The sequence below is a fragment of the Pseudomonas lalucatii genome (assembly GCF_018398425.1).
GTDB lineage: Bacteria > Pseudomonadota > Gammaproteobacteria > Pseudomonadales > Pseudomonadaceae > Aquipseudomonas > Aquipseudomonas lalucatii.
This window is the reverse complement of sequence record NZ_JADPMV010000002.1, coordinates 888937-944873: the sequence shown is the minus strand read 5'-3', so window position 1 is coordinate 944873 and position 55937 is coordinate 888937. Positions and strand designations below refer to the sequence as shown.

The following is a 55937-nucleotide window of genomic DNA, read 5'->3' as shown; positions in this document are numbered from 1 at the left end:
CAGTCGCCCTGGCGCTGCCACCAGCTGTCGAGGATGCCATCCATGGCGATCGTCGCTGAATCGGAATCTGCTTTCATAAGCTGCCTTGTCTTGAAGAATGTCAGGCGAGTCAGCCGCCGGGGGCTGCCTCCGTACTGCCTCTCGAGTGACGGCGCGCGACCGCGGGTTCGGTAACGGCCGGGGTTACCATCCTGCCCAGCGCCTGCGCCTGTGTACCCTTCTCCCTGGCCGGACGTGGGGCTCCGGCGAACGCGGCGAGCGACCGGCTAGAGGCGCTCGCGCTGCAGCAGGGCTGGTGGTGCGGGGCGCGGCTGGCCATCAGGCCGGCGCTGCGCGTCGGACTTGCTTGCAAGGTCCGTTCCCGCCCGCGCTGGCCGGCCCGGCGCTCACGCCTGCTCCGGCGGTGCGACCGGGGCCGAGCCATTGGCCTGGGGACCCTCGCGGCGCCACTGGAGGACGATCAGGATCAGCGTGGGGATGCCGAGCAGGGCGGTGGCGAGGAAGAACTGGGCGTAGCCGAGCTTCTCCACCATCACCCCGGAGTAGCCGCCGATCAGCCGCGGCAGCAGGAGCATGATCGAGCTGAGCAGGGCGTACTGGGTGGCGGAGAACTTCAGGTTGGTCAGGCTCGACAGGTAGGCGACGAAGGCCGCCGTGGCCAGGCCGCCGCTGAAGTTGTCGGCGCTGATGGTCAGGACCAGCATCTGCAGGTGCGGGCCCATGTCGGCGAGCATGAGGAACAGCAGGTTGGTGGCGGCCGAGGCGACGCCGCCGATGAACAGGATCGGCAGGATGCCGAAGCGCACGATCAGCAGGCCGCCGACGCCGGCGCCGAGCAGGGTCATGACCAGGCCGAACAGCTTGCTGACGCTGGCGATCTGGTCCTTGGTGAAGCCCTGGTCGATATAGAAGACGTTGGCCATCACCCCCATGACGGTGTCGGACATGCGGTAGGTGGCGATCAGCCCGAGCAGCAGCAGGGCCTGCCAGCGGTAGCGGACGATGAAGTCGTTGACCGGGGTCAGCACCGGCGCCAGGCCGCGGCGGCCCATGGTCGACAGGCACAGGCCGGTGAGGATGGTGTAGAGCAGGGCACGCAGGAAGGCGCGGTCCTCCAGCAGCAGGTCGAGCAGGCTGGCCTCGCCGCGCACCAGGCTGGCGAAGTCGGTGTGGTAGAGCTGGGTGAACATCGCCGGCACCGAGACCAGCAGGACGATCAGCACCAGCACCGAGACCATCTGGTGGCTGAAGCCGTAGCGCGCCGCGGCCAACTGGGTCTTCAGCGGTACCGGCGGTTCGCGCATCCACAGGCTGGTCAGCAGGCCCGGCAGCATCAGCAGGGCGAACACCAGGTAGGTGCCGGCCCAGGCGCTGTGCTGGTAGCTCAGCACGGTGGAACCGAAGCCCTCGGCGAAATACAGGGCGCCGGCGGTGGCCAGCAGGGCGGCGATCCGGTAGCCGGCCATGTAGCTGGCCGCCAGTGCCGCCTGGCGGCTGTTGTCGACGATCTCCAGGCGGTAGGCGTCGATGGCGATGTCCTGGGTGGCGGAGGCGAAGGCCACCAGCACCGCCAGGGCGATCAGCCAGGTCAGGTGGGTCTGCGGGTCGCACAGGGCCATGCCGACCAGGCCGCTGGCGATCAGCACCTGGGACAGCACCAGCCAGGAGCGGCGGCGGCCCATCCGGCCGAGCAGCGGCAGGCGCCACTGGTCGAGCAACGGCGACCATACCCATTTGAAGGCGTAGGCCAGGCCGATCAGGCTGGCGAAGCCGATGGTCTCGCGGGCCACGCCCGCCTCGCGCAGCCAGACCGACAGGGTCGAGAACACCAGCATGTAGGGCAGGCCGGCGGCGAAGCCGAGGAGCAGGAGCACCAGCGTGGCGGGGCTGGAGTAGGCGGCGATGGCATCGCGCCAGCTTTTTCGAGGCATTGGGCGGTTTTCGGCCTGGGGATGATCTGACAAAGGCCGCACTCTAACCGCTGTGCTCCATCGGGCGCCAGCCGTGCCGTCGGATATCCACCCGGTCGTCGTGGACCAGCACGCCCTCGGCGCGCAGACGGGCCCGCTGCTCGGCGCCGGAGGGGCTGCCCGCCGGCAGGCTGAGGCGGCCGCCGGCGGCGACCACCCGGTGCCAGGGCAGGCTGCTGCCGTCCGGCAGCTGGCCGAGGGTGCGCCCGACCCAGCGCGCCGCCCGACCGAGGCCGGCCAGTTCGGCCAGCTGGCCGTAGCTCACCACCTTGCCGGCCGGCACCTGGGCCAGCGCCAGGTAGAGCGCCTCGCGCCGCGCCTGCCGGCTTGCCGCCGTGAGGGCGGAGGCGGCATGCTTGGCGGCTTGCCCCTGTTCCCCGAGCGGTCGAGTGTTCATGCTGCTGCGCATCCTGTCCTTCTCCATGCTGTTCACCCTGGTCTCGCCGCTGTGGGCCGACACCGTTTGGCTGGCCAACGGCGACCGTCTGAGCGGCGAGATCGTGCTGCTCGACGGCGGCAAGCTGGCCCTCAAGACCCGCTATGCCGGGCAGGTGCTCATCGATTGGCAGGATATCGATACCCTGCGTTCGGACAAGCCCCTGCTGCTGCGCCGTCGAGGGTTGGACAGCCAGCACAGCCGACAGTTGGCCGCGGCCGGCAGCGGCATGGTGCGGGTGATCGACACGACCACCGAGACCGTCCCCTTGGCCAGCATCACCCGTCTGGTGCCGCCGCGGCCACTGCTGCGGGATCTGGTGTGGGAGGGCAACCTCGACGCCAAGCTGGACATGGAGCGCAATCAGGATGATCGCGACGAGTGGCGGGTCAAGGGCAACAGCCGCGTCGAACACGGGCGCTGGCGCCACGTGCTGACCGGCGAGCTGGAGCGCGAGACCAGGAACGGCCGCGAGGTCGACGACAACTGGCGCCTGGAGTACGACCTCGACCGCTTCTTCAATCGCCACTGGTTCTGGCGCACCGGGGTGGAGCAGGCGGAGGACGGCTTCGAGTTCTTCACCCGCCAGCGCATCCTCGGCAGTGGGCCCGGTTATCGCTTCTGGGACGACGAACTGGGCCGCTTCGACCTGATCGGCCAGCTCAACCGGGTGCAGCTGGAGTCCCGGAGCGGCGCCCGGACATTCGACTCCCTCTCCCTGGAGTGGGACTACAAGCGCCTGCTGTGGGGCACCCGCCTGGAGCTGTACAGCAATGCCGAGCTGCAGGTGCCGGAGATCGCGGCGGTCGACTATGTGTTCGACAGCGAGTTCGGCCTGCGCTACCGCCTGAACAGCTGGGCGCGCCTGTCCCTGCTGTACGAGCTGGAGCAGATCCGCGGCCTGGGCCAGAGCACCTCCGAGCGCCATTACCTGATCGGCCTCGGGGTCGGCTGGTAGCGGCGCGTTGGTCGCCGGGGCGGAACTCGCGTGGTTTCCGTCGGTCAGTCCTTGCTCAGGCGTCGGGCCCGCGGATAATGCCCGACCTTTCACGAACCCGAGCAATTCCGGCCTTTCCCATGTCTTCCCGATCCCTGCTGTGCCTGGCCCTCACCCTGGCCACTCCTCCGCTGCTGGCCGATACCGTCTGGTTGAAGAACGGCGATCGCCTCACCGGCACGATCAAGTTCTTCGATGGCGGCAAACTGCTGCTGAAGACCGACTACGGCGGCGCGATCGCCCTGGACTGGAACAAGGTTGCCACCCTGGAGAGCGACCAGGAGCTGCTGATCAAGGAAGACGCGGTGCGCGGCGAGCGCGCCAAGAGCCTGCAGGCCGCCGAGCCGGGCAAGGTCATCCTGGCCAATGGCGAGACGCCGCGCACCGTCGAACTGGCCAGCATCGAGCAGATCATGAAGCCCAAGCCGCTGGTCGAGGACCTGACCTGGAAGGGCAATATCGACGCGGCGCTGGACTACAAGCGCGGCGAAGCGGACAGCGACGACTACGACATCGACCTGAAGACCCAGGCGCGCCACGGCCTGTGGCGGCACAACGCGGAGGCCGGCTACAACCGCCAGTACCAGGACGACCTGGTGTCCACCGACAACTGGAACGCCGAGTACGCCCTGGACCGTTTCCTCGACGAGCACTGGTTCTGGCAGGGGCGCCTGGAGTACAAGCATGACCAGATCGAGGAGCTGGAGCGCCAGCGCACCCTCGGTACCGGCCCCGGCTACCAGTTCTGGGACGACGAGCTGGGCGCCTTCTCGGTCACCGGCCTGCTCAACCGCAGCGACTACCGCTTCGCCGATGGCCAGAAGGAGAACTTCTACGCCCTGAGCACCAAGTGGGACTACAACCGCTACCTGGTCGGCAAGTCCGTGGAGCTGTTCAGCAGCGGCGAGGTCGGCAAGCCGCTGGCCAATGTCGCCGACTACACCCTGGATGCCGCGGTCGGCCTGCGCTACAAGATGACGGACTGGGCCTCGCTGCACATGAAGGCGGAGAAGGACCTGGTCAGCGGCGCCGACGGCGAGCTGGACGAGACCCACTACAGCCTGGGCTTCGGCGTCGGCTGGTAGGGCGCCGCGCGAGCATGAAAGAGCCCCGCCTCGGCGGGGCTCTTTCATGCTGCGGGTAGGTGCTTACAGGCGCAGGCCGCCGTCCAGCTCGAGAATGCGGCCGGTGTAGTAGTCGTTCTCCAGGATATAGGCCACCGAGTGGGCGATCTCCGCCGGCTTGCCCATGCGCCGCAGCGGAATGCCGGCGGTCATCTTGTCCAGGGCCTCGGGCTTCATGCCCAGGGTCATCTCGGTCTCGATGAAGCCCGGCGCCACGCCGGCGACGCGGATGCCGTAGCGCGCCAGCTCCTTGGCCCAGACCACGGTGTCGGCGGCGACTCCGGCCTTGGCCGCGGAGTAGTTGGCTTGGCCGATGTTGCCGGCGCGGGAGATCGAGGAAATGTTGACGATCGCGCCCTGGTTCTGCAGCTCGACCATCTTCGCCGCCACCTCGCGGGTGCAGAGGAACACCCCGGTCAGGTTGACGTCGATCACCGCCTGCCACTGGGCCAGGCTCATCTTGCTGATCTCGCCGTCCTTGACCTTGAGGGTCAGGCCGTCACGGAGGATGCCGGCGTTGTTCACCAGGCCGTTGATCGCACCGAAGTCGGCGGCGACCTGGGCGACCATGTGGCTCACCTGCTCCTCGTCGGCGACGTTGCACAGGTAGCGGCGGGCATCGCCGCCGGCGGCCTTGCAGGCGGCCACGGCTTCGTCGAGTTTTTCCGCGCTCAGGTCGACCAGCGCCAGCTTGGCGCCCCTGGCCGCTAGGTACTCGCCCATGGCCCGGCCCAGGCCCTGGCAGCCGCCGGTGATGATGATGACTTTGTCTTTGAGTTGCATCGCTGTATCCCCTCAAGGTGCCGCATTTAACCCCGCTGGCGCGCGGTAACCGCTATTCTAGGGCGCCTGTCCGTTTGTGACGGATTCTTTGCGAGGAGTCATAAGGTGAGCGTGAAAGCCGGCAAGCATGCCCGAGAATTGCTGCTCAAGGAATACCGCGGGGTGCTCTCCACCCACTCCCAAGCCATGCCGGGCTTCCCGTTCGGCTCGGTGGTGCCCTACTGCCTGGATGCCCAGGGCTGGCCACTGATCCTGATCAGTCGCATCGCCCAGCACACCCATAACCTCGGGCAGGACGCCAAGTGCTCGCTGTTGGTCGGCGAGCGTGGCGCCGAGGATGTGCAGGCGGTCGGCCGTCTCACTCTGCTCGCCGAAGCGCGACAGTTGTGTGACGCGGCGGCCATCGAGGCGGCCGCGGCACGCTACTACCGGTATTTCCCCGAGTCGCGGGACTACCATCGCGTGCATGATTTCGATTTCTGGCGCCTGGAGCCGGTGCGCTGGCGCTTCATCGGCGGCTTCGGCGCCATCCACTGGCTGGAGCAGGTGGCCCTGGCCAACCCCTTCGCCGGCGACGCGGAGCAGGGCATGCTCGAGCACATGAATCGCGATCACGCCGCGGCCATCGCCCATTACGTCGAACTGGCCGGACTGCCGCGCCACGCCCCGGCCGAGCTGGTGGGCATCGACGGCGAGGGCTTCCATCTGCGTATCGGCCAGGGCCTGCACTGGCTGGCCTTCCCCGCGCCCTGCGACAGCCCCGGGGCGGTGCGTCAGGCGCTGGTGCAACTGGCCCGCGCCGAGACCTGGCCGACCGACGGTGGCGCGGCGCCTTGAATTGCCGGCAACGCCCCATATCTCAGTAGTACTGGAAGCCGTTCTTCCGCTAAGGAACCCTTGATGCGCGTTTTTCTGCTGTTGTTTCTGCTGTTCCCGATCCTCGAGCTGGCCCTGCTGATCAAGGTGGGCGGCGCCATCGGCGTGCTGCCGACCCTGCTGTTGGTGATCGCCACGGCGATCCTCGGCAGCGTGCTGCTGCGCGTCGCCGGCGTCGCCACCGCCTGGCGTGCCCGGGAGCGACTGGCCCGTGGCGAACTGCCGGAACAGGAGATGCTCGAAGGCCTGCTGATCGCCGTGGGCGGCGGCCTGCTGCTGCTGCCGGGCTTTATCAGCGACGTCCTCGGCCTGTTCTGCGTGCTGCCCTTCAGCCGCCGCCTGCTGGTCGCCAAGCTGCGTCAGCGCGCCGCCGAGCAGGCCATGCGCCAGCGCGCCTTTGCCGACGACCTGGCGGCGCGCTCCGGGCGCACCCGGCCGAACGTGCTGGACGGCGAGTACGAGCGCCGCGACTAGCGCCTGCGGCGCGCTGGCGCTTTGGTGGCGGGCGCAAATTTTTTCCGCGCTGCCCTTGAATTCCCCTGGTACGCCCTTATGTAGCGGTCACCGCAAGGTTTTCTGTCGGAATCGACAGAACAGACTTTCGCGTTGTGCCTGGCACAGCGCAACCGGCACCGCCGGACTTTGCTAACCCGCCGGTGAAGACACCGGCCGATGAAAACAACCTAGTTGGGAGAGATCGACAATGAAGCTTCGTCCTCTGCATGACCGCGTCGTGATCCGTCGCAGCGAAGAAGAAACCAAGACCGCAGGCGGCATCGTGCTGCCGGGTTCCGCTGCCGAGAAGCCGAACCAGGGCGAGATCGTCGCCGTCGGCACCGGTCGCGTGCTGGACAACGGCGAAGTCCGTCCGCTGGCCGTCAAGGTCGGCGACAAGGTGGTGTTCGGCCCGTATTCCGGCAGCAACACCGTCAAGGTCGGCGGCGAAGACCTGCTGGTGATGGGCGAGAGCGAAATCCTCGCCGTCATCGAAGCCTGAGTCCCGCGCATCTCCGTCTAACCGTCAAGAATTGAGGATCAATCACCATGGCAGCTAAAGAAGTCAAATTCGGCGACACCGCCCGCAAGAAGATGCTCTCCGGCGTCAACGTCCTGGCCGACGCGGTCAAGGCCACCCTCGGCCCGAAAGGCCGCAACGTGGTGCTGGAGAAGAGCTTCGGTGCTCCGACCATCACCAAGGACGGCGTGTCCGTGGCCAAGGAAATCGAGCTGAAGGATCGCTTCGAGAACATGGGCGCCCAGCTGGTCAAGGACGTCGCCTCCAAGGCCAACGACGAGGCCGGTGACGGCACCACCACCGCCACCGTTCTGGCTCAGGCCATCGTCAACGAAGGCCTGAAGGCCGTCGCTGCCGGCATGAACCCGATGGACCTCAAGCGCGGTATCGACAAGGCCACCATCGCCATCGTCAAGGAGCTCAAGGAGCTGTCCAAGCCGTGCGCCGACACCAAGGCCATCGCCCAGGTCGGCACCATCTCCGCCAACTCCGACAGCTCCATCGGCGACATCATCGCCCAGGCCATGGAGAAGGTCGGCAAGGAAGGCGTGATCACCGTTGAGGAAGGCTCGGGCCTGGAGAACGAACTGTCGGTCGTAGAAGGCATGCAGTTCGACCGCGGCTACCTGTCGCCGTACTTCATCAACAAGCCGGACACCATGGTTGCCGAACTGGAAACCCCGCTGATCCTGCTGGTCGACAAGAAGATCTCCAACATCCGCGAAATGCTGCCGGTGCTGGAAGCCGTGGCCAAGGCCGGTCGTCCGCTGCTGATCGTCGCCGAAGACGTCGAGGGCGAAGCCCTGGCGACCCTGGTGGTGAACAACATGCGCGGTATCGTCAAGGTCGCCGCCGTCAAGGCGCCGGGCTTCGGCGACCGTCGCAAGGCCATGCTGCAGGACATCGCCATCCTCACCGGCGGTACCGTCATCTCCGAAGAAGTCGGTCTGAGCCTGGAAGGCGCTACCCTGGAGCACCTGGGCAACGCCAAGCGCGTGGTCCTGAGCAAGGAAAACACCACCATCATCGACGGCGCCGGCCAGCAGGTCGACATCGAAGCGCGCGTGGCGCAGATCCGCAAGCAGGTCGAAGACACCACTTCCGACTACGACAAGGAGAAGCTGCAAGAGCGTCTGGCCAAGCTGGCCGGCGGTGTTGCCGTGATCAAGGTCGGCGCCGGCACCGAAGTCGAAATGAAAGAGAAGAAGGCCCGCGTCGAAGACGCCCTGCACGCGACCCGCGCTGCAGTGGAAGAAGGCGTGGTACCTGGCGGTGGCGTGGCCCTGGTGCGCGCACTGCAGGCCATCAGCGAGCTGAAGGGCGAGAACGACGACCAGAACGTCGGTATTGCACTGCTGCGTCGCGCCGTCGAAGCGCCGCTGCGTCAGATCGTCGCCAACGCCGGCGACGAGCCGAGCGTGGTGGTCGACAAGGTCAAGCAGGGCGAAGGCAACTACGGCTACAACGCCGCCACCGGCGTGTACGGCGACATGATCGAGATGGGTATTCTCGATCCGGCCAAGGTCACCCGTTCGGCCCTGCAGGCCGCCGCCTCCATCGGCAGCCTGATGATCACCACCGAGGCGATGATCGCCGAAGTGGTCGACGACAAGGCCGCTCCGGCCATGCCGGACATGGGCGGCATGGGCGGCATGGGCGGCATGATGTAAGCCACCCGGCACCCTGAGCTGTAAGGAAAACCCCGCGCTGGTCGCGGGGTTTTTTTATGTCCGAAGGAAAGCCCCTGGCCGCGCAAGGAGGCGGCGTGCGGCCCGCGCCGTGCGCTGCCCATGGAGAGCGGGTCGCGCCCGGACGAGTACCGACCGTCTGTCGCGCAAGGCGACGGTCTGCTGGGCGCTGGTCTAGGGTTAGCGAACAGCGTTTGGCAGCGCTTTCAAGAGGTTGCAGTGATGAAGCTAGAAATTGCTCGAAGTCTGTTTCTCGCCGCTGCGCTCGCCGTGGCCTCCCTGGCGGCGGCGGCCTGGCAGGAGCCGGGCCCCGAGGTGCTGACCCGCAACGGCCTGGGCTACTGCCCGCTACCGCCGCAGCCGCGCGCCGCGGTCGAGATCAGGCCGGACCGGGACCTGCTGCTGTTGCTCTTCGGTCTGAGCCAGGGCATGGGGGCCCGGGGTTGAGGTCGCCTCCGGCGTTGCCGCCGCGCCCACGAAAAAGCCCCGCATTGCGGGGCTTTTTCGTGGCCAGGCTCAGCCCGCGACGGCGGGCTGGGCGCTCGGCGCCGGGTCGGGACGGGCCAGCAGGCTGTACACGCAGGGCAGCACGAACAGGGTGAACAGGGTGCCCACCGACATGCCGGTGGCGATCACCAGGCCGATGTCGAAGCGGCTCACCGCGCCGGCGCCGCTGGCGAGGATCAGCGGCACCATGCCGAAGACCATCGCCGCGGTGGTCATCAGCACCGGGCGCAGGCGGATCGCCGCGGCTTCCTCCACCGCGGCACGGCGCGACAGGCCCTGGTCGCGGCGCAGCTGGTTGGCGAACTCGACGATCAGGATGCCGTGCTTGGTGATCAGGCCGATCAGGGTCACCAGGCCCACCTGGGTGTAGATGTTCATGCTGGAGAAGCCGAGGAACAGCGGTACCAGGGCGCCGCAGATCGACAGCGGCACGGTCACCAGGATCACCAGCGGGTCGCGGAAGCTCTCGAACTGCGCGGCCAGCACCAGGAAGATCAGCGCCAGGGCCAGGCCGAAGGTGACGTACAGCGCGCTGCCTTCCTGGACGTACTGGCGCGCCGCGCCGGCGTAGTCGGCGGCGAAGCCGGCCGGCGCCTCCTCGGCCATGATCTGCCGCACGCTGTCGATCGCCTCGCCCATGCTGACCAGCGGCACGCCCTGGATGATCGCCGAGTTGAGCTGCTGGAACTGGTTGAGCTGGGTCGGCCGGGCGCGGTCGCTGACCGTCACCAGGGTCGCCAGCGGCAGCAGCGCGCCGCTCTCGCTCTTGACGTAGTAGCTGCCGAGCCAGCCCGGGTTGTCGCGGTAGGCGCGCTCCACCTGGGCGATGACCTTGTAGCTGCGCCCGTCGATGGTGAAGCGGTTGATCTCGCCCTCGCCGAGCAGGCTGGCCAGGGTCAGGCCGAGGTCCTGCATGGACACGCCCATCTGCGCGGCCTTCTGCCGGTCGATCTGCACCACCACCTCCGGCTTGTCGAAGGCCAGGTCGATGTCGAGGAAGGCGAACTTGCCGGATTCCAGGGCGCGCGCCTTGACCCGCTCGGCCACCTGCAGCAGCGACTCGTAGTCATTCGGTGTGTTGATCACGAACTGGAACGGCAGGCCCTCGCCGGTGCCGGGCAGGGAGGGCAGGTTGAAGCCGAAGATCTGCAGGCCGGGGATCTGGCTGAGGCGCCCCTGTACCTCGGGGAGGATCTCCATCTGCGTGCGCTGGCGCTCGTCCCACGGGGTCAGCAGGAAGCCGCCGATGCCCGACTGCACGCCGTTGAAGCCGTTGATCTGGAAGGAGGAGTAGTACTCGGGGAACTCCTTGAAGATCTCGACGAACTGGTCGGTGTAGCGGTTCATGTACTCCAGGTTGGTCGGCTGCGGCGCGTTGGCCATGATGAACACGATGCCCTGGTCTTCCTCCGGCGCCAGCTCGCTCTTCATGAACATGGGATTGAGCATCACCGGGATCAGGCACAGGACGATCACGGCGAACACGATCACCACCGGGCGGGTGTCCAGGGTACCGTGCAGGGCGCGCTGGTAGCGCTGCTTGAGGCGCTCGAACAGCACATCCAGGCGGTGCGCCAGGCCGCTGGGGTTTTCCTCGTGGCGCAGCAGCTTGGCGCACATCATCGGCGACAGGGTCAGGGCGACGATGCCGGAGATGATCACCGCACCGGCCAGGGTCAGGGCGAACTCCTTGAACAGCGCCCCGGTCAGGCCCTCGAGGAAGCCGATCGGCGCATAGACCGCGGCCAGGGTGACGGTCATCGACACCACCGGCACGGCGATCTCCCGCGCCCCTTCCAGGGCCGCGTCGAAGGGCGACTTGCCTTCCTCTATATGGCGGTGGATGTTCTCCACCACGACGATGGCATCGTCCACCACCAGGCCGATGGCCAGGACCATGGCCAGCAGGGTCAGCAGGTTGATCGAATAGCCCATCAGCTGCATGAAGAACAGCACGCCGATCATCGACAGGGGGATGGTGATCACCGGGATCAGCACCGAGCGGAACGCGCCGAGGAACAGGAAGACCACCACGATGACGATCAGCACCGCCTCGCCCAGGGTCTTCAGCACCTCGTCGATCGAGGCCTGGATGAACAGGGTGGCGTCGTAGGCGATCGATACCTTGAGGTTCGGCGGCAGCTGCGCCTCCAGTTCCGGCAGGATGCCGCGCACCTCCTTGATCACGTCCAGCGGGTTGGCGCTGGGCGTGCCCTTGATGGCGATATAGACCGAGGGGATGCCGTCGAAGGAGCTGAGCGAGTCGTAGTTCTCCGCGCCCATCTCCACCCGCGCCACGTCGCGCAGCAGCACCCGGCTGTCGCCGACGGTCTTCAGCGGGATGGCGGCGAAGGCCTCGGGGGTCTTCAGGTCGGTCTCGGCGTTGAGGCTGGTGACCACGTACTCGCCCTTCACCTCGCCGGCGGCGGCGAGGAAGTTGTACTGGCGCACCGCGTCGTTGACGTCGCTGGCGGTGATGCCGTAGGCGGCCATCTTCACCGGGTCGAGCCACAGGCGCATGGCGAACACCTGGTTGCCGAGAATCTCCGCCTCGGCCATGCCCGGCAGGGTGGCCAGCTTGGGCTGGATCACCCGCGACAGGTAGTCGGTGATCTGCGGGTTGGACAGCTCGTCGCTGAAGAAGCTGATGTACATCAGCGCCGTGGAGTCGGCCGCCTCCTTCGACAGCACCGGGTCCTCGGCGTCCTGGGGCAGCTGGTTCTTCACCTCGTTGGCCTTGGCCAGCAGCTCGGTGAACAGGCGGTCGCTGTCGGCGCCGATGCGCGCGTAGATCGAGACGACCGACAGGTTCTGCCGGCTCACCGAGGTCATGTAGTCGATGCCGTCGGCGCTGGCCAGGCTCTGCTGCAGCGGCTGGGTGATGTAGCCCTGGATGGTCTCGGCGTTGGCCCCGGGGTAGGCGGTGGTCACCGTGATCAGGGCGTTCTCCATGTGTGGGTACTGGCGGATGGTCAGCTTGTCGAAGGCCTGCAGGCCGAGCAGGACGATCAGCAGGCTGACCACGGTCGCCAGTACCGGGCGACGAATGAAGGGATCGGTAAATGCCATGGGTAGGTTCCTTTACGCCGCTGGCGGCTATTGCGCGGCCTTGGCCTGGCGGGAGGCGGCGGCCGGTTCGTCGGCGATGGCGACATGGGCGCCGTTGTCCAGCTTGAGCTGGCCGGCGGTGACCACCCGCTCGCCGCTTTGCAGGCCCTCGAGGATCACCACCTGGCCGTCACGGCGTTCGCCGGTCTCGACGAAGCGGCGCTCCACCTGCAGCTTGGCCTGGCCCTGGTCGTCCCGCAGTACCTGGCCGTCCTCGTCCTTCTGCTCGGCGACCACGTACACCGAATTGCCGTACAGGGTGTAGGTGATGGCGGTTTCCGGCACCACCACCTGCAGCGCCTCGCCGGGCAGCAGGACCTCGAGGTTGGCGAACATGCCCGGCAGCAGCTTGCCTTCCGGATTGTCCAGGGCGGCGCGCACCTGCACGTTGCGCGTGGTGTCCTCGACCTTGGGGTTGATCGCCGCGATCTCGCCGGCGAACACCTCGCCCGGGTAGGCGGCGACGCTCAGGCGCACGCGCTCGCCGAGGGCCAGGCTGGGCACGGCCTGTTCCGGCAGGAAGAAGTCGACGTAGAGCCGCGACAGGTCCTGCAGGGTGGCGATCTGGGTGCCGGGCGACAGGTAGTCGCCGACATCCATCTGGCGGATGCCGATGGAGCCGGAGAAGGGCGCGAGGATGCGCTTCTTCGCCAGTTGCGCCTGCAGCTGGGCGACCGTGGCGCTGGCCTTCTTCAGCTCGGCCGAGAGGCGGTCGAACTCGCTCTTGGAGATGTTCGAGCGGCTGACCAGGCTGCGCCCGCGCTCGAACTCGACCCGCGCCAGGCCCAGCTCGGCCTCGGCGGTGGCCAGGTTGGCGCGTTCGACCTGGTCGTCCATCTGCACCAGGGCCTGGCCGCGCTCGACCCGTTCGCCGGAGCTGAACAGTAGCTCGCGGACGATGCCGCCGATCTCGGCGGTCAGCTCGACGCCCTGGAAGGCCTTGAGCGTGCCGATGGCCGGCAGGCGGTTCTGCCAGGGGCGCTCGGCGGCGGCGGCGGCCGACACGCTGATGGCCGGCTGCGGCGCCGAGAACTGCTGGACCTGCTGGTAGATGGTGAGGCCTTTGTAGGCGGCGAGGGCGAGCACCACGAGGGCGACCACGCCCAGCATGATGAGCATGCGGCGGAGCAACATATTCCGGTTCCTTGGCAGGTAAATTGGGCCTGGGAATAGGCAAGAGAGCGACCATAGACCCGAGGCACGGGCAAGTCAAAGGGGCGCATTTGCAAAAGATTGCGAGCGCCGCTTCTGGCAACGGAGTGTTCGAGCTAGCGACGCAATTGCCGGTCGATAGGGGCTTTTTGCCGCACGCTGGGCACCGGCGGTGGGGGCGCCGCCGCGGACCGCAGCGGCGCCGGCAATCAGGACTTGAGGCGCTGGGTGACCTCGCCGAGCTGGCCGGACAGGCCGTGCAGGTTGCGGCTGGCGGCTTCGGTGCGCTGGACGTTGTCCTGGTTGGTGGTGGCGATCGCGGTGATCTCGGTGAGGTTGCGCGAGATGTCCTCGGCCACCGAGGTCTGCTCCTCGGCGGCGGTGGCGATCTGCCGGTTCATGTCGCGGATCGCCTCCACCGCGCCGGTGATGCGCTGCAGCATGGCGCCGGCCTCGGTGACCTGGGTGACGCCGGCCTCGCTGCGGTTCTGGCCGTTCTCGATGGCGCGTACCGCGTTCAGCGCGCCGTTCTGCACCGTGTCGATGATCTGGTGGATCTCCGCGGTGGACTCGGCGGTGCGCTGGGCCAGGGTGCGCACCTCGTCGGCGACCACGGCGAAGCCGCGGCCCTGCTCGCCGGCGCGGGCGGCCTCGATGGCGGCGTTGAGGGCCAGCAGGTTGGTCTGCTCGGCGATGCCGCGAATCACCTCTAGGACCTTGCCGATGCGCCCGCTGTCGGCTTCCAGGCGGCGGATCACCTCGGCGGTGTTGGCGATCTCGCCGCGCATGCCGGTGATGGTCTCGATGGTGGCACGCATCACCTGCTCGCCCTGCTGCGCGGAGTGGTCGGCATCGTCCGCGGCACGGGCCGCTTCGGCGGCATGACGGGCCACCTCCTGGGCGGTGGCGGACATCTCGTGCATCGCCGTGGCGGCCTGGTCGGTGCGCGAGAACTGCTCCCGCGAGCCCTCGGCCATCAAGGTGGCAATGGCGTTGAGCTCGCCGCTGGCGCCGTCCAGGCTGGCGCTGCTGCGCTGCAGCTGGGCAAAGGTCTCGGCGAGGAAGTCGCGCAGGGTGTTGGCCGCCTCGGCCAGGTGGCCCAGTTCGTCCTGGCGGCTGGCATCGACGCGCTGGCCGAGGTCGCCGCGGCTGAGCTGGGCGATGTGCTCGACCAGCCCGCGAATCGGCGCGACCAGGTTGCGGTTGACCAGCCACAGGCTGAACAGGCCGATCAGCAGGCTGGAGAGCAGCAGCACCGCCGGGCCGAGCTGCGCGGTGCGCTCGGCGGCGTCGCTGATGGCGGCGGACTGGGTCTGGCCGCGGGCGTTGAGCCGCCCGACCAGGGCGCTCATCTGCTCGCTGGCACCGCGGTCGATGCCCTTGACCGCGGCATCGCCGACCGCCGCGTCGGCGCCGGCGGCGACGAAGGCGGCATGGCCCTGGCGATAGGCGCCGCCCATGCTGCGGTGTTCGCTGCGCAGGCGTTCGACCTGGTTCTTCAGCTCGAGGTCGCGTTGTTCATCGGCGACCCGCAGCAGTTCGCCGAGGATCTCCTGCACCTTGCCCTCCTGGGCCTGGAACTGGCTCCAGTACTTGTCCAGGTCGGCGGGCCGCTTGCCGCGCAGCAGCACGTTCTTCCACTCCTGCACCTGCACCTTGAACTCGAGGTTGGCGCTGTCCACCAGGCGCGAGGCGTGCAGGGTGCCGCCGACCAGCTCGCGGTAGGACTGCACGCCGCTGGAGAGGAAGGCGAAGCAGGCCAGGGCGATCAGCAGGATCAACAGCAGGCTGCCGCCGAGCAGGGTGAGGATCTGGGCGCGCAATGAGCGTTGCAAGGACATGGTCGAGGTCTCGTATCAACGGATGGAAGTCGGTCGCCGCGGCGGCCAGGCTAGCTGTGATCTCTCAGTAGGTTGTTCATCCGGGGCATTCCCGGAATTCTGGAAGTGCGACCAACCTAGCCTTCCAGGAGCCCCGGATGAACCTGCATAAACATGCCCGTCTTACCCCTCGCGGTCGAGCCCTTTTGGTTCGGCGCATCCAGCACGGCTTGCGGGTCGAAGAAGCCGCCCAGGCGGCCGGTGTGAGCGTGCGAACCGCCTACAAATGGTTGCGGCGCTTTCGCGAGGAAGGCGAGGCCGGGTTGATGGATCGTTCATCACGTCCGCAACACTGCCCGCATGCGACACCCGATACCGTGGTCGAGCGTCTGATCGAACATCGGCGATGCCGCAAGACCTATCGGCAGATCGCCAGAGAGCTAGGCTTGGCCGTCAGCACTGTTGCGCGCCGCCTGCGGCGGGCCGGCTTTCATCGACTGGCTGAGCTGGAGCCGGCGCCACCGGTGGTGCGCTACGAGTACCCGACACCCGGAGATCTGCTGCATCTGGATATCAAAAAGCTGGGCCGTTTCTGGCGACCTGGCCATCGGGTCACCGGCGACCGCCAGCAGAACTCCGACGGCGCGGGCTGGGAATTCGTCCACGTGGCCATCGACGATGCCAGCCGCATCGCCTTCAGCAGCCTGCATCCTGACGAGCGTGGTCGCAGTGCTTGCCAAGCCTTGCTCCAGGCGCTGCGCTACTACCGCAGCCTGGGCATTCGTTTCACCCGCATCATGACCGACAACGGCAGCTGCTATCGCTCTCGCACGTTTCGGCGTTTGCTCAGACGATTGGGGCTGCGCCATCTGCGCACCAAACCTTACACGCCACGCACCAACGGCAAGGCCGAGCGCTTCATCCAGACCAGTCTGCGCGAGTGGGCCTATGCCCATAGCTATGAAAGTTCGGCACAGCGAGCACAGCACCTGACGCCCTGGCTACATCACTACAATTGGCACCGGCCACACGCCAGCCTCGGCTACCAGCCACCAATCAGTCGCGTTCCGCTTTCACTGAATAACGTACTGGGTTTACACAGCTAGCGGGGAAATATGACATCCATGTGACGTGAGGCGAGGTGCGCGACCTGCATCGTGGTATCGGCAGGTCGCGGCCATGCTTGAAGGGTTCTGTCGCGTTCTTTTCGGCGCTTATAAGGCGGCACTCAAGCCAGGCGCAGGTGGTTGTCCCACAGGCCGGCCGGCAGCTGCAGCGGACGGCCGACGATGCGCGGCGCCCGGCAGTCGAACAGGCGGCAGCGGGCGACGCCGGAGCTGACCACGAAACCGTCGCTCACCGCACCGACCCCGGCGCAGTCGGGCAGGGGGGCGTCCAGGCGCAGCTCGGCGCTGTCCAGGTCCCAGATGAAGAAGCGATTGCCCCGGGGGGCGGTCAGCGCCAGCAGGCGCAGCTCGTCGTGGATCGCCAGGCTGGCGGTGTACTGCTGCATGGCCAGGCGCTGCGGCTCGCCCAGGGGGAAGGCCTGGAAGGCCTGGCCGGGCCGCTTGATCGCCAGCAGCGCCGCGTTATCGGCGGCATCGCCCATGTACTGCTGGCCGCTGACGATGGTGCCGTCGCCGGCCACCGCCAGATGGCGCACGCTGTTCTGCCGCTGCGGCAGCTGCTCCTTGCTCAGCAGGCTGCCGTCGCGGGCCAGCAGCACCAGGCTGGACTCCATGGCGTCGAGGTTCATGGCCACCCGGCTGTCGGCCTCGGTGCGGATACCGCCGTTGGCCACCACCAGGGTTTCGCCATCGGGCAGCCACAGCAGCTGGTGCGGTCCGACGCCCTGGCTGGACAGCTCGCCGCGGCGCTGCAGGCGTCCGTCCTGCAGGCGGTAGACGCCGATCACCCCGCGCCCGGGGGCGGCGGTGTCGTTCTCCGTGGCGTACAGCCATTCGCCGTCCCTGTGGAACACCGCGTGGCCGTAGAAGTGCCGCCGCTCCGCTGCGGCCAGGGCCTGCAGCAGGCGGCCGTCGCGGGTGTCGATCAGGTAGCTGTGGGTGGCGGGGCGGCGGCCGACGAACAGGGCCAGGGGCAGGTGCGGATGCGCCACCACGTCGTGGCAGCGCTCGCCGACCTCGGTGGCGAAGGCTCGGCTGCCGTCCAGGCGATAGCCGACGGCGAAGTGGCGGCCGTGGGAGTCGTCGCGGGCGGACAGCAGCAGGGGCGCATGGCCGTTGCCGATCAGCTGCCAGCCGCCGAGGGCGCCGGCGGCGAGGGCGGCCGCGCCGAGGCCGAGGAAGGCTCTGCGGTGCATGGCGCGGGCCCTCAGTCGCCGTCGTGGGCGTTGAAGCCCAGCTGGATGCCCAGGGCCTTGGCCAGCTCGGCCTCGTGCAGGCGGTGCAGGCTGCCCAGGCTGTCGTACAGGGCGTTCAGCTCGGCGCGGCCGGCATCCTCGGCGAGCAGCTCGGCGAGCGGGCGCTGCAGGGCGGCGAGGCGCTGGCGGGTGTCGGCGTAGGCGTCGTCGATACGCTGGCTCAGCCTGCCGTGCTCGTCGCCGAGCAGGCTGTGCAGGCCACGGCCCTCGACGCCGCGCCAGAGCCGCTCGGCACCGGCCAGGGCGGCCGCCAGGCTGGCCAGACTGGCGTTGCTGCGCCAGGCCTCGGCCTGGTAGGGCTGCGGTTGCCCCTTGCTCTGCCGGCCGAGCGGGGTGCCGAGCTTCTTCTTCAGGCCGTCGAGGGCGCTGACCTGGGTGCGCAGCAGTTCGGCCACGGCCTCGCCGGCATCGGCATAGCGCTCGTTGGGAAAGTCGCGCAGCTGCGCGGCCATGCCGTCGGCGGCCTGCCACTGCGCCAGCATGGCCGTGGCCAGCTGCTGCTGGTGCTGGCCGATGGCGGTGAGCAGCGGGCAGTAGCGGGCGCGCTGCTGAGGGTCCTGGAGGTCGATGGACGCGTCGAACAGCAGGTACTCGTAGGCGGTCAGGCCCTGGACCACCACGCTGGACTTGTCCAGGTCGGCGGCGCTCAGCTGCGGCTTGCGCTCGAGCAGAGCGCTCACCTGGCGCGCCACCAGGTTCTTCTTGTCCGGCCAGAACTGCACCTGCCAGGCGCGGTTGCCCTCGGCCAGGGGACCGAGCAGCATGGGCTGCAGCCCGGCCCAGGCGCTCTGGGCGCTGAGGAAGGCCTGGCGGGCGTCGCCGAGGCCCTGCTCGCCGCGGCACAAGGCCTCGGCGCTGGCGGCCAGCTGGTGATCGGTCTCGGCCCAGGTGCCATAGGCCGGCAGCAGCACGCCGTCGGCCAGGGCGACGCTGACCTGCTGCTGCGGGTCGCCGGGCGAGCAGGCGGCGAGGGCCAGGCTCAGCAGCGCGAGGGTGAAAGGCGAGCGGATCATGGAGGGCTCCTTACAGCGAGTTCAGGAAGGCCAGCAGCGCGGCGCGCTGCTCGGCGTCGAAGGTGAGGACCTGCTGGCGGGCCGCCTCGGCCTCGCCACCGTGCCAGAGGATGGCCTCCAGCAAGTTGCGGGCGCGGCCGTCGTGGAGGAACTGGGTATGGCCGTTGACCGCCTCGGTGAGGCCGATGCCCCACAGCGGTGGTGTGCGCCACTCGCGCCCCGAGGCGAGGAACTCGCTGCGCTCGTCGGCCAGGTCCGCGCCCATGTCGTGCAGCAGCAGGTCGCTGTAGGGGCGGATGGTCTGGTTGGCCAGTTCCGGCTCGGCGGCGTCCGCCGCGGTGGTGAACTTGGGGGTGTGGCAGCTCTGGCAACCGGCCTGGAAGAACAGCCCCTTGCCGGCCAGTACCTGGGGGGCCTCGACCCCGCGGCGCGCCGGCACGCCCAGGTTGCGGCTGTAGAACAGCACGCTGGCGAGGATGCTGTCGCTGACCTCCGGCGTCCCGCCATTGGCCGCGGCGCGGCAGTCGCGCTGAGGCTCGCTGCAGTCGTCGGCGGGCACCAGGGTGCTGGTCAGGCCCATGTCGCCGGCGAAGGCGTGGGCGTTCTGCTGATTGAGGTTGGGTTGGCCGGCCTTCCAGCCGAAGCGCCCGAGCACGGTGCGCTGCAGGGCGTCGTCCCAGACCCGGTTGGGCCGGCCGGAAATGCCGTCGCCGTCGGCGTCGTCGGGATCGGCGTTGGCCAGCAGCGCGGCCTCGGGAATGGCTTCGAGCAGGCCGAGGCCGATCATCGGCGGGGCGATGCGTGGGGAGAACTGGGTGTCCGGGTGCAGCGGACCGTAGCCGAGCTGGCTGATCTCCAGGCGTGGGCGGCGCAGCTCGACCTCGTGACCGTCGGCGAACCTCACCCTCTGCGGGTTGTAGCTGAAGCGCACCTTGCCCTCGGCGGCGACGCCGGGGTTGGCCATGTCCTGCAGCTGGCTGCCGTAGGTCGGCTCCGGCACCACGCCGAGGCGCTCGATGATCTTCGCCTGCTCGGCAGTGGCCGGCAGCGACAGGCGCACCAGCAGCGAGGCGGCGCTGAGCGCATCGGCGCCAGGCGGATGGCCGCGGCCGTCCTTGATGTGGCAGTTCTGGCAGGCGTTGGTGTTGAACAGCGGACCCAGGCCATCGCGCGCGGTGGTGGTGGCCGGGGCGATCACCCAGGGGTTGCGGAAGAAGCTGTTGCCGACGCTGAAGTCCAGGCGCCGCGAGGGCGAGAGGTTGGCCGCGGGCAGGCTGAAGGCGTTGTGGTCGCGCTTGAACACCGTGGCGCTGCCGCTGGAGAGCGCCTCGCCGGGTTCGGCCTGGGTGAAGCGCGGCGACGGGTCGCAGGCGCTCAGTGCGCCGGCCAGCAGGATGCCTGACAGGGCAGTCAGGCGAGTTGAGGGGGCGCGCATCGAACGGCTCCGCGGCAGCTGAATCGGGCGGGCAATCTTAACAGTCCGGCAAAGGTTAAATAAGAGTTATTTGCGTTTGTTGCCCGGGCGAATGGTCGCACCCTCAGGGTGGGCGCAGGGGCGGCGCGGGTCATCCGGCGAGCAGGCAGGTGCAAAAAGGCCGATGCACCCGGGGGAGCGCATCGGCCTGGCCACGCCGCGTCGACCTAGAACTGGTGGTCGGCGGTGTCCGGGTTGAGGTCGGCGATGCCCAGCTTGCCGGCGGCCTGCTCGATGGCGCCGGTCTGCGCCACCAGGGCGGCGATGGCGTCGCGGACGATCTGCTGGCCGGCGCCGTTGTCGGCGGCGATCAGCTGGTCGAAGTGCTGGTCGTTCTGCTCGGCGCTGTCGACCAGGGCCTGCAGCTTGGCCTCGGTGCTCTGCAGGTCGCTCTGCAGGGCGCTGTCGGCCTGGGCGTCGACCTTGGCCACCAGCGCGGACAGGCTCGGGCCGATCAGGGTGCTGCCGTCGACCTTCTTGTACTCGCCGAGGTAGACGTTGCGGATGCCCTTGGCGTTGTAGAAGTGCGAGTTGTGGGTGTTGTCGCTGAAGCAGTCGTGCTCGTCCTCGGTGGAGTTGGCCTCCAGGGCGACCTTCATGCGCTCGCCGGCCAGCTCGCCGAGGGACAGGCTGCCCATGCCGAACAGCATCTTGCGCAGGCCGTTCTCGGCCGACTCGGCCTCCAGGCTGGCGCGGTAGTTGTCGGCGACGCCGGCCTGCCACTGGCCGACCATCTCGTCCAGGTCGGCGACCAGCAGGTCGGCGGCGGCCTTGAGGAAGGCGCGACGCCGCTCGTTGTGACCGCCGGTGGCGCCTGCGCCGACCACGAAGTCGCTGGCCGGGCGCTCGCCGGCACCGGGGTTGCTGCCATTCAGGTCCTGGCCCCAGAGGAGGAACTCGATGGCGTGGTAGCCGGTGGCGACGTTGGCTTCCGAACCGCCCAGCTCGTTCAGGCTGGCGAGCAGTTGCGGGGTGATCTGGCTGACGTCGAGCCGGTCCTCGCCGAGCTGGATCTGGCTGTTGGCGATGATGTTGGCGGCCGCGCCGGGGTTGCCCAGGGCATGCTGATAGTCGCTGGCGACGTAGTCGATCAGGCCTTCGTCCAGCGGCCAGGCGTTGAGCTGGCCTTCCCAGTCGTCGACCACGGCATTGCCGAAGCGGAACACCTCGCTCTGCATGTAGGGCACGCGGGCGGCCAGCCAGGCTTGCTTGGCGGCGTTCAGGGTAGCTTCGCTGGGGTTGGCCAGCAGGGCGTCGATGGCGCCCTGCAGGGCCTTGCCGGTGCTGGCCGCGTCGCTGAACACGGCCAGGGCCAGGTCGGCGTAGTGGGCAACCACGGCCTTGGCGGCGGCTTCGTCGATCGGCTTGGCCGTGGCTACCGCGGCGTTGGCGGCGGAGGTGGCAGCCTGCACGGCGGGGGCCTGGTCTTCGCCGCAACCGGCGAGGGAAATGGCGATGGCCAGCAGGCTGGCGGAAGCCAGGGGCATACGAATCATGACGACATCCTTTGCGTTTCTGAGGTGAGAGGCACGCGCGCTTGCGCTCGAAAAACGTCAACATAATGCGAAAGATTTGCATTAAGAGCAAAGGTTAATTGCTCTCCGCCGCCACGAAAGCCGTGCGCTGCCTCTGCGCGTGTCGCCGGCGATGCCGTTAGAATGCCGGCTCGCACCCTTTGCGAAGTGGTTATGGCCCGTCGTTATGGAGAACACCCCCATGAGCCTCAGCAGCGTCGCTACTCTCGTCATCCTGATCCTGATCGCCGCCTACGCGGTGATCCTCTACAACGGCCTGGTGCGTCTCAAGCACGGCGTCGGCAAGGCCTGGGCCAATATCGACGTGCTGCTCAAGCAGCGCCATGAGGAGCTGCCCAAGCTGGTGGAGACCTGCAAGCAGTACATGCAGCACGAGCGCACCACCCTGGAACGGGTGATCGCCGCCCGCAGCGCCGTGGCCAGTGCCCGCGAACAGCATGACGTGGGCGCCCTGGGCAAGGCCGAGAGTGGCCTGCGCGCCGGCCTGGGCCAGCTGTTCGCCCTGGCCGAGAACTACCCGGAACTCAAGGCCAACGACAGCTTCCAGCATCTGCAGCAGCGCATCAGCGGCCTGGAGAACGGCATCGCCGATCGCCGCGAGCTGTACAACGAGGCGGTCAACCTGAACAACGTGCGCATCGAGCAGTTCCCGGACGTGCTGCTCGCCCGTTTCTTCGCCTTCAAGAGCGCCGAGCTGCTGCAGTTCAGCGACGCGGAGAAGGCCGATGTCGATCTCAAGACCCTGTTCGGCTGAACCGTGGCGATCGAAGAACTGCTGATCGGCCTGGCCCTGAGCCTGGTCGCGAGCGTCGGCGGTGGCTGGTGGGGGTTGCGCCGGCTGAGCCAGGCGCGCCATCTGCTGGACACGCCGACCTCGAAGATCCGTTCGGCGGCCCAGGGCTACGTCGAGTTCTACGGCGTGCTGGAGGAGCAGGCCGATACCGCGATAGTCGCGCCCCTGACCGGCAAGCCCTGCCTGTGGTGGCGCTTCAAGATCGAGGAGTATCGCTCCAACGGCAAGAACCGCAGCTGGCGGGTGGTCGAGAGCGGTCGCAGCGAGGGCTGGCTGTTGCTCGGCGATGGCACCGGCCATTGCCTGATCGACCCGCGTGGCGCCGAGGTGCGGCCTGCGACCCGTGAGGTCTGGCGCGGCAACCTGCGTCATCCGCGGGGCGTGGCCAGGAGCGGCTGGATGGCCTTGCTGGACGGTGGCAAGAGCTACCGCTATACCGAGGAGCGCCTGCACAGCGGCCAGCCGCTGTACGCCATCGGCGAGTTCCGCAGCAGCGGCGGTGGCCGTCAGGGCTTCGACCCGAGTGTGGCGCAGGGGGCGGTGATCCGCGAATGGAAGGGCGACTTCGCCGGCCTGTTGCAGCGCTTCGACAGCGACCGCAACGGTCAGCTGGACGACCAGGAGTGGAGCCGCGTGCGCCTGGCCGCACAGCTGGAGGCCGAGGATCGCCACCGCCAGCACAGCCAGCGGCCGGCCCGGCACCACATGGGCAAACCCGGGGAGGCGCAGCCCTTCATCCTCGCCAGCGCCGGGGAAGACGAGCTGGCGCGGCAGTTCTACTGGCAGGCGGCGGGCGGTGCCCTGCTGTGCCTGGCAGGCGCCTTGGCGATGGCCTGGCTGCTGGGCGAAAGCTGGCCGAGCTAGCCGGCTGCGGCGCCCGGCGGGCGCGTTCGCGGGGGAGGGTCAGAGCGTGGCGGGGTCGGTCGCGGCGGCCAGGCGGCGGGACTGCTTGAGGAACAGGGTCAGCTCACGGGCGGCCAGGGGCTTGCTGTACAGGTAGCCCTGACCCTCGTGGCAGCCCTGGGCGATGATGTAGCTCTCCTGCTCGGTGGTCTCCACCCCTTCGGCGATCACCTGCATGCCCAGGCTGGTGCCGAGCTGGATGATGGCGCGCACTATGGTGGCGTCGTCCTCGTCGTCCATCAGGTCCTGGACGAAGCTCTTGTCGATCTTCATCTTGTCCAGCGGCAGGCTCTTGAGGTAGCTCAGCGACGAATAGCCGGTGCCGAAGTCGTCGATGGCGATCAGCGCACCGGAGCGGCGCAGGCTGAGCAGGTGCTGCGCGGCGGTGGTGATGTCCTCCATCAGGCCGGTCTCGGTGACCTCCAGCTCGAGGCTGCGCGAGGGCAGGCGGTAGACCTGCATCAGGTTGTTGACCACCCGCGGCAGCTCGGCATGGTGCAGCTGCACGGTGGACAGGTTGACGGCCATGCGCAGCTCGTTGAAGCCCTGGTCGTGCCACTCGCGCAGCTGGCGGCAGGCCTGGTCGAGCACCCACTCGCCGATCGCGATGATGGTGCCGTTCTGCTCCGCCAGGGGGATGAACAGGTCCGGCGGGATCAGGCCGTGTTGCGGGTGCTGCCAGCGCAACAGCGCCTCGACGCCGACCACCCGGTGGTCGCGATAGTCCACCTGCGGCTGAAACACCAGGCTGAACTGCTGCAGGGGCAGGGCCTCGCGCAGGTCCTTCTCCAGCTCCCGGCGCCGGCGCATCTCGCTGTCGACGCTGGCGATGTAGAACTGGTAGCGGTTGCGCGAGCGGCTCTTGGCCAGGGTCATGGTCTGCTCGGCTTTCTGCAGCAGCTTCTCGGTGTTGTCGCCGTCCTCCGGGAACAGGGTGATGCCGATGGTGGCGCGCAGGCGCACCTCCTGCTCGTCGAAGTTGAACGGCGCCTCCAGATTGTCCAGCACGCTCTGCGCCAGCTCCGCGGCTTCGTAGGGTTGTTCGATATCGGCCTGGACCAGGGCGAACTGGTCGCCGCCCAGGCGGGCCAGGGCGCCGAGCCGGCCACTGTGGCTGCGCAGGCGGTCGGACAGGGCCAGCAGCAGCTGGTCGCCGGTCTGGTAGCTGAACTGTTCGTTGACGCCCTTGAAGTCGTCCAGGCCGACGCACAGCACGGCGACGCGGCGCTGGCGGCGCCCGGCGTCCTCGAGGATCTGGTCGAGCTGTTGCTGCAGCTGCTGGCGATTGGGCAGGCCGGTGAGAAAGTCGTGCTGGGACATGCGCAGCAGGCTGTCTTCCGCCTCGCGGCGCAGGTGGGTGTTGCGCTCGATGGAGGCGAGCAGCTGGTTGGCGGTCTTGATCCACAGGCCCAGTTCGTTCTTCTCGTTGCCCTTGAGCATGGGCAGCTTGTGTTCGCTGGGGCGGTCCGGATTGATGCGGCTCAGGTGTTCGATGATGTTCGACAGCGGCTTGGTCAGCAGCAGGTGATAGACCAGGTACAGCACCAGGCCCATGGCCAGGGCGCGCAGCACGCCGGAGACGAAGATGATCACCGAGCTGGTGACGAAGTTCTCGCCGTAGAGCGCCGTGTCGAGGGTGATCTTGAGGTCGCCGTAGTACTCGCTGTAGGGCGCGCGGCCGACCAGGGGGGTGGTGAAGTGCTGTTCCTTGCCGAGGATCGGGTCGGTCAGCCAGCGGGTCGAGAGTTCGAGCGGCTCGCGCAACCGTTCCGCCAGCATCGGCTCGTTCGGGTGGCCGATGGCCGCCATGCGTACCGACTCGTGCTGGAACAGGCCTTCGACGACCTGCAGGCCCATCTCCCGGTCGAGGCTGTACACGGCCTGGGTCGAGGGGTCGCGGAACATGCCGAGGATGCGCTGGGCATCGTCGTCCACGGCCTGCCGCGCTTTATAGGCGTCGAAGACGATCTGCGCGCAACTCAGTACCACACCCACGGCCAGTGCCGCGAGCAGCACGACCCGCAGCAGCTTCAACGACAGGCTGTTCTGGAGTTCCAACTTCAAATGGCGGTTCCTTGTGCGATGCCAGAGGCGTCAGACCGGTGTGAGTATTGGCAAACTCGAGTCGGCCGTCAAAGGGCCAATACCGCGAGCCGCTCGCAGTCGGGCGATGCCGCGCCGCAAGGGTGCCTGGTTGCGTGCTGGTATCGGGTCCGGGTGACGACGCGAGGGCTCGCGGGGCAACGGTGCCATACCCGCGGCCTGGCGTCATCTCGAATAGTCGATCATTGCCGGGCCGGGGGCGGTCGTATCGATCGAGCCGCTGGGCCGAAGAAGCGCCGCGGTCGGCTCTATAGAAAGCAAAGAACCCGGCATCAGCCGGGTTCTTTGTGCGCGCTGGCGCGGTCTCAGGCGGCGTAGTTCTTGGCTACGAAGTCCCAGTTGACCAGGTTCCAGAATGCCTCGACGTACTTCGGACGCAGGTTGCGGTAGTCGATGTAGTAGGCGTGTTCCCACACGTCGCAGGTCAGCAGCGGGGTGTCGCCGCTGGTCAGCGGGCAGCCGGCGCCGATGGTGCTGGCCAGGGCCAGGGAGCCGTCGGCCTTCTTCACCAGCCAGCCCCAGCCGGAGCCGAAGGTGCCGATGGAGACCTTGCTGAACTCTTCCTTGAACTTGTCGAAGGAACCGAAGGCCGCGTTGATCGCGTCGGCCAGGGCGCCGGTCGGCTGGCCGCCGCCGTTCGGGCTCATGCAGTTCCAGTAAAAGGTGTGGTTCCAGACCTGTGCGGCGTTGTTGAAGATGCCGCCCGAGGAGGTCTTGACGATCTCTTCCAGGCTCTTGCCTTCGAACTCGGTGCCCGGCACCAGGTTGTTCAGGTTCACCACGTAGGTGTTGTGGTGCTTGCCGTGGTGGTATTCCAGGGTCTCGGCGGAAATGTGCGGCTCGAGGGCGTTCTTCTCGTACGGCAGCGGCGGCAATTCGAAAGCCATGGTTTATCTCCTTTCTCAGGTCAGGTGCGGTGTGCGCGAGGCCGTTCACGGGCGGCCGGACAAGCGGCGGGAGTCTCTACTCCTTGGCGCCGCAGACCCGGGATCATAGCACCGGGGGCGGGGCATAACCACGCAGCAACTGTGTGGAAAAGCCGGTGCCAGGGCCTCGACCCGGCACGGCACGGGGAGGGCGGGACGGCCGCCTGACTCAGTGGTCGAGCAGCAACTGCAGGGCGATGGCGAGCATCATCGCGGCCACGCCCAGGTCGATCAGCCGCCAGGTCGCCGGACGCGCCAGCCAGGGCGCCAGCCAGGCCGCGCCGAGGGCCAGGGCGAAGAACCAGATCAGCGAGGCACTGGCCGCCCCCAGGGCATAGGCGCCGGGCGCCGGCTGCTGGGCACCGAGGGAGCCGATCAGCAGCACGGTGTCCAGGTAGACGTGGGGGTTGAGCAGGGTCACGGCCAGGGTCGCCAGCAACACCCGGCGCAGCGAGCGCGGGACGTGCTGCCCGCTGGCGTTCAGCGCCTGCGGACGCCAGGCGCGCAGCAGCGCCTGGCTGGCGTACCAGAGCAGGAAGGCGGCGCCCCCCCAGCGGGCGATGCCCAGCAGCAGCGGGCTCTGGCTCAGCGCCGCGGCCAGGCCGAATACCCCGGCGCTGACCAGCAGAGCATCGCAGAGCATGCACAGCAGGGCCACCTGCAGGTGATGTTCGCGGCGCAGGCTCTGGGCCAGGACGAAGACGTTCTGCGTGCCGATCGCCATGATCAGGCCGATGGCCACCAGCAGGCCGTTGCTGTAGCTCTGCCACATGCCCGTCACTCCGGGGTCGCCGCGGCCGCCAGGCCGCGCAGGGTGGACAGCGCCCGCTCGGCCCGTGCGACGGGCACGAACAGGTGGTCGTGGTAATAGCCGGCCACCACGTTGCAGCTCACCCCGGCCCGGGCCAGGGCCGCGGAGAAGGAAGCGGTCAGGCCCACCGCGGCCAGGGAGGAGTGCACGCGCAGGGTGATCCAGGCCGCGACGTAGTCGTAGCCCAGGCCCCGGGCGTCGGCCTGGGCCCGGGGCAGCACCAGGGTCAGGCCCTCGCCCTCGCGCATGCTGGCGACCGGCTCCAGGCCCTGGCAATCGGCATCGTGGGGCAGGCTGCAGAACACGTAGTGGCCGGGGTTCAGTTGCGGCTCCATGCCTTGCAGCAGGCGGGACAGATCGGTTTCGCCGGACATGGCGGGCTCCTCGGACAGTGGCTGGATGTAGCCAGTGTGGAGCGTTCGGCGGTATAAGGAAAACACATGATACTGATGCCTCATTAGGAAAACTGATTTGTTCGACTACAAGTTGCTGGCCGCCCTGGCGGCGGTGGTGGAACAGGCCGGGTTCGAGCGGGCCGCCCAGGTGCTCGGGCTGTCGCAGTCGGCGGTGTCGCAGCGGATCAAGCTGCTCGAGGCGCGGGTCGGCCAGCCGGTGCTGGTGCGCGCCACGCCGCCGACGCCCACGGAGATCGGCCGGCGCCTGCTCAACCATGTGCAGCAGGTGCGCCTGCTGGAGCGCGACCTGCAGGGCCAGGTGCCGGCCCTGGACGAGGGCGGCCTGCCGGAGCGCCTGCGCATCGCCCTCAACGCCGACAGCCTGGCCACCTGGTGGGGCGGCGCGGTGAGCGAGTTCTGTGCCGAGCAGGGGGTATTGCTGGACCTGGTGGTGGAGGACCAGGACGTCGGCCTCAAGCGCATGCGCGCCGGCGAGGTGGCCGCCTGCGTATGCGCCGCCGAGCGTCCGGTGGCCGGGGCCCGCTCCCTGGCGCTGGGGGCGATGCGCTACCGGGCGCTGGCCAGTCCCGGGTTCCTTGCCCGGCATTTTCCGGACGGCGTCGAGGCGCAGCGGCTGGCGCGGGTGCCGGCCATCGTCTTCGGCCCCGACGACCTGCTGCAGCATCGCTACCTGGCCGGCCTCGGCGTGGAGGGGAGCTTCGTCCACCACCTCTGTCCGTCCTCCGAGGGCTTCGTGCGCCTGGCCTGCGCCGGTTTCGGCTGGGGGCTGGTGCCGGAGCTGCAGGTCGAGCGCGAACTGGCCGGCGGCGCGCTGGTGGAGATCCTGCCCGGGCGGCCGCTGGACGTGCCGCTGTACTGGCACCACTGGCGCAACGGCGGCGAGCTCCTGGCGACGCTCACCCGCCACCTGCAGCGGGCGACCCTGGGGCGCCTGGTGCGCCCCGCCGACTAGATGTGTAAACCCAGTACGTTATTCAGTGAAAGCGGAACGCGACTGATTGGTGGCTGGTAGCCGAGGCTGGCGTGTGGCCGGTGCCAATTGTAGTGATGTAGCCAGGGCGTCAGGTGCTGTGCTCGCTGTGCCGAACTTTCATAGCTATGGGCATAGGCCCACTCGCGCAGACTGGTCTGGATGAAGCGCTCGGCCTTGCCGTTGGTGCGTGGCGTGTAAGGTTTGGTGCGCAGATGGCGCAGCCCCAATCGTCTGAGCAAACGCCGAAACGTGCGAGAGCGATAGCAGCTGCCGTTGTCGGTCATGATGCGGGTGAAACGAATGCCCAGGCTGCGGTAGTAGCGCAGCGCCTGGAGCAAGGCTTGGCAAGCACTGCGACCACGCTCGTCAGGATGCAGGCTGCTGAAGGCGATGCGGCTGGCATCGTCGATGGCCACGTGGACGAATTCCCAGCCCGCGCCGTCGGAGTTCTGCTGTCGGTCGCCGGTGACCCGATGGCCAGGTCGCCAGAAACGGCCCAGCTTTTTGATATCCAGATGCAGCAGATCTCCGGGTGTCGGGTACTCGTAGCGCACCACCGGTGGCGCCGGCTCCAGCTCAGCCAGTCGATGAAAGCCGGCCCGCCGCAGGCGGCGCGCAACAGTGCTGACGGCCAAGCCTAGCTCTCTGGCGATCTGCCGATAGGTCTTGCGGCATCGCCGATGTTCGATCAGACGCTCGACCACGGTATCGGGTGTCGCATGCGGGCAGTGTTGCGGACGTGATGAACGATCCATCAACCCGGCCTCGCCTTCCTCGCGAAAGCGCCGCAACCATTTGTAGGCGGTTCGCACGCTCACACCGGCCGCCTGGGCGGCTTCTTCGACCCGCAAGCCGTGCTGGATGCGCCGAACCAAAAGGGCTCGACCGCGAGGGGTAAGACGGGCATGTTTATGCAGGTTCATCCGGGGCTCCTGGAAGGCTAGGTTGGTCGCACTTCCAGAATTCCGGGAATGCCCCGGATGAACAACCTACTGAGAGATCACAACTAGAGGCGGAAGTGCGCCACCAGCTGCTCCTGGCTGCCGGCCAGCCGACGCAGCTGCTCGCCGCAGTCGCGGGTGTGGGCGGCGGTCTGGCGGTTCTCCCCGGTCATCTCGTGCAGCTGGTGCATGTGCCGGTTGACCTCGGCGGTGGTCGCCGCCTGTTGCTCGGCGGCGGCGGCGATCTGGAAGGCCAGGGCGTGCACGCCCTGCAGCGAGTCCTCCAGACGCTCGAGCGAGCCGAGCACCGCCTGGGTCTCGTCTTCCAGGCCGCGGGCCTGTTCGCTGGCCCCCTGCATGCCGGTCAGGGCCTGGCTGGCGGAGTCGCCGAGGGCGTCGATGATCGGCACGATCTCCTCGGTGGCGCTGCGGGTGCGCAGGGCCAGGCTGCGCACCTCGTCGGCCACCACGGCGAAGCCACGGCCCTGCTCGCCGGCGCGGGCGGCCTCGATGGCGGCGTTGAGGGCGAGCAGGTTGGTCTGCTCGGCGATGCCGCGGATCACCTCGAGCACCGCGCCGATCTGCTGGCTGTTGCCGGCCAGGGTGTGCACCACCCGGTCGGCCTGGCGCAGGCCGTCGAGCAGCTGGTCCTGGCGGCCGATCATGTGCTGCAGGGTGGCCTGCATGGCGGCGAAGGCTTCGCGCGCGGCGGCGCTGCCGTCGGCGCTCTGGCTGGCATTGGCGGCGATCTCCTGCACGGTGGCGGCCATCTGCTCGACCGCGCCGACCACCAGCTCCAGGGCTTGCTGCTGCTGGTCCAGGCGGCTGCTGGTCTGCCCGGCGGCGCCGAGGATGTCGCCGCTGGCCGCGCCTACCGCCTGGCTGGCCTGGCGCAGCCGCGCGATCACCTCGCGCCAGGCCGTGGCCATGTCCTGCAGGGCCTGCATCAGGCCGCCGTGGGCGGCGCCGTCGCCCGCCAGCTGCAGCTCGCCGGCCGCCAGCCGCCGCGCCAGGGCGGCCATGCTGCTCGGCTCGCCGCCCAGTGGGCGCATCACGCTGCGGCTGACCAGCCAGGTGGCCAGGATTACCGCGGCAATGGTCAGCAGGGCGAGCAGCAGCAGCTGCCACAGCAGGGCGCGTACCGGGGCGAAGGCCTGGGTCTGGTCCATCTCGGCGATCAGGGCCCAGCGTTGCCCGGCGAAGGTCAGGGGCACATAGGCCTTGAGCGCCGGGCGGCGATCCAGGCCGGCCTCGGCCAGGCGCCCTTGTTCGCCCTGCAGCGCGCGGCTGATGGCGGCGCCGGTGAGCGGCGCGGCCGGGTGCCCGGCGCGGTCGACCCGTTGCCCGTCGAAACGCACCGAGTCCGAGCGTAGGCGCAGGTCGCCGCCCACCAGATAGGTTTCCCCGGCATCGCCGAGACCCTGGCGCGTCTGCATCACCGCGTTCAGCGGGGCGAGCGGCAGCTCCAGCGCCAGCAGGGCCATGACTGCGCCCTCGCCGACGATGGGGGCCACCAGGAACTGGCTGGGCTCGCCGCTTTGCGGGTTGACCGCCAGGTCGCCGATGAGTGCCTGGCGTTCGCTCAGGCTGGCCTGCACCAGGCGCGCCAGGGGCGAGTCGCCCCCGGCGTCGGCGTCGCGCTGCACGCTGAAGATCACCCGGCCATCGCCGGCGATCAGCTTGAGGTCGCGGTAGCCGAAGGTCTCGATGAAGTTCTCGAAGATCGGTCGGTCGTAGTTGGCGGCGCTGATCAGCGCGTTGCTGTCGAGGCCCTGGTAATTGCCGGCGAGGTTGGCGGCCAGGCTGCTGAGCTGGTTGTGCCGGGACTGCCAGCCGTCCAGTAGCTGCTGCTGTTTGATATTCGCTACGGCCTCCAGGGTGTTCAGTGTTTGCTCCCTGAGTGTCTGGCTGGCCTGCTGGTAGGCCATAAGGGCCATGGACAGTACCGGTATCAGGCCGATCGCCAGATAGCTGAGCACGAGTTTGAGGCGTAGTGGCATGTCCTTGGGCTCCGCGGGTAGAAGGGTGACAGTCGGGTGGTTGCGTTGAATATTCTGCAAGAAGCGTGCGAAGTAATTTACGAGCGTCAAATAAATTGAGCGACATGCCCGCCGCGGGCCCTGGCCGGGCCGGTCACCGGGCGGGGCAGGGCGGTGGGGGCACGAGGGGCTGGTCTGCTCGTGACCTGCAGGGTCGTCGTGCTGGCCGGTGCGGACAGGGCGCAGCCGCCGCGGCGCTGTTAGAGTGCGCCACGGGATGACTGCAAGGGGGCGGGGCAATGAAGATTCTGGTTACCGGGGCGAGCGGTTTCATCGGCGGGCGCTTCGCCCGCTTCGCCCTGGAGCAGGGCCTCGCGGTGCGGGTCAACGGCCGCCGGGCCGGTGCCGTGGAACACCTGCTCAGGCGTGGCGCTGAGTTCGTCCAGGGCGACCTGGGCGACCCCGAGCTGGCCAGGCGCCTGTGCGAGGATGTCGAGGCCGTGGTGCACTGTGCCGGCGCCGTCGGCGTCTGGGGGCGTTACGAAGATTTCCACCGGGCCAATGTGCAGGTCACCGAAAACCTCGTCGAGGCCTGCCTGAAACGGCGGGTGCGGCGCCTGGTGCACCTGTCGTCGCCGTCCATCTACTTCGACGGCCGCTCCCATGTGGCGATCCGGGAAGAGCAGGTGCCCACGCGCTTCTTCGATCACTACGGCAAGACCAAGTACCTGGCCGAGCAGCAGGTGTTCGGCGCCCAGGAATTCGGCCTGGAGGTGCTGGCGTTGCGGCCGCGCTCGGTCACCGGCGCCGGCGACACCAGCATCTTCCCGCGGCTGATCAACATGCAGCGCAAGGGCCGCCTGGCGATCATCGGCAACGGCCTGAACAGGGTCGACTTCACCAGCATGGCCAACCTCAACGATGCCCTGTTCGCCGCCCTGCTGGCCCCCGCGCCGGCCCTCGGGCGGGCCTACAACATCAGCAATGGTGCACCGGTGCCGCTGTGGGACGCGGTCAACTACGTGCTGCGCGGACTCGACCTGCCGCCGGTGACCCGGCATCTGCCCTTTGCCCTGGCCTATGGCGCGGCGGCGCTCAACGAGGGCGTCTGCCGGCTGCTGCCCGGGCATCCCGAGCCGACCCTGTTTCGCCTGGGCGTGGCGATGATGGCCAAGGACTTCTCCCTGGATATCGGGCGTGCCCGCGAATTCCTCGACTACGAACCGCGGGTCAGCCTGTGGACGGCGCTGGATGAGTTCTGCCAGTGGTGGAAGGCCCATCATCCCGACTGACGGCGCCCCTGCGGGGCCTCAGCGGTAGACCCGCTGGCCGCGATAGATGCGCAGCGTTGCTGCGGCCGGGCGGGCGCCGGGAGCACCGTCCGGGGCGGCGGGAGGCGCCTGCCCGCGGTCGTTCGACTGGCCTGCGCGGGGCTCGAAGGCGCGCTCGCTGCAGCGCGCCAGGCGCTGGCCGAGCCGGCGCGTGTCCTCGTCGTTCGAGGCCAGGCAGGCACAGAGCATGGCGTCGAGCGCATCCGCCTGGTTCAGGTGGATGTCCAGCGCCTGCTCCTCGCGCAGCCGCCGGCGCAGGGCCGTCATGCAGTTCAGCAGTTCCCGATTGAGTTCCATGGACCTTCCCCTGTGCGTGCGCGTGGCTGGATGCGGAGCGCGCCCTGGTTGCCAGCGCGCGTAGGGGTAGAGCAAGGGCCGTACCAGTTGCCCCGGGCCCTGTCCCGGGCGCGGCCAGGGGCGCCCCGGCGGTCACCGCGCGCCCGAACGGTGCGACCTGCACCGACACGGCGCGACGCTGAAGACGCGCGAGCGAAACGTTATACTGCGCGGCACTTCGCTCACCCGGCGTTTTCCTGAAGGTTTTCCCATGCGTAACGATGCTCACGACGAACTCGATCATGTGCCCAGCCTGACCCCCGAGCGGGACCGCGACGAATTCGAGGCGGACCAGCCCGAGGCGGCGCGGGCGCCAGCCTATGCGCGTGGTGCCGCGGCGGCCCCGAGCAAGGGCGCCAGCACCGGGCCGCTGTGGGCCCTGGTCGGGGCCCTGACCATCGCCCTCGGCGGCCTCGGCTGGTGGAGCTTCCAGCAGATCGGCCTGATGGAGCAGCAACTGATCGCCACCCAGGAGAGCTTCGCGCGCATCAGCGAGGAAGCCGCCGGGCGCATCCAGGACATCTCCGGCAAGGTGGTGGCCACCGAGTCCACCGTCACCACCGGCAGCGAGGCGCTCAAGCTGCAGGTCAGGCAGCTGGAAACCCGTCTGGCCGAGTTGAGCAAGCAGCAGCAGGGCGCCGCCGGTCAGTCCGGCGACCGGGACAAGCGCATCGAGCAGCTGGCGGCCGCCCTGAAGAGCCAGCAGGCGGCGACCGGCCAGTTCGACGGCAGCCTGAAGCAGCTCGGCGGCGAACAGGCGGCGCTGAAGAGCGAGCTGGCCGCGTTGAAGGGCGCCCAGGCCGGCCTGGGCAAGCTCGAGGGCCAGCTCAAGAGCCTCAGTGAAGACGTCGCGGCGCTGAAGAAGATCGGCGACCCGAACCAGGCCATCGGTCGCCTGGAGCAGGACATCCTGGTGCTCAAGAGCGACCTGGAGAACCGCCCGGCGCCGAAGAGCAACACCGCCGAGTTCGATGCCTTCCGCGCCCAGATGACGCGCAACATCAGCACCCTGCAGGCGCAGATCCAGAACCTGCAGGCGCAGATCGACGCGCGCTGAAGTCCGCCGAAACGAAAAAGCCCGCATCGCTGCGGGCTTTTTCGTGGGCGCCGGTTACAGCCGCGGGTAGTCGATATAGCCGACCGGGCCCTGACCGTAGAAGGTCTGTACCTGTGGTTCGTTGAGCGGCGCGTCCTGCTCCAGGCGGGCCGGCAGGTCGGGGTTGGCGATGAAGGGGATGCCGAAGGCCACGGCGTCGGCCTTGCCTTCGGCCAGCCAGGCGTTGGCCTGGGCTTTGGTGAAGCGCTCGTTGGCGATGAACACGCCGCCGAAGGCCTGCTTCAGGCTCGGTGCCAGGCTGTCGTCGGCCGCCTGTTCGCGGGCGCAGATGAAGGCGATGCCGCGCTTGCCCAGCTCCCGGGCGACGTAACCGAAGGTCTCGGCGCAGTTGGCGTCGCCCATGTCGTGGGCATCGGCCCGCGGCGACAGGTGCACGCCGACCCGGCCGGCGCCCCAGACCTCGATGGCCGCATCGGTGACTTCCAGCAGCAGGCGCGCGCGGTTCTCGATCGAGCCGCCGTAGCGGTCGCTGCGCTGGTTGGTGCTGTCCTGCAGGAACTGGTCGAGCAGGTAGCCGTTGGCGCCATGGATCTCCACGCCGTCGAAGCCGGCGGCCTTGGCGTTTTCCGCGCCGATGCGATAGGCCTCGACTATGTCGGCGATCTCCTCGGTCTCCAGGGCGCGCGGGGTGACGTAGTCCTTCTGCGGCCGGACCAGGCTGACATGGCCCTTGGCGGCGATGGCGCTGGGCGCCACCGGCAGCTCGCCGTTCAGGTACAGCGGGTCGGAGATGCGCCCGACGTGCCACAGCTGCAGGACGATCTTGCCGCCGTGGGCGTGTACCGCCTTGGTGATGTTGCTCCAGCCGCGCACCTGCTCGGCCGACCAGATGCCGGGGGTGTCCGGGTAGCCGACGCCCATGGGCGTGACCGCGGTGGCCTCGCTGATGATCAGCCCGGCCGAGGCGCGCTGCACGTAGTATTCGGCCATCAGGGCGTTGGGCACGCGGCCGGCGTCGGCGCGGGTGCGGGTCAGCGGCGCCATGATGATGCGGTTGGCGAGTTCCAGCTCGCCGATCTTGATCGGGTCGAAAAGCGTAGGCATGGGGAATCCTCCGTCAGGGTCATGCACTGAAGTCAAAGTAGGGTCTTGGGGTAGGGCGGTGACACGTGGGCGCCGGGCTACAGCTCCTGGCTGATGTGCCGCAGGAAGGCCTGGATGTTCGCTTCGTTGCGCTGGAAGAAGTGCCACTGGCCGACCTTCCGGCTGCTCACCAGGCCGGCCCGTTGCAGGGTGGCCAGGTGCGCGGAGACGGTCGACTGCGACAGGCCGGTGCGCTGGTCGATCTTGCCGGCGCACACGCCGAACTCCAGCGGGTGCTCCTGATCGGCAAAATAGGCCTGGGGGTCCTTCAGCCAGTGCAGGATGTCGCGGCGCACCGGATGGGCCAGGGCCTTGATCACCTCATCGATATCGATGGCCATGTCGTGCTTCCTCGAGTTGCGGTATTGCTCTATCGCGATGGAGCGAACTGTATATCGGCTATCGGCGATATACAGATCGATTGCGCCGATAGTGATCATTGCGCGCCCTGATGTGTAAGCTCGTAGGCATGAACTATCTCGCACACCTGCACCTCGGCGGCGACGCCCCGGCGCAACTGCTCGGCAGCCTGTACGGCGACTTCGTCAAGGGACCGCTGGCCGGACAGTGGCCGGCGGAGATCGAGGCGGCCATCCGCCTGCACCGGCGCATCGACGCCTTCACCGACGGCCACGCGCTGCAGGTGCGCTCGCGGGCGCGCTTCCCGGCCGCGCGGCGGCGCTATGCCGGCATCCTCCTGGACCTGTTCTTCGACCATTGTCTGGCGCTGCACTGGGCGGACTACGCCGAGCAGCCGCTGGACCGGTTCACCGCGCGGGTCTACCAAGTGCTGGCCGATGAGGCGGTGCTACCGGGGCGACTGGCGCTGATTGCGCCGCGCATGGCCGCCCAGGACTGGCTGGGCAGCTACAGCGACTTCGCGGTGCTGGAGCAGGTGCTCGCCGCCATGCAGCGGCGCCTGTCGCGGCCCGAGGGCCTGGATGGCGCCATGGCCGAGCTGGAGCGGCTGTACGTGCCGCTGAGCGAGGACTTCCGCCTGTTCTACCCCGAGCTGCAGCGCTTCGCCGCCGCCGAGCGCGGCGGCTGAAGGCAGCTAGGCCGCTGCGCTGGCGGGCGCTACCGCCCCCTGAGCGTCCTGCTCGCCGAGCAGGGCGTGGCTCACCGCCGCCTGAGCGCGGCGGGCCAGTTCGTTGCGGTTCAGGCCGTGGCTGGCGATGGGCGGCAGCAGCTGGATCTGCACCTCCGCCACCTCGCTCTGCAGCAGCCGCAGCAGATGCGAGAGCATGTCGTCGTCGCCGATAAAGGGTGCCACCGGGCACACCTGGCCGTCGCGCCGGTAGCGGATGGCCACCGGCTGCAGCGCCACGCCGCTGTCGATGGCGCTGCTCAGCAGGCGGCCGTGGAAGGTGCGTACGGACTGGCCGTCGGTGGTGGTGCCTTCGGGGAAGATCAGCAGGTGGCGGCCGCGCCGCAGGTGCGCGCCGAGCTGCTGGCCGAGCAGGCCGCTGTCGCCCGAGCCACGGCGGATGAACAGGGTGCCGGCCTTGTGCGCCAGCCAGCCGGCGAGGGGCCAGTCGCGCACCTCGGCCTTGGACAGGAACGACAGCGGGGCGAGCATGCCCAGCAGCGGAATATCGGTCCAGGACACGTGGTTGCTGACCCACAGCATCGGCGCCCGCGGCAGCTCGCCCTCGACCCGCAGGCGGAACGGCAGGACACCGGCCAGGCGGGCGAGGAACCAGCGGGTCAGGCGCTGCCGGGTGGCCATTGGCTCGTGCCGGGCCAGGCGCTCGAGCAGGCTCACGCCGCCGGCCAGCAGGGCGCCCAGGCCGAGCACGGCCACCAGGCGCAGCAGGCGCCAGGACAAACGCAGTTTCTTCATCGGGACTCCAGGGCGGTCGGGGGCACGGGCCGGCACTGTCTACACAGTGCCGGCGGCCCTGGCAAGGGCCATCAGACCGCGGCCTTGAAGTGCCGGGCGTAGCGCGGGCAGAGTTCGTCGCGCTTGAGCAGGATGAACACGTCGGCGACCTGGAAGTCGCGGTCCCAGCAGGGCTCGCCGCAGATCTTCGCGCCCAGGCGCATGTAGGCCTTGAGCAGCGGCGGCATCTGCGCGATGACGTTGCCCGGCACCTCCAGGGGCGGCAGCGGGGTCCTGGGTTCGGCGCGCAGGTGCTCGGTGCACAGGTAGCGCTCGCGCAGGCGCTGCATGATCGCCTGGGCCTGCACGCCGCCATCCTGCATGGGGATGCTGGCGCAGCCCATCAGGTAGCTGTAGCCGCCCTGGTTGAGCACCTCGGCCAGCTCGCCCCACAGCACCGCGATGGTCGCGCCGTTGCGGTAGGCCGGGGCCACGCAGGTGCGGCCGATCTCCAGCACCGGACCCTCGAGGTGCGGCAGGCCGTGCAGGCTGAACTCCTCCTCGCTGTAGAAGCGCCCCAGGCCGGCGGCGGCCTGGTGGTCGAGCAGCCGGGTGGTGGCGACCAGCTCGCCGCTGCCCAGGTCGCGCACGCCGATGTGGCTGCAGTGAGTGTCGTAGTCATCCATGTCCAGGCCCAGCTCGGCGCCCTTGAGCTTGGCATCGAATTCGGCGCTGAACACGCGATAGCGCAGCGCCTGGGCTTCGCGCAGGGCGGCCGGGCCGACCAGGCGTTCGGCTTGCAGGCGACGTGCGGTGGTGAGAGCGATCTGGGTCATGCCTAAGCCTCCATCATTAGCCGGCTTTATGGACTTGCGGCCGGTCGATCTTGTTGGGCAAGCTCAGGCTAGGCAGCACCGGTGTCACCCCCGTGACTCTTCGGTGATGCTTGTGTGACAGCGCCCCCTGGATGAGAGAGGACTTCCCCATGCTCTGGCAACGCCTGCTGCAAGCTCAAGACCGCCTGCCCGCCGTCAGCCTGGACGAGTGGTACGCGGCCCTGCTGGAGCGCCTGGCCACGCCGGCGCCGTTCGAGCTGGCGCTGCTCGGCGGGCGCCTGGCCGCCACGCCGGGGCTGGCCTTTCTCGCCGGCTACCAGGGCGCCCTGCGCGTGCTCTGGCCCTCGGCGCCCTGGTCCCTGGGCGCGCTGTGCGTGACCGAGAACAACAGCGTGCGCCCGGCGGACCTGAGCACCCGCCTCAGCGGCCTGGCGCTGAGCGGGCGCAAGGACTTCGTCACCGCCGCCGATGCCGCCGACTGGCTGCTGGTGGCCGCCCGCGAGGAGGCCAAGGGCGAGACGCCGCGCCTGGGCCTGGGGGTGGTGCGCAACGGCGCGCCGGGGGTGCGCATCGAGACCCTGCGGGCGCTGCCGCTGATGCCGGACATCGGCCATGCCCGCCTGCACCTGGAGGCGGCGCACTGCGAGCGCCTGGCCGGCGATGGCTGGGACGACTACGTCAAGCCGTTCCGCAGTATCGAGGACCTCCACGTGCTGACCGCGGTGTGCGCCTGGCTGCAGGGCGTGGGGCGCGAATCGAACTGGCCGCAGGCCTTGCAGCTGCGCCTGCTCGGCCTGCTGGCCGGCTGCGCCGAGGTGGCGCGGCACAGCCCGAACAGCGCCACCAGCCACCTGCTGCTGGGCGGCTTGTTCGCCCAGTTCGCCGCCATGGCCGCCGACCTGGACAAGGCCTGTGCCGCCGGGCCGGCGCACTGGGCGGCGATGTGGCAGCGCGACAAGGGCCTGCTGGAGATCGCCGAGGCCGCCCGCCGCCAGCGCCTGGGCAAGGCCCTGGCGGCCCTGGGCTGAGTTCGCCCCGGCGCCGGCTGGACAAGGTCCGGGGCAGGCGTCGTCAGGCTGTCATCGGCGCCGTGCTAGGGTGGCGCCTGGCTCATTTTCGAGGCGGCCCCATGCCGTTTGACCCGCTGCGCCGCCTGGCCCTGCTGCTGGCGCTGGTCGCTCTTCCCAGTTTGGCCCAGGGCGAAGCCTGGCCCGGTAGCGAATGGCCGGTCGCCGAGGTGGCGCCCGGCCCGGCCATCGATGCATTGACGGCCTATGCCTTTGCGCCGCGGGACGATCGCGAGCGGCGGGGCGTGCGCACCGACGCGCTGCTGGTGATCCGTGACGGCCGGCTGGTCTACGAGCGCTACGCGGCGCCGACCCGGGCCGACACGGCGCACCTGACCTGGTCGGTGAGCAAGAGCCTGCTGGCCACCGTGCTCGGGGTCGCCTATGGCCAGGGGCATGTGCGCCTGGAGGCGCCGGTGGCGCAGTACTACCCGCCCTTCGCCGCGCATCCACGGGTCAAGGTCGGCCACCTGCTCAACTGGGCCTCGGGCCTGGACTGGCAGGAGGACTACGAGTTTGCCCCGTTGAAGTCTTCGGTGGTGGCCATGCTCTATACCCGCGGCCGCGCCGACATGGCGGCCTTCGCCGCGGCCCATGGCGTCGCCGCCGCGCCGGGGGTGCGCTTCCACTATTCCAGCGGCGACAGCAACGTGCTGGCCGCCGCGCTCAAGGGCATGGTCGGCGCCGCCGCCTATGCCGACTACCCCTGGACCGCGCTGTTCGAGCCGCTGGGCATCGACTCGGCGGTGTGGGAGACGGATGCCGCCGGTACCTTCGTCGGCTCCTCCTACCTCTACATGAGCGCCCGTGACCTGGCCCGGGTCGGTCTGCTGTTGCAGCGCGGCGGCCGCTGGGGCGAGCGGCAGCTGCTGCCGGCGGCCTGGGTCGAGTTCAACCGCACGCCCTTCGCCAACTATCAGGCGCCGCCCGAGCCGGACGGCGAGGCGGTGCCGGGCGGGCACTGGTGGCTGAACGCCGAGCTGCCCGGTGCGCCCAGGCCCTGGCCGGATGCCCCGGCCGACACCTTCGCCGCTCTGGGCCACTGGGGCCAGGCGCTCTATGTGCTGCCCGGCGAGCGCCTGGTGGTGGTGCGCTACGCCGACGATCGCGACGGCAGCTACCGCCACAACCAGTTGCTCAAGCGGGTGCGTGCCGCCTTCGTAGAGGGGGCGCAGCCATGAGCCGCCGGCGCCCGCTGCGCCGCCTGCCGTTGCTCGTGGCGCTGCTGCTGGCCGCGCTGGCCTGGCACAACCGAGTCCATCTACTCGCCTTCCCGGCCATCATCGGCGCCTATTCGGCCAAGGAGTACTGCTCCTGTCGCTACGTGGTCGGCAACCCGGCCGACTACTGCGCCGCCTATATCGAGCAGTACCTGCCGCTCAGCGCCCTGGTCGACGAGCCGGCGGCGCGGCGGGTGACCGCGCGCGGCCTGGGCAGCAGCCAGAGCGCGCAGTGGCTGGGACCGAGGCAGGGCTGTCGGCTGCTGCCCGAGGCGGTGGCGCTGCCCTAGCGCCCGGGGCCGGTCACGGCCCGGCCTGCGCCGCGGTTTGCCCGGGGCCGCGCGGCCGGCTATGGTGGCGCCAGCGTCGCCTTCCAGCCGAGGAACTATGCGCCAGCCGCACGCCCCATGGCGTTCCACGCCATTGCCTTTGAGCGCCTGTTGATGCCCGGGACCATCTTTTCCTGGCGCAGCGACAACAGCTTCGCCCTGCTGCGCGACGGCCCGGTGTTCTTCCCGCGTATGCTCGCGGCGATCGAGGGCGCCCGCCAGCAGGTCGAGCTGGAGCTGTACCTGATCGAGAGCGGCGCCTGCAGCGACGCCCTGGTGCTGGCGCTGTGCGCCGCGGCGCAGCGCGGCGTCGAGGTGCGCTGCCTGTTCGACGACTACGGCGGCCAGGCGTTGCGCCAGGCCGACCGGCTGCGGCTGAGCCTGGCCGGGGTGCAGCTGTGCTGGTACAACCCGCTGCGATGGCGGCGCGGCATCCGCAACTTCTACCGCGACCACCGCAACCTGCTTCGGGTCGATCGGCGCCTGGCCTTCGTCGGCGGCACCGGCTCGACCGACGCGTTCTGGCGCCCCGGCACGCAGCCGAGTCTCTGGCACGAGGTGATGGTGGAAATCGCCGGCCCCCTGGTGCAGGACTGGCAGCGGCTGTTCGCCCACCAGTGGCAGGCCTGCGGCGCGCGTCCGGCCCGACGGCGCGAGCCCCCTGCCGGGCGTCCGCCGCCTGCCCGCGCCGCCGCCCCGAGGGGCCGGGCTGGGGACGGGTGGCCTACGCCGATGCGCGCCAGCACCGCGACATCCTGCGGAGCCTGGTGCGTGCCCTGCGCGGGGCCGAACGGCGCATCTGGCTGGCCACGCCGTATTTCCTGCCCACCTGGAAGGTCCGCCGCGCCTTGCGCAAGGCCGCCGCCCGCGGCGTCGAGGTGTGCCTACTGACAAGCGGCCGGCACAGCGACCATCCGCCGGTGCGCTTCGCCGGCGAACGCTACTACCCGAAACTGCTCAAGGCCGGGGTGCGGGTCTTCGAGTACCAGCCGCGTTTCCTGCACCTGAAGATGGTGCTGGTGGACGACTGGGTCAGCGTCGGTTCCTGCAACTTCGACCACTGGAACCTGCGCTTCAACCTCGACGCCAACCTGGAGGCCCGCGACCCCGAGCTGACCGAGGCGGTGCTGGCGTGCTTTCGCGACGACTTCGCCGACAGCCTGGAGATCAGCCTGGAGGCCTGGCGCGCCCAGCCCTGGTGGCAGCGGCTGCAGCAGCGCCTGTGGGGCTGGCTGGACCGTCTGGCGGTGAACCTGCTCGATCGCCGCCGCTAGCCGCTAGCCGCCGGCCGTTTTGGCCTGGTTCCGGCTGTCTCGCTGTCCTTGTGCAAGGGCCCGTTAAGGCGCGGGCGGCCTCGAGCGCCGGCGCCTGCCTCGTGCTTCCCCCTCCCGTGTGCACCCCCAGGTAGTCCGAATCTCCCACTCCGCCTGGGAGTATCGGTCGATGCGCAATCCCCCGGCGCTTACTCATAGTGGGGGCCTGTAGCACAGCAAGGCCAACGGTCAGGCCTCGATGACCGGAACTCATGGGGAGCACATCATGGCTATTTCTACATTGGGTGGCAGCAGCACCACGATCGATGAGTCAAGCGGTTTGCAGAACGCCACCGCCACGCCCGGCCCGGCGGGAGACGCTGACGATAACGACATTCTGCTGGCGTCCTTGCCCTCGGTCTTCTCAATGCGCTTGGCCGCGCTTGGGGCAGGCAGCGCAATCGGTGCGGCCTTGAGCGGCTATGACGGTGCTAACAGCGGCAGCAATGCGTTCACCGTCACCCCAGAGCCCGGAGCCAGCATTACCGATCTCGGCTTCGTCGGCAGCGATGGCGCGCCGCTCGCTGGCGTGGACAGCGGACTGCTTACCCTCGATGGCACCAAGATATTTCTCTATACGGATACCAACAACAACATCCTTCTCGGTCGCGTGGGCAGTGAGGGGGCAACCGACGCGCCGGACGACGACGTGGCAAATCCAACCGGCGCCATAGTGTTCGCGGCCTATATCGAGGAAAGCGGATCGCCGGTCAGCGGCGGCAAGATCTGGATGGTGGAGTACCAGCCGCTTCAGCATCCGGACACCGGCAACCCCGACGACGCTGTCGATCTGACGGGTATCGTGTTCGTCGGAGCCAGTCAGGACCTGGTCTTCAGTCTGGCCAATGCGCCCTCCGGGCAGAACCTGTTCTTGATGTTCACCACGGCGACCCCGACTGTTGTCGACGTCGCCGGTGTCTTGCGGATCACCGATCCCACCATCATCGCCACCGGCAAGAACCCGGCCAACCAGTCGACCGGCGTCAACATCACCACGGGTGACACGATCAATAGCAGCCAGGCGGGTGGCCCGACCACCTTCGGCACCAACAACCAGATGATCACGGAGCAGGAAGGCATCCGCTTTACCTTCGTCACCGGTGCCCGGCAGGACGTGACCATTCCCAACCTGGATCAGAACGAGGCCGATGTCGAAGCCAACATCGACTTCACCGCCATGTTCAATGCCAGGTCGGCCAGCTTCGACGTGGTGCAGTTGCAGAGCGGTAAGAGCGCCGTGGTCACAATCAGCGCCTTCAGCACCGCGGCCGAACCCGGCATAAATTTCATCGACGGCTATACGAACGATGCGTCGGTGGCAATCACCAGCGTGCGCGTCATCAACAAGAGCACCGGGCAGGAGGTGACGGGCCTGGCCATCAACATCGTTGGCGGGGTCGCAACCATCAGCGGCGTCAAGGCCGGCTACCAGATCGAATACACCACCAACTCGGATCACAACCGCGTGCTGATCGAGAACGGCGCGGCCGTCGACGCCAAGGGCAATAACCACGCCGACTTCGATATAGGTGGCTTCAAGCTGCTCCAGGTCTCTATGGCGAAAGCCGAAATCGGCTCCATGATGATCTTCGAGGACGACGGCCCGGCGCTCGCCTTCGGCAACCTGATCGGCACCGGTAGCACCCTGGCGCAATACGGCTACTGGGACATGGCGGCCGGCGCCGACGGCCTGGGGGCGGCCGGGCTGGATATCTCGCTGGAGAGTGTCACCCTGGTCAGGCCAGACAGCACGACCACGTTGGGGAGCGGCACGCTCACCGAGCAGGCGCCCTCGCCGGATGGCAATGGCGCCTACCAGTTCGCCGGGACCCTGACCGGCGATTTCGACAACAACGCCGCAACGGCGGATACCAGCATCAACTTCACGCTGACCGCCTTCGCCGATGGCCGCTATGCCCTGGACCTGGTGCAGGGTTTCGGTTCGACCATCGTCCTCAGCAGCGCCGACGGCGCGCTGGCTGCCGGTGGCCCCGACCCGGTGCGCACCCTGTTGATCCCGCCGCAGAACCCGCCGGCCATCCCGTCGCCCTCCGAGGAGATCGTCTTCTTCGGCGTCAACCCGACCACCAGCGCCGCCAACATTCTCCTCGCCATCGGGCCGGGAGCGGGCGACCTCACCGAAGCGCAGGTAGAAGGCGGCGGGTTTGCCTTCATCGGCAGCGCAAAAATGAACGTCAGCACCTCCGGCATCGGCATCGCCAACAACAACCTGGACGGCAACTCCACGGCGGGCATCAATGCCGGCGACGAGAGTTTCGTTATCAATCCCGAGTCCTTGTTGACGAGCATGAAGGTCTTTATCGACAACTCGGTGCAGGGCTACGACCCGGCGACGGAAGAACTCTACTACCGGATCTTCTACGCGGACGAGACAGTTTCGGACCATGTCCTGGTGGGGGCCGCCGACCTGACTTCGGAGGCGGGCGGACAGAAGTCCTTCGTCATACAGGCGGAGGGCACCAAGCTGATCGATGCGGTGCAGCTCACCATGGGCAAGGGCACGATCAAGATCCCGGTGATCCAGTTCATCCAGGAGACCGAGAGCCTGGCCAGCGATATCCGGCTGGCGTTCAGCGCGAAGCTGACGGACGGGGATGGGGACATGGCGACCAGTAGCTTTGTCGCCGACCTGTTCGCCAACGACCCGGCCGACCCGCTCTTCGACTTCAGGCTGCTGGGCACGCTCGGTGAGCGCGATGCCTTCAACGTCGATCTGTCGCTCGAGGAGAACCTGTACCAGGTCATCGGCTTCGATGCGAATGCGAGTCCAGGCCTGCGGGACAGGCTGGTGCTCATCGGCGACCAGAACGCTGTCGTCCAGTCGATCGACAACACTGGCTCAGACAGCATAGTGATGGTTGCCGAGTCCGGCGGCGGGCAAACAACCACCATCACAGTGGTCGGGGTCGACCTGTTGAATAGCGACATAGTGTTTGGTGCCTGAGGCAGCGCGGGTGTGAAGGAGGCGAGGGTGGCGTGGAAACCACCCTCGTAGCAAAGCTGGCCGTGACTCGACATTAAATCCAGTTCCTCTCAGCCGGACTCGAGAGGTTCGTCGTCGTTGGTGAGGCCGTGTTTCAGCGCATACATCAGCAAGTCGATGCGGTTGATGAGATCGAGCTTGTGGTAGATGTTGCTGAGGTGGTTGTGCACGGTGTGCTCGCTGATGCCCAGGCGCGCGGCGATGCACATGTACTTGGCGGATGGGTCGTCTACGATGGCGCGAATCAGTTCCCGCTCGCGCAGCGTCAGTCGCGCCTGTTTCGCCCGTTCCAGGTAGCCATTGGGGGGGCTGCGCCGGGGCGCGACATGGCCGGAAAGCCCGCCGGCCCAGACGCTATCCGGCCGGCTGTCGTGATGGTGGACCTTGACGATGGCCCGGGTGATCGCTTCCGTCGGGTCCTCCGCCAACACCACGCCGCGGGCGCCCGCCTCGATCGCCCGGGCCACGGGGACGGCTTCGTGCAGGCCCTTGAACACCAGCACTTTCATTTCGGCGCTGCGGGTGAGCCCCGCGATGACCTCCAGCGGGTCCAGCTCGTCCGGAAAGAAACTGAAAAAGATGACATGGGGACGCAACTGCTCGGCCAGATCCAGCGCATGGGCATAGGTGCTGGCCCGGCCGCTCACCTCCATGCGCGGCCTGCTGGCCTCGATCAGGTCGTGCAGGCCCATGAGAACGAGGGGCCGGCAATCGATCAGCATCACGCGTATCGGATCTGTGTGGGCCGGCATTCTCTTCCGCGCCTCCCTGAGCAATGAGCCGTGCGTGTGGCTGGACAGCCGTTTTGGTAACCGCGGCTCCGCCGGCGCGCCATCCCTACCGGGCGGCCGAGCATGAGCGGCGCCGCTTCGCCAGCGCACGGCACGCTGTGGAAATCGAGGCACCATGTGCCGATCCGCTCGCGGGTTCCTTGGCGCGCCAGCGGCTCGGGGCGGAGCAGGGCGATCCCTTCGGTGCCGCCGCGGCGCATCGGTTCCTCGAGGTGCTGCGCTCGGTCGAGCTGCGTGGGGGGCTGGGGTAACAGGTCGCCCTCGTCAATGCGTGAGACTGCGGCACGCCGCGTGCATCGTTCGACCGCCCAGCCAAGATGACGCAAGTGGGGCAAATGTCGGCGGCCGGGGGCGCAAGGACCGCCCCTCAGAGATCGACGAGTACCGACGGTGGCGTTCAACATATGTATCTCGCAGCGTCAAATTTACGACCCTTAATGGAAACAATATGTTGGAAGGGATAAAGCAGAACTTAGTAAATTTTTGGCGTTTCGCTAGGACCTTTTGTTCATAAACAGAGTGCTTGAGCAGCTGCAAACCTGCGCCGCGGTCCGCTCCTGAGGAGGCCAGCCTGTGCCCGCCCCGGCACCGAACGCCAGGCGCTCGACGACTTTGCGCACAGCCCCTAGCGCATCAGGCCCGCCATGACGTCCGCCAGGCGAGCGGCCAGGCGTCGGCGCCAGGGTGGGCTGTGCCGGTCGGCCAGCACCCGGTCCTCGTGGGCGAAGCTCTGGATGATGGCGTTGTAGCCCAGCCAGCGGCAGGGCTCCGGCTCCCAGCGCGGCAGGCTGGCCAGGGGCGCGTCGCCTCGTACCCAGGGCTGGCGGGTGAGCGGGCCGTCGCCGCCGAGGATCAGCTCGGCCAGGGTGCGCCCGGCGAGGTTGCTGGCGCCCACGCCCTCGCCGCCGTAGCCGCCGGCCAGGGCGATGCCGCTGCGCCGGTCGCAGAGCATGTGCGGGTGGAAGCGCCGGGCCATGCCCAGGTTGCCGCCCCAGGCGTGGCTCAGGCGCACGTCCTCGAGCCGCGGGAACAGCTCGCCGAGCAGCTGGCGACGCAGGCCGCGCTCCTCTGCGCCGAGGTTGAAGTCCGTGCGCAGGCGGCCGCCGAAGCGGTAGCCGCCGCGGGCGCCGAACACCAGGCGGTCGTCGGCCGTGCGCTGGCCGTAGGTGACCTGGCGGCTGTTCTCGCAGAAGGCCTGGCCGCGGTCCAGGCCGATCTGTGCCCAGGTCTCGGCCGATAGCGGCTCGGTGGCCACCAGCAGGCTCTGTACCGGCAACTGGTAGCGCCCCAGGGGCGGCAGGTCGGCGGCGTAGCCCTCCACCGCCGGCACTATCCAGTCGGCGCGCACGCTGCCCCGGGCGGTGCGCAGCCGGCCCGGCTGCCAGGCGAGCACCGCGCTGCGTTCGAACAGCTGCACGCCGAGGCCCTCCACGCAGCGCGCCAGGCCGCGGGCCAGGCGCGCCGGCTGCAGGGTGGCGCAGTGCGGAGAGTAGCGCGCGCCCAGGCCGCCGGCGATGCGCAGTTGCGCGGCCAGCTGCTCGGCGTCCAGCCAGCGGTAGTCATCTTCGCCGAGGCCGGCGCGGCGCAGTGCCTGCAGCTGCTGCTGCAGGCGCGCACGCTGCTCCGGGTAGCGCGCCGCGCAGTAGAGCACCCCGCCCTTGCGGTAGTCGCAGGCGATGGCCTCGCGCTGCAGCACCGCCGCCACCTCGTCGGGGATGGCCTGCAGCAGCCGCCGACTGGCCTGGCGCAGCTCGGCCGGCAGGCCGGCGAGCAGACGCTCGGCATTGAGCAGGTCGCCGAGCAGCCAGCCGCCGTTGCGCCCGGAGGCACCATAGCCTGCGATCTGCGCCTCGAGGACGACGATGCGCAGCTGCGGCGCCCGGCGCTTGAGGTAGTAGGCGGTCCACAGCCCGCCGTAGCCGGCGCCGATGATCGCCACGTCGGCCTGCACCTCGGCGGCCAGACTCGGCCGCGGCTGCAGCGGCTCGTCGAGCTGGTCCATCCACAGGCTGATGCTGCGCCAGTCGCTCAAGGTCCAGGCTCCGGCAAACGGAACACGGCTAGATGTGATCTCTCAGTAGGTTGTTCATCCGGGGCATTCCCGGAATTCTGGAAGTGCGACCAACCTAGCCTTCCAGGAGCCCCGGATGAACCTGCATAAACATGCCCGTCTTACCCCTCGCGGTCGAGCCCTTTTGGTTCGGCGCATCCAGCACGGCTTGCGGGTCGAAGAAGCCGCCCAGGCGGCCGGTGTGAGCGTGCGAACCGCCTACAAATGGTTGCGGCGCTTTCGCGAGGAAGGCGAGGCCGGGTTGATGGATCGTTCATCACGTCCGCAACACTGCCCGCATGCGACACCCGATACCGTGGTCGAGCGTCTGATCGAACATCGGCGATGCCGCAAGACCTATCGGCAGATCGCCAGAGAGCTAGGCTTGGCCGTCAGCACTGTTGCGCGCCGCCTGCGGCGGGCCGGCTTTCATCGACTGGCTGAGCTGGAGCCGGCGCCACCGGTGGTGCGCTACGAGTACCCGACACCCGGAGATCTGCTGCATCTGGATATCAAAAAGCTGGGCCGTTTCTGGCGACCTGGCCATCGGGTCACCGGCGACCGCCAGCAGAACTCCGACGGCGCGGGCTGGGAATTCGTCCACGTGGCCATCGACGATGCCAGCCGCATCGCCTTCAGCAGCCTGCATCCTGACGAGCGTGGTCGCAGTGCTTGCCAAGCCTTGCTCCAGGCGCTGCGCTACTACCGCAGCCTGGGCATTCGTTTCACCCGCATCATGACCGACAACGGCAGCTGCTATCGCTCTCGCACGTTTCGGCGTTTGCTCAGACGATTGGGGCTGCGCCATCTGCGCACCAAACCTTACACGCCACGCACCAACGGCAAGGCCGAGCGCTTCATCCAGACCAGTCTGCGCGAGTGGGCCTATGCCCATAGCTATGAAAGTTCGGCACAGCGAGCACAGCACCTGACGCCCTGGCTACATCACTACAATTGGCACCGGCCACACGCCAGCCTCGGCTACCAGCCACCAATCAGTCGCGTTCCGCTTTCACTGAATAACGTACTGGGTTTACACAGCTAGAGCTTAGGCGCTCGGCTCAGGGGCCGCCGCATGGGCGGCCCTGGGCGGCTCAAGCGACCTGGGCGATCCAGTCGTTGAGGTTGTAGTAGTTGCTGATGCGCTTGATCTTGCCGCCGGCGATCTCGAAGAAGGCGCCGGCCGGCAGCAGGTAGGTCTGGCCCTGGGCCGGGGGCAGGCCCTCGTCGTCGGCCAGGTATTCGCCGTGAACCACGAATTCGGCGGCGGCGCGGCTGCCATCGGCGTTCTGCATCACCACGATGTCGCTCAGGCGCTCGCGGTAGCAGCGGTTCATCTTGTCCATGAAGGCGGCGAAGGCGGCCTTGCCGACCTGGCGTTCGCCCTGGTTGATGTCGTGCACCACCTGGTCGTCGAGCAGGGCGAGGAAGGCGGGCATGTCGCCGGCATTGAAGGCGGCGTAGTAGGTCTGCACCAGTTCGGTAGCGGTCATGGCAATGCTCCAGTCGCAATGGGGAAAGTAGAAATGGGTCGACATGATAGTTTCGGCCTCTCATGCCGGCTTAGTCGCCTGCGTCACCTCCCTGCGACGGAACGACCTGACCATGGATATCCGCCTGCTGCAAGGGGCCGCAATCGAGCCCTATATCCCCGATCTCGCCCGGCTGCGCATCGAAGTGTTCCGCGAGTTTCCCTACCTCTATGACGGCTCGCTGGACTATGAGACCGACTACCTGAATACCTACGCGCGCTCGGCCGACAGCCTGGTGGTGCTGGTGCTCGACCACGAACGGGTGGTCGGCGCCTCCACCGGCCTGCCGCTGGCCGACGAGACCGCCGAGTTCCAGCGGCCCTTCCTCGAGCAGGGCTGGGATGCCGAGCGCATCTTCTACTTCGGCGAGTCGGTGCTGCTCCCGGCGTACCGCGGCCAGGGCCTGGGCGTGGGCTTCTTCGCCAAGCGTGAGGGCTTCGCCCGGCGCCTGGGACGTTTCGACTGGTGCGCCTTCTGCGCGGTCGAGCGGCCGCTCGAGCATCCCCGCCGGCCGGGCGGCTACCAGCCGCTGGACGCGTTCTGGGCCCGGCGCGGCTACAGCCACCACCCCGAGCTGCGCACCGAGTTCGTCTGGCAGGACCTGGACGAGAAGCAGGAGTCGGCCAAGCCGCTGTCGTTCTGGTTGAAGGAGATCCGCCCGTGATCAGGCTCGCCGCCTGCCAGTACCACATCGACCTGCTGCAGAGCTGGGAGGCCTACGCCGCCCACCTCACCGCGCTGTGCGAAGACGCGGCGGGGCGGGGCGCCCAGCTGCTGCTGCTGCCGGAGTACGCCGGGCTGGTGCTCAGCGGCCAGCTGGCGGCCGCGCAGCGCGGCGACCTGCAGGCCTCCATCGCCGGCATCCAGCCGCTGCTGCCGGCCTGGCTGGACCTGTGCGAAGGCCTGGCGCGGCGCCTGGGCGTGTACCTGCAGCCCGGCTCGCTGCCGGTGCTGGACGGCGACGGCCGCTACCGCAACCGCGCCTGGCTGTTCGGCCCCGAGGGCAACCTCGGCAGCCAGGACAAGCTGATCATGACCCGCTTCGAGCGCGAGCAGTGGCGGATCGACGGCGGCGCCGGCCTACGGCTGTTCGACACCGCCCTGGGCAGGCTGGGCATCCTGATCTGCTACGACAACGAGTTCCCCATGCTCGCCCGGCGGCTGGCCGAGGCCGGTGCCGACCTGATCCTCGCCCCCAGCTGCACCGACACCGAGGCCGGCTTCCACCGGGTGCGCATCGGCGCCCAGGCCCGTGCCCTGGAAAACCAGGTCGCCGTGCTGCAGGCGCCCACCGTCGGCCTGGCGCCCTGGTCGCCGGCGCTGGACGAGAACATCGGCCGCGCCGCGCTCTACGTGCCGTCGGACTACGGCCTGCCGGCCAGCGGCGTGCTCGCCGAAAGCGCCGAGCTGTGCCCCTCCGCTAGCCAGTGGCTGCTCTGCGACCTGGACCTGGACGGGGTGCGCCGGGTACGCGAACAGGGTCAGGTGTTCACCCGCCGCGACTGGCCGGAGCAGTTCGACGCGGCGCGCCTCGAGCTGCGCTGAGGGGCCGCCGCGAGGCGTCGCTAGCCGCGCTGCGTCAGGCGGTACTGCAGCGGCGTCATGTGGCAGCGGCGGGCGAACACCCGCGACAGCTGCTCGTCGGAGCTGAAGCCGGCGGCCCGTGCCGCGGCCTTGACCGAGGCGCCGGCCTCCAGCTGTTCGCGGGCGACCTGCAGGCGCAAGGCCTCGATGAAGGCCGCCGGGCTCTGCCCGGTCTCGGCCTGGAAGTGGCGGTAGAAACTGCGCGGCGCTTCCCCCGCCTGCGCGGCCAGGCGCTCGACCCCGAGCGGTTCGCGCAGGTGCGCGCGCAGCCAGTCGATCAGCTGCGCGTAGCGCCCGGCCTGGCTCTCCAGCAACGAGGAGAACTGCGACTGGTTGCCCAGCCGGCGTACCGGCAGTATGAGCTGCTTGGCGACCCGCGCGGCCACCGCCCGGCCCAGGTCGTCCTCGACCATTGCCAGGCACATGTCGATGCCCGAGGTCACGCCTCCGGCGGTCCAGACCTGGCCATTGCGGACATAGATCGCGTCGGCCTGCACCTCGATGCGTGGGTAGCGGCGTTGCAGGCGTGCGGCCGCCGACCAGTGGGTGGTGGCCCGGTGGCCGTCGAGCAGGCCCCATTCGGCGAGGGCGAAGGCCCCCGAGCAGACCGAGCCGAAGCGCCGCGCCGCCGCGGCGGCGTGGCGTGCCCAGGCGCTCAGGCCGGGGTCCTGGATCGCCTCGCTCAGGCCCCGGGGGCTGCCGCCGGCGAGGATCAGGGTGTCCAGGCTCGTGGCCGCCACCTCGGCCGCCGCCACCGTGGCGATGTCGATGCCGCTGGTCGTGGCGGTGTTGCCGCCCAGGGCCGAGACGCTGAGCAGCTCGTACACCGGTTCCGGGTTGAAGCCGTTGGCCATCTCGAACACGTCGGCCGGCCCGGCGATGTCCAGCAGTTGCACGCCGGGGAAGGCGACCAGGGCAACCCGGCGGCGCGGGGGCAGGGGCTTGGCGGTGGCAGGGGGCACGGCTGGCGCTCCGGGTTTGGCGTAAATCGGCAATTTATTGTCATTGATGCCATTGCCGCTCGCAAGAACAATGCTGCTCACGAGCGCCGCGGTGCGTTCTCAGCCCCAGGAGCCAGCAACCCTCATGACCTTCAGAATCGGATTCCTTCTCTATCCCCAGCTCACCCAACTGGACCTGACCGGGCCGGCGCAGGTGCTGGCGGCGATGAGCGATAGCGCACTGCACTTCGTCTGGAAGACCCTCGAGCCGGTGCCCAGCGATGCCGGCATCGGCCTGCTGCCCGGCGACACCTTCGCCTCCTGTCCGGCGCTGGACATGCTGCTGGTGCCGGGCGGGCCCGGGCAGCAGCGGCTGATGGGCGATGGCGCCGTGCTCGACTGGCTGGCTCGCCAGGGAGGACAGGCGCGCTGGGTCACCAGCGTCTGTTCCGGGTCGCTGCTGCTGGGCGCGGCGGGGCTGCTCAAGGGCTATCGCGCGGCCAGCCACTGGGCCTACCGCGATTATCTGCCGGCCTTCGGCGCCGAGATCGACGCGGGACGGGTGGTGGTGGACCGCAATCGCATCACCGGCGGCGGCATCACGGCAGGCATCGACCTGGCCTTGCAGGTGGTGGCCAGGGTGCGGGGCGAGGAGGAGGCCAGGGCCATCGAACTGCAGCTCGAATACGCCCCCCAGCCACCGTTCGCCTGCGGCCGGCCGGAGCTGGCCGGGCCGGCATTGACCGAGCGGGTGCGGCGCCGCCTGGCGGCCGACCTCAAGCGCGTGAACGAGGGATGACGGCGGCTGAACGCTGAGGCGAGCGAGCGGCGTCGATGCCGGTCCCGGCTGGCGAAGGCCGCTGCCCCCGCCAGCCGGGTATTAGCCGGCGGCACGGGGCGGCGGCGCATTACGTCGCCAACTCCGCCCGGCGCGGACGGGGTCATCTAGGCTATCTAGTGGCCTGTTTGGTTAAGTCAATTAGTCAAATTCGGCGCCTGAGGCCCTGATACTGCGTTGCCGCTCCTCGCCATGGCCCTGCTATGACTCCTCGCGGCGCCTTGTCTCAGAACCTCAGGCATCCGAACTTGAGTTAACCAATTAACCGCACAGGCCACTAGTGTTTCGCCGCACCAGGAGCGCGCCCCATGTCGAAACCCGCCTGCGCCGATGAGCCGTGCCCGAACGCGCTCGGCGCCCTGGGCGCGCGTTACCGCCAGGTGCGCGCCCAGTCCGAGCGCCTCTGCCAGCCCCTGGCGCTGGAGGACTACGGCGTGCAGAGCATGGCCGACGTGAGTCCGCCGAAGTGGCACCTGGCCCATGTCAGCTGGTTCTTCGAGGCCTTTCTGCTGCGCCCCTTCCTGGCCGGCTACCGCGCCCTGGACGAGCGCTACGACCACCTGTTCAACTCCTACTACCAGAGCCACGGCACGCCCTTTCCCCGCGCCCAGCGCGGGGTGCTGTCACGGCCGACCGTGGCCCAGGTGTACCGCTACCGTGAGCACGTCGACCAGTCCATGGCGGCGCTGCTGGCGCGGCCGCCGGCCGCCCAGGCGGCGGAGATCCTGCGCCGCGTCGAGCTGGGCCTGCAGCACGAGCAGCAGCATCAGGAGCTGCTGCTGATGGACATCAAGCACATCCTCGCGCAGAACCCGATGCTGCCGGCCTACCGCGACGACCTGGACGTCGCCGCCGCGCAGCCGGCCGTGCCCCTGCGCTGGCAGCGCTATCCGGGCGGCATCGGCCCCGTCGGTCACGACGAGGCCGGCTTCGCCTTCGATTGCGAGCGGCCGCGGCACCGGGTCTACGTCGAGGACTACCAGCTGGCCAGCCGGCCGGTGAGCAATGCCGAGTACGCCGAATTCATCGCCGATGGCGGTTATGGCCGCAGCGACTGCTGGCTGGCCGACGGCTGGGAGCTGATCCAGCGGGCCGCCTGGCAGGCGCCGCTGTACTGGCGGCGGGAGGACGGCGGCTGGTCGGAGATGACCCTGGGCGGACTGCGCGAGCTGGACCCGCAGGCACCGGTCTGCCACCTCAGCTACTACGAGGCCGAGGCCTTCGCCGCCTGGGCCGGCGCCCGCCTGCCGAGCGAGGCCGAGTGGGAGCTGGCCGCGCAGAACGCGCCGGTCGCCGGCAACTTCGTCGAGCAGGACCGGCTGCAGCCGATGGCCGCCCCGGCCCCGGCCCGGGAGCAAGGGCTCGGGCAACTGTTCGGCGACGTCTGGGAATGGACCGGCAGCGCCTATCGACCCTATCCGGGCTTCCGCGCCCTGGCCGGCAGCCTGGGGGAATACAACGGCAAGTTCATGTCCGGGCAGATGGTGCTGCGTGGCGGCTGCTGCGCCACCCCGCAAGCGCATGTGCGCAGCAGCTACCGCAATTTCTTCTACCCGGCCATGCGCTGGCAGTTCTCCGGGCTGCGCCTGGCCCGAGAGGCATGAGCATGGCGACGGCCATCCGCTTTCACGACCAGCACCGGCAGGCCCACAGCGCTTCGCTGCTGGAGGAGAGCCTGCGGGGATTCGCCCGCACGCCCAAGGCCATCTCGCCGAAATTCTTCTACGACCGGCGCGGCTCCGAGCTGTTCGAGCAGATCTGCCGCCAGCCGGAGTACTACCCCACGCGGACCGAGGAAAGCATCCTGCGCCAGGCCGCCGGCGAGATCGCCGAGATCGCCGGGCACAACGCCAACCTGGTGGAGCTGGGCAGCGGCGCCAGCCGCAAGGTGCGCCTGCTGCTGGAGGCCCTGCACCCGAGCAGCTACCTGGGCATCGACATCTCCCGCGACTTCCTGCTCAGCAGCGCCCGGCGCCTGGCCGCCGACTACCCCTGGCTCGAGGTGCATGCGGCCTGCGCCGACTTCAGCCAGCCCATGAACCTGCCGGAAGAGGCGCTGGGCGAGCAGCCCCTGGCGTTCTTCCCGGGCTCGAGCATCGGCAACTTCGACCCGCAGCAGGCCCAGGCTTTTCTGCGCAACCTGCACGGCCAGCTGCCCAGTGGCGCCGGGCTGCTGATCGGCGTGGACCTGGTCAAGGACGTCGAGGTGCTGGAGGCCGCCTACAACGACCGGGCCGGGGTGACCGCGGCCTTCAATCTCAACCTGCTCGAGCGCCTGCGCGGCGAACTGGACTGCGACATAGAGCCGGGTCGCTTCGAGCACCGGGCCTTCTTCAACGAGGCGCGCTCGCGCATCGAGATGCACCTGCTCAGCCCGGAGGCGCAGCGGGTGCGTATCGAGGACGAGCACTTCGCCTTCGCCGCCGGCGAGACCCTGCACACCGAGAACTCCTACAAGTACAGCCTGGCCGGCTTCGTCGCGCTGGCCGCCGAGGCCGGTTTCAGGGCGCTGGCGGCGTGGACCGATCGGCGCCAGCTGTTCAGCGTGCACTACCTGCAGCGCGACTAGCCCGCCCGGGTGCGGCGCCGTCCGCCCTGCGGCGCTGCAGCGGCAAGGCCATGCACTAAACTTACAGAGCGGGCAGGAGGCTCCCTGCGGCGCGCCTCGGTGCGCCGCGCCAACGGCCGGTGCGGGCACCGGCGCTCGCGGGTTTCATCGGGACGATGGGGCCGGCGTCAATCCTCAGGCCAACGGCAGGAGGTGCATCATGACCATGGCCAACCGTTTGCAAAGCTACCTGTCGGAGCACCGTTCGCGTTACGACATGCTCCAGCACGATCCCTCGATGACCTCGCGCGAGGCGGCCCGGCGTGCCGGGGTGCCGCCGCACCTGATGGCCAAGCCGGTGATCCTCGACGACTTCCAGGGCCACTGGCTGATGGCGGTGGTGCCGGCGACCCGCCAGGTCAACCTCAACAAGGTGCGCAAGCTGACCAAGCGCCACTGGCGCCTGGCG

General features: G+C 68.8%; 51 protein-coding genes and 1 pseudogene (2 of these 52 only partly in view). 26 read left to right on the top strand and 26 right to left on the bottom strand.

Annotated features, from left to right (window positions below; all coding sequences use genetic code 11):
• The 3 genes from I0D00_RS17835 to I0D00_RS17825 all read right to left on the bottom strand — a co-directional run.
• Nucleotides 1–77, bottom strand: the 5' end (the start) of a protein-coding gene (locus tag I0D00_RS17835; RefSeq protein ID WP_213641153.1) for a lipopolysaccharide kinase InaA family protein. Its footprint begins 637 nt before the window's first position; the window shows 77 of its 714 coding nt (coding positions 1–77); it begins with the start codon at nt 75–77; its stop codon lies beyond the left edge, outside the window.
• 309 nt (nt 78–386) lie between these two features.
• On the bottom strand, nt 387–1931 hold the full coding sequence (locus tag I0D00_RS17830; RefSeq protein ID WP_213641152.1) for an AmpG family muropeptide MFS transporter: 1545 nt from the start codon (nt 1929–1931) through the stop codon (nt 387–389).
• A 43-nt stretch (nt 1932–1974) separates the two neighbouring features.
• On the bottom strand, nt 1975–2367 hold the full coding sequence (locus I0D00_RS17825) for an MGMT family protein (RefSeq protein WP_213641151.1): 393 nt from the start codon (nt 2365–2367) through the stop codon (nt 1975–1977).
• Between I0D00_RS17825 and I0D00_RS17820 the strand changes: the two genes are divergently transcribed.
• The gene (locus I0D00_RS17820) at nt 2366–3364 is read left to right on the top strand and encodes a DUF481 domain-containing protein (protein ID WP_213641150.1); all 999 of its coding nucleotides are present in this window, start codon (nt 2366–2368) and stop codon (nt 3362–3364) included. The genes I0D00_RS17825 and I0D00_RS17820 overlap by 2 nt on opposite strands.
• 119 nt (nt 3365–3483) lie before the next feature.
• Nucleotides 3484–4488, top strand: coding sequence for a DUF481 domain-containing protein (locus I0D00_RS17815; protein ID WP_213641149.1), 1005 nt, complete (start codon nt 3484–3486; stop codon nt 4486–4488).
• Between the two features lie 63 nt (nt 4489–4551).
• Here the strand turns inward: I0D00_RS17815 and I0D00_RS17810 are convergent, their stop codons facing one another.
• The gene (locus tag I0D00_RS17810; protein ID WP_213641148.1) at nt 4552–5310 is read right to left on the bottom strand and encodes an SDR family oxidoreductase; all 759 of its coding nucleotides are present in this window, start codon (nt 5308–5310) and stop codon (nt 4552–4554) included.
• Nucleotides 5311–5415: 105 nt separating this feature from the next.
• Between I0D00_RS17810 and I0D00_RS17805 the strand changes: the two genes are divergently transcribed.
• The 5 genes from I0D00_RS17805 (at nt 5416) to I0D00_RS17785 (ending at nt 9336) form a co-directional block, all read left to right on the top strand.
• Complete coding sequence (locus I0D00_RS17805; RefSeq protein WP_213641147.1) at nt 5416–6147, top strand: HugZ family pyridoxamine 5'-phosphate oxidase; 732 nt, start codon at nt 5416–5418, stop codon at nt 6145–6147.
• Between the two features lie 63 nt (nt 6148–6210).
• Nucleotides 6211–6660, top strand: coding sequence for an FxsA family protein (locus I0D00_RS17800; protein WP_213641146.1), 450 nt, complete (start codon nt 6211–6213; stop codon nt 6658–6660).
• A 229-nt stretch (nt 6661–6889) separates the two neighbouring features.
• On the top strand, nt 6890–7183 hold the full coding sequence (locus I0D00_RS17795; RefSeq protein ID WP_213641145.1) for a co-chaperone GroES: 294 nt from the start codon (nt 6890–6892) through the stop codon (nt 7181–7183).
• A gap of 47 nt (nt 7184–7230) precedes the next feature.
• Nucleotides 7231–8871 carry a chaperonin GroEL gene (groL, locus tag I0D00_RS17790; protein ID WP_213641144.1) on the top strand — a complete coding sequence of 547 codons (1641 nt, stop codon included), beginning with the start codon at nt 7231–7233 and terminating at the stop codon, nt 8869–8871.
• A gap of 240 nt (nt 8872–9111) precedes the next feature.
• The gene (locus I0D00_RS17785; RefSeq protein WP_213641143.1) at nt 9112–9336 is read left to right on the top strand and encodes a hypothetical protein; all 225 of its coding nucleotides are present in this window, start codon (nt 9112–9114) and stop codon (nt 9334–9336) included.
• 69 nt (nt 9337–9405) lie between these two features.
• Here I0D00_RS17785 and I0D00_RS17780 read toward each other — a convergent pair whose 3' ends face one another.
• The 3 genes from I0D00_RS17780 to I0D00_RS17770 all read right to left on the bottom strand — a co-directional run bounded on the left by I0D00_RS17780 (nt 9406) and on the right by I0D00_RS17770 (nt 15497).
• Complete coding sequence (locus I0D00_RS17780; protein WP_213641142.1) at nt 9406–12465, bottom strand: multidrug efflux RND transporter permease subunit; 3060 nt, start codon at nt 12463–12465, stop codon at nt 9406–9408.
• Between the two features lie 27 nt (nt 12466–12492).
• Complete coding sequence (locus I0D00_RS17775; protein WP_213641141.1) at nt 12493–13638, bottom strand: efflux RND transporter periplasmic adaptor subunit; 1146 nt, start codon at nt 13636–13638, stop codon at nt 12493–12495.
• A gap of 227 nt (nt 13639–13865) precedes the next feature.
• Entirely contained in the window at nt 13866–15497 is a 1632-nt protein-coding gene (locus I0D00_RS17770; RefSeq protein WP_213641140.1) for a methyl-accepting chemotaxis protein, read from the bottom strand.
• Nucleotides 15498–15634: 137 nt separating this feature from the next.
• On the opposite strand from I0D00_RS17770, the gene I0D00_RS17765 reads away from it, so the two are divergent.
• Nucleotides 15635–16582: an IS481 family transposase gene (locus tag I0D00_RS17765; RefSeq protein WP_213640673.1), complete on the top strand. Its 948-nt coding sequence runs from the start codon at nt 15635–15637 to the stop codon at nt 16580–16582.
• Nucleotides 16583–16704: 122 nt separating this feature from the next.
• Here the strand turns inward: I0D00_RS17765 and I0D00_RS17760 are convergent, their stop codons facing one another.
• The 4 genes from I0D00_RS17760 to I0D00_RS17745 all read right to left on the bottom strand — a co-directional run bounded on the left by I0D00_RS17760 (nt 16705) and on the right by I0D00_RS17745 (nt 21842).
• Nucleotides 16705–17799 carry a DUF1513 domain-containing protein gene (locus I0D00_RS17760; RefSeq protein ID WP_213641139.1) on the bottom strand — a complete coding sequence of 365 codons (1095 nt, stop codon included), beginning with the start codon at nt 17797–17799 and terminating at the stop codon, nt 16705–16707.
• 11 nt (nt 17800–17810) lie between these two features.
• The gene (locus I0D00_RS17755) at nt 17811–18872 is read right to left on the bottom strand and encodes an imelysin family protein (protein ID WP_213641138.1); all 1062 of its coding nucleotides are present in this window, start codon (nt 18870–18872) and stop codon (nt 17811–17813) included.
• Nucleotides 18873–18882: 10 nt separating this feature from the next.
• Nucleotides 18883–20307 carry a di-heme oxidoreductase family protein gene (locus tag I0D00_RS17750; protein WP_213641137.1) on the bottom strand — a complete coding sequence of 475 codons (1425 nt, stop codon included), beginning with the start codon at nt 20305–20307 and terminating at the stop codon, nt 18883–18885.
• 206 nt (nt 20308–20513) lie between these two features.
• Complete coding sequence (locus I0D00_RS17745) at nt 20514–21842, bottom strand: imelysin family protein (RefSeq protein ID WP_213641136.1); 1329 nt, start codon at nt 21840–21842, stop codon at nt 20514–20516.
• 220 nt (nt 21843–22062) lie between these two features.
• On the opposite strand from I0D00_RS17745, the gene I0D00_RS17740 reads away from it, so the two are divergent.
• Nucleotides 22063–22635 carry a LemA family protein gene (locus I0D00_RS17740; RefSeq protein ID WP_213641135.1) on the top strand — a complete coding sequence of 191 codons (573 nt, stop codon included), beginning with the start codon at nt 22063–22065 and terminating at the stop codon, nt 22633–22635.
• 3 nt (nt 22636–22638) lie between these two features.
• A complete protein-coding gene (locus I0D00_RS17735) occupies nt 22639–23538 on the top strand; it encodes a GIDE domain-containing protein (protein WP_420850821.1) in 900 nt (299 codons plus the stop codon).
• A gap of 39 nt (nt 23539–23577) precedes the next feature.
• Here the strand turns inward: I0D00_RS17735 and I0D00_RS17730 are convergent, their stop codons facing one another.
• From I0D00_RS17730 to I0D00_RS17715, 4 genes are all read right to left on the bottom strand, one after another.
• The gene (locus tag I0D00_RS17730; protein WP_213641134.1) at nt 23578–25641 is read right to left on the bottom strand and encodes a putative bifunctional diguanylate cyclase/phosphodiesterase; all 2064 of its coding nucleotides are present in this window, start codon (nt 25639–25641) and stop codon (nt 23578–23580) included.
• Between the two features lie 344 nt (nt 25642–25985).
• A complete protein-coding gene (gene sodB / locus I0D00_RS17725; protein ID WP_213641133.1) occupies nt 25986–26567 on the bottom strand; it encodes a superoxide dismutase [Fe] in 582 nt (193 codons plus the stop codon).
• 208 nt (nt 26568–26775) lie between these two features.
• Nucleotides 26776–27378, bottom strand: a complete 603-nt coding sequence (locus I0D00_RS17720; protein ID WP_213641132.1) for a LysE/ArgO family amino acid transporter — start codon at nt 27376–27378, stop codon at nt 26776–26778.
• Between the two features lie 5 nt (nt 27379–27383).
• Nucleotides 27384–27791, bottom strand: a complete 408-nt coding sequence (locus tag I0D00_RS17715; protein ID WP_213641131.1) for an ACT domain-containing protein — start codon at nt 27789–27791, stop codon at nt 27384–27386.
• Between the two features lie 97 nt (nt 27792–27888).
• Between I0D00_RS17715 and I0D00_RS17710 the strand changes: the two genes are divergently transcribed.
• Nucleotides 27889–28785: a LysR family transcriptional regulator ArgP gene (locus I0D00_RS17710; RefSeq protein ID WP_213641130.1), complete on the top strand. Its 897-nt coding sequence runs from the start codon at nt 27889–27891 to the stop codon at nt 28783–28785.
• Here the strand turns inward: I0D00_RS17710 and I0D00_RS17705 are convergent.
• Nucleotides 28782–29729, bottom strand: coding sequence for an IS481 family transposase (locus I0D00_RS17705; RefSeq protein ID WP_213639824.1), 948 nt, complete (start codon nt 29727–29729; stop codon nt 28782–28784). The genes I0D00_RS17710 and I0D00_RS17705 overlap by 4 nt on opposite strands.
• Nucleotides 29730–29812: 83 nt before the next feature.
• Nucleotides 29813–31747 carry a methyl-accepting chemotaxis protein gene (locus I0D00_RS17700; RefSeq protein ID WP_213641129.1) on the bottom strand — a complete coding sequence of 645 codons (1935 nt, stop codon included), beginning with the start codon at nt 31745–31747 and terminating at the stop codon, nt 29813–29815.
• Between the two features lie 278 nt (nt 31748–32025).
• On the opposite strand from I0D00_RS17700, the gene I0D00_RS17695 reads away from it, so the two are divergent.
• Nucleotides 32026–33018: an NAD-dependent epimerase/dehydratase family protein gene (locus I0D00_RS17695; RefSeq protein ID WP_213641128.1), complete on the top strand. Its 993-nt coding sequence runs from the start codon at nt 32026–32028 to the stop codon at nt 33016–33018.
• Nucleotides 33019–33036: 18 nt separating this feature from the next.
• Here the strand turns inward: I0D00_RS17695 and I0D00_RS17690 are convergent, their stop codons facing one another.
• Nucleotides 33037–33354 carry a hypothetical protein gene (locus I0D00_RS17690; protein WP_213641127.1) on the bottom strand — a complete coding sequence of 106 codons (318 nt, stop codon included), beginning with the start codon at nt 33352–33354 and terminating at the stop codon, nt 33037–33039.
• A 250-nt stretch (nt 33355–33604) separates the two neighbouring features.
• On the opposite strand from I0D00_RS17690, the gene I0D00_RS17685 reads away from it, so the two are divergent.
• Nucleotides 33605–34450, top strand: a complete 846-nt coding sequence (locus I0D00_RS17685) for an ATPase (protein WP_213641126.1) — start codon at nt 33605–33607, stop codon at nt 34448–34450.
• Nucleotides 34451–34504: 54 nt separating this feature from the next.
• Here I0D00_RS17685 and I0D00_RS17680 read toward each other — a convergent pair whose 3' ends face one another.
• Both I0D00_RS17680 and I0D00_RS17675 read right to left on the bottom strand, forming a co-directional pair.
• Nucleotides 34505–35554 (bottom strand): alkene reductase, encoded by a 1050-nt coding sequence (locus I0D00_RS17680; RefSeq protein ID WP_213641125.1) that lies wholly within the window; start codon nt 35552–35554, stop codon nt 34505–34507.
• Nucleotides 35555–35631: 77 nt separating this feature from the next.
• Nucleotides 35632–35934 carry an ArsR/SmtB family transcription factor gene (locus I0D00_RS17675; RefSeq protein WP_213641124.1) on the bottom strand — a complete coding sequence of 101 codons (303 nt, stop codon included), beginning with the start codon at nt 35932–35934 and terminating at the stop codon, nt 35632–35634.
• Between the two features lie 128 nt (nt 35935–36062).
• Between I0D00_RS17675 and I0D00_RS17670 the strand changes: the two genes are divergently transcribed.
• Nucleotides 36063–36641, top strand: coding sequence for an acyl carrier protein phosphodiesterase (locus tag I0D00_RS17670; RefSeq protein ID WP_213641123.1), 579 nt, complete (start codon nt 36063–36065; stop codon nt 36639–36641).
• 6 nt (nt 36642–36647) lie between these two features.
• On the opposite strand, the gene I0D00_RS17665 is transcribed toward I0D00_RS17670, so the two are convergent.
• A complete protein-coding gene (locus I0D00_RS17665) occupies nt 36648–37436 on the bottom strand; it encodes a lysophospholipid acyltransferase family protein (RefSeq protein ID WP_213641122.1) in 789 nt (262 codons plus the stop codon).
• Nucleotides 37437–37507: 71 nt separating this feature from the next.
• On the bottom strand, nt 37508–38251 hold the full coding sequence (olsB, locus tag I0D00_RS17660; protein WP_213641121.1) for an L-ornithine N(alpha)-acyltransferase: 744 nt from the start codon (nt 38249–38251) through the stop codon (nt 37508–37510).
• A gap of 149 nt (nt 38252–38400) precedes the next feature.
• On the opposite strand from olsB, the gene I0D00_RS17655 reads away from it, so the two are divergent.
• The 5 genes and pseudogenes from I0D00_RS17655 (at nt 38401) to I0D00_RS17635 (ending at nt 45145) form a co-directional block, all read left to right on the top strand.
• Nucleotides 38401–39279 carry an acyl-CoA dehydrogenase middle domain-containing protein gene (locus I0D00_RS17655; RefSeq protein ID WP_213641120.1) on the top strand — a complete coding sequence of 293 codons (879 nt, stop codon included), beginning with the start codon at nt 38401–38403 and terminating at the stop codon, nt 39277–39279.
• Between the two features lie 101 nt (nt 39280–39380).
• Entirely contained in the window at nt 39381–40499 is a 1119-nt protein-coding gene (locus I0D00_RS17650) for a serine hydrolase domain-containing protein (RefSeq protein WP_213641119.1), read from the top strand.
• On the top strand, nt 40496–40828 hold the full coding sequence (locus tag I0D00_RS17645; protein ID WP_213641118.1) for an amidase: 333 nt from the start codon (nt 40496–40498) through the stop codon (nt 40826–40828). Before I0D00_RS17650 ends, I0D00_RS17645 begins: the two co-directional genes overlap by 4 nt.
• A 153-nt stretch (nt 40829–40981) precedes the next feature.
• Nucleotides 40982–42141: pseudogene (locus tag I0D00_RS17640) on the top strand (phospholipase D-like domain-containing protein).
• 265 nt (nt 42142–42406) lie between these two features.
• Nucleotides 42407–45145 carry a DUF5801 repeats-in-toxin domain-containing protein gene (locus I0D00_RS17635; RefSeq protein WP_213641117.1) on the top strand — a complete coding sequence of 913 codons (2739 nt, stop codon included), beginning with the start codon at nt 42407–42409 and terminating at the stop codon, nt 45143–45145.
• Between the two features lie 89 nt (nt 45146–45234).
• Here I0D00_RS17635 and I0D00_RS17630 read toward each other — a convergent pair whose 3' ends face one another.
• On the bottom strand, nt 45235–45936 hold the full coding sequence (locus tag I0D00_RS17630) for a response regulator transcription factor (protein WP_213641116.1): 702 nt from the start codon (nt 45934–45936) through the stop codon (nt 45235–45237).
• Nucleotides 45937–46600: 664 nt separating this feature from the next.
• Nucleotides 46601–48007, bottom strand: a complete 1407-nt coding sequence (locus tag I0D00_RS17625; RefSeq protein ID WP_213641115.1) for an NAD(P)/FAD-dependent oxidoreductase — start codon at nt 48005–48007, stop codon at nt 46601–46603.
• 115 nt (nt 48008–48122) lie between these two features.
• Here I0D00_RS17625 and I0D00_RS17620 point away from each other — a divergent pair, with 115 nt between their 5' ends.
• Nucleotides 48123–49070, top strand: a complete 948-nt coding sequence (locus tag I0D00_RS17620) for an IS481 family transposase (RefSeq protein ID WP_213640673.1) — start codon at nt 48123–48125, stop codon at nt 49068–49070.
• Nucleotides 49071–49119: 49 nt separating this feature from the next.
• Here the strand turns inward: I0D00_RS17620 and I0D00_RS17615 are convergent, their stop codons facing one another.
• Nucleotides 49120–49518 carry a nuclear transport factor 2 family protein gene (locus I0D00_RS17615; protein WP_213641114.1) on the bottom strand — a complete coding sequence of 133 codons (399 nt, stop codon included), beginning with the start codon at nt 49516–49518 and terminating at the stop codon, nt 49120–49122.
• 112 nt (nt 49519–49630) lie between these two features.
• Here I0D00_RS17615 and I0D00_RS17610 point away from each other — a divergent pair, with 112 nt between their 5' ends.
• Nucleotides 49631–50221 (top strand): GNAT family N-acetyltransferase, encoded by a 591-nt coding sequence (locus I0D00_RS17610; protein WP_213641113.1) that lies wholly within the window; start codon nt 49631–49633, stop codon nt 50219–50221.
• Nucleotides 50218–51102 (top strand): carbon-nitrogen hydrolase family protein, encoded by an 885-nt coding sequence (locus I0D00_RS17605; RefSeq protein WP_213641112.1) that lies wholly within the window; start codon nt 50218–50220, stop codon nt 51100–51102. The genes I0D00_RS17610 and I0D00_RS17605 overlap by 4 nt, the downstream gene beginning before the upstream one ends.
• 20 nt (nt 51103–51122) lie before the next feature.
• Here the strand turns inward: I0D00_RS17605 and I0D00_RS17600 are convergent, their stop codons facing one another.
• Nucleotides 51123–52103: a GlxA family transcriptional regulator gene (locus tag I0D00_RS17600; protein WP_213641111.1), complete on the bottom strand. Its 981-nt coding sequence runs from the start codon at nt 52101–52103 to the stop codon at nt 51123–51125.
• Nucleotides 52104–52227: 124 nt separating this feature from the next.
• Between I0D00_RS17600 and I0D00_RS17595 the strand changes: the two genes are divergently transcribed.
• From I0D00_RS17595 to I0D00_RS17580, 4 genes are all read left to right on the top strand, one after another.
• Nucleotides 52228–52881, top strand: a complete 654-nt coding sequence (locus I0D00_RS17595; RefSeq protein ID WP_213641110.1) for a DJ-1/PfpI family protein — start codon at nt 52228–52230, stop codon at nt 52879–52881.
• A gap of 347 nt (nt 52882–53228) precedes the next feature.
• Nucleotides 53229–54524, top strand: coding sequence for an ergothioneine biosynthesis protein EgtB (gene egtB, locus I0D00_RS17590; RefSeq protein ID WP_213641109.1), 1296 nt, complete (start codon nt 53229–53231; stop codon nt 54522–54524).
• 2 nt (nt 54525–54526) lie between these two features.
• A complete protein-coding gene (gene egtD / locus I0D00_RS17585; protein ID WP_213641108.1) occupies nt 54527–55489 on the top strand; it encodes an L-histidine N(alpha)-methyltransferase in 963 nt (320 codons plus the stop codon).
• 199 nt (nt 55490–55688) lie between these two features.
• Nucleotides 55689–55937: the 5' portion of an aminoacyl-tRNA deacylase gene (locus I0D00_RS17580; RefSeq protein ID WP_213641107.1), read on the top strand. Its footprint extends 219 nt past the window's final position; only the first 249 of its 468 coding nucleotides appear in the window; its start codon is at nt 55689–55691; its stop codon lies off the right edge, out of view.

Coding starts and splice junctions, on each gene's coding strand:
- I0D00_RS17765 (WP_213640673.1), top strand. CDS start 15,635: ATGAACCTGCATAAACATGCCCGTCTTACCCCTCGCGGTCGAGCCCTT.
- I0D00_RS17715 (WP_213641131.1), bottom strand. CDS start 27,791: ATGTCCGGCGAAACCGATCTGTCCCGCCTGCTGCAAGGCATGGAGCCG.
- I0D00_RS17745 (WP_213641136.1), bottom strand. CDS start 21,842: ATGATTCGTATGCCCCTGGCTTCCGCCAGCCTGCTGGCCATCGCCATT.
- I0D00_RS17755 (WP_213641138.1), bottom strand. CDS start 18,872: ATGATCCGCTCGCCTTTCACCCTCGCGCTGCTGAGCCTGGCCCTCGCC.
- I0D00_RS17670 (WP_213641123.1), top strand. CDS start 36,063: ATGAACTATCTCGCACACCTGCACCTCGGCGGCGACGCCCCGGCGCAA.
- I0D00_RS17680 (WP_213641125.1), bottom strand. CDS start 35,554: ATGCCTACGCTTTTCGACCCGATCAAGATCGGCGAGCTGGAACTCGCC.
- I0D00_RS17700 (WP_213641129.1), bottom strand. CDS start 31,747: ATGCCACTACGCCTCAAACTCGTGCTCAGCTATCTGGCGATCGGCCTG.
- I0D00_RS17800 (WP_213641146.1), top strand. CDS start 6,211: ATGCGCGTTTTTCTGCTGTTGTTTCTGCTGTTCCCGATCCTCGAGCTG.
- I0D00_RS17820 (WP_213641150.1), top strand. CDS start 2,366: ATGCTGCTGCGCATCCTGTCCTTCTCCATGCTGTTCACCCTGGTCTCG.
- I0D00_RS17750 (WP_213641137.1), bottom strand. CDS start 20,307: ATGCGCGCCCCCTCAACTCGCCTGACTGCCCTGTCAGGCATCCTGCTG.
- sodB (WP_213641133.1), bottom strand. CDS start 26,567: ATGGCTTTCGAATTGCCGCCGCTGCCGTACGAGAAGAACGCCCTCGAG.
- I0D00_RS17825 (WP_213641151.1), bottom strand. CDS start 2,367: ATGAACACTCGACCGCTCGGGGAACAGGGGCAAGCCGCCAAGCATGCC.
- I0D00_RS17830 (WP_213641152.1), bottom strand. CDS start 1,931: ATGCCTCGAAAAAGCTGGCGCGATGCCATCGCCGCCTACTCCAGCCCC.
- olsB (WP_213641121.1), bottom strand. CDS start 38,251: ATGACCCAGATCGCTCTCACCACCGCACGTCGCCTGCAAGCCGAACGC.
- I0D00_RS17620 (WP_213640673.1), top strand. CDS start 48,123: ATGAACCTGCATAAACATGCCCGTCTTACCCCTCGCGGTCGAGCCCTT.
- I0D00_RS17655 (WP_213641120.1), top strand. CDS start 38,401: ATGCTCTGGCAACGCCTGCTGCAAGCTCAAGACCGCCTGCCCGCCGTC.
- I0D00_RS17650 (WP_213641119.1), top strand. CDS start 39,381: ATGCCGTTTGACCCGCTGCGCCGCCTGGCCCTGCTGCTGGCGCTGGTC.
- I0D00_RS17635 (WP_213641117.1), top strand. CDS start 42,407: ATGGCTATTTCTACATTGGGTGGCAGCAGCACCACGATCGATGAGTCA.
- groL (WP_213641144.1), top strand. CDS start 7,231: ATGGCAGCTAAAGAAGTCAAATTCGGCGACACCGCCCGCAAGAAGATG.
- I0D00_RS17815 (WP_213641149.1), top strand. CDS start 3,484: ATGTCTTCCCGATCCCTGCTGTGCCTGGCCCTCACCCTGGCCACTCCT.
- I0D00_RS17615 (WP_213641114.1), bottom strand. CDS start 49,518: ATGACCGCTACCGAACTGGTGCAGACCTACTACGCCGCCTTCAATGCC.
- egtD (WP_213641108.1), top strand. CDS start 54,527: ATGGCGACGGCCATCCGCTTTCACGACCAGCACCGGCAGGCCCACAGC.
- I0D00_RS17780 (WP_213641142.1), bottom strand. CDS start 12,465: ATGGCATTTACCGATCCCTTCATTCGTCGCCCGGTACTGGCGACCGTG.
- I0D00_RS17785 (WP_213641143.1), top strand. CDS start 9,112: ATGAAGCTAGAAATTGCTCGAAGTCTGTTTCTCGCCGCTGCGCTCGCC.
- I0D00_RS17690 (WP_213641127.1), bottom strand. CDS start 33,354: ATGGAACTCAATCGGGAACTGCTGAACTGCATGACGGCCCTGCGCCGG.
- I0D00_RS17810 (WP_213641148.1), bottom strand. CDS start 5,310: ATGCAACTCAAAGACAAAGTCATCATCATCACCGGCGGCTGCCAGGGC.
- I0D00_RS17645 (WP_213641118.1), top strand. CDS start 40,496: ATGAGCCGCCGGCGCCCGCTGCGCCGCCTGCCGTTGCTCGTGGCGCTG.
- I0D00_RS17675 (WP_213641124.1), bottom strand. CDS start 35,934: ATGGCCATCGATATCGATGAGGTGATCAAGGCCCTGGCCCATCCGGTG.
- I0D00_RS17595 (WP_213641110.1), top strand. CDS start 52,228: ATGACCTTCAGAATCGGATTCCTTCTCTATCCCCAGCTCACCCAACTG.
- I0D00_RS17740 (WP_213641135.1), top strand. CDS start 22,063: ATGAGCCTCAGCAGCGTCGCTACTCTCGTCATCCTGATCCTGATCGCC.
- I0D00_RS17685 (WP_213641126.1), top strand. CDS start 33,605: ATGCGTAACGATGCTCACGACGAACTCGATCATGTGCCCAGCCTGACC.
- I0D00_RS17795 (WP_213641145.1), top strand. CDS start 6,890: ATGAAGCTTCGTCCTCTGCATGACCGCGTCGTGATCCGTCGCAGCGAA.
- I0D00_RS17695 (WP_213641128.1), top strand. CDS start 32,026: ATGAAGATTCTGGTTACCGGGGCGAGCGGTTTCATCGGCGGGCGCTTC.
- I0D00_RS17630 (WP_213641116.1), bottom strand. CDS start 45,936: ATGCCGGCCCACACAGATCCGATACGCGTGATGCTGATCGATTGCCGG.
- I0D00_RS17760 (WP_213641139.1), bottom strand. CDS start 17,799: ATGCACCGCAGAGCCTTCCTCGGCCTCGGCGCGGCCGCCCTCGCCGCC.
- I0D00_RS17770 (WP_213641140.1), bottom strand. CDS start 15,497: ATGTCCTTGCAACGCTCATTGCGCGCCCAGATCCTCACCCTGCTCGGC.
- egtB (WP_213641109.1), top strand. CDS start 53,229: ATGTCGAAACCCGCCTGCGCCGATGAGCCGTGCCCGAACGCGCTCGGC.
- I0D00_RS17610 (WP_213641113.1), top strand. CDS start 49,631: ATGGATATCCGCCTGCTGCAAGGGGCCGCAATCGAGCCCTATATCCCC.
- I0D00_RS17705 (WP_213639824.1), bottom strand. CDS start 29,729: ATGAACCTGCATAAACATGCCCGTCTTACCCCTCGCGGTCGAGCCCTT.
- I0D00_RS17720 (WP_213641132.1), bottom strand. CDS start 27,378: ATGTGGCAGAGCTACAGCAACGGCCTGCTGGTGGCCATCGGCCTGATC.
- I0D00_RS17665 (WP_213641122.1), bottom strand. CDS start 37,436: ATGAAGAAACTGCGTTTGTCCTGGCGCCTGCTGCGCCTGGTGGCCGTG.
- I0D00_RS17775 (WP_213641141.1), bottom strand. CDS start 13,638: ATGTTGCTCCGCCGCATGCTCATCATGCTGGGCGTGGTCGCCCTCGTG.